This is a genomic window from Actinomadura macra NBRC 14102 (assembly GCF_001552215.1).
Taxonomy (GTDB): domain Bacteria; phylum Actinomycetota; class Actinomycetes; order Streptosporangiales; family Streptosporangiaceae; genus Spirillospora; species Spirillospora macra.
Window position 1 is genome coordinate 229,563 of record NZ_BCQT01000017.1, and the last position, 56,051, is coordinate 285,613.

Consider the following 56,051-nt stretch of genomic DNA (forward strand, 5'->3'; position numbering starts at 1 on the left):
GAGCTGCGGCCCGCGCACGACCCCACCAGGCAGTACGGGTTCGTGGGCGTCGTGGTCAGCGTCGAGGACCTCTCCGCGTCCGTCTGGCTCTGGCACCGCGACGGGGCCGCCTGGGCGGCGAAGAAGGTCATCTCGATCCCGGCCGAGCCCGCGGACGCCGCGTCCCTGCCGCCGGTCATCGCGCCGTTCGGAGCCGTCCCGCCGCTGGTCACCGACATCGACCTGTCCGTGGACGACCAGTGGCTGTACGTCTCGTGCTGGGGCACCGGCGAGCTGAAGCGCTACGACGTCAGCGACCCCTTCCACCCCGTCGAGGCGGGCTCGGTGCGCCTCGGCGGCATCACCGGCCGCGCCGCGCACCCGGCCGCGCCGGACCTGTCCCTCTCGGGCGGCCCGCAGATGGTGGAGGTCAGCCGCGACGGCAAGCGCGTCTACGTCACCAACTCCCTGTACGGCGCCTGGGACGATCAGTTCTACCCCGACGGCGTCGGGGCCTGGATGGCCAAACTCGACTCCTCCCTGGACGACCCCAGCCCTAGCGGGTTCACCCTGGACGAGCGGTTCTTCCCGCATGGCGACGCGTTCCGGGGCCGCCGTCCGCACCAGACGCGCCTCCAGGGCGGCGACGCGTCCTCCGACTCCTACTGCTATCCGTGACGGACGGCTCGCTCGCCGCCCTCATCGCGCTGGGCGCCTTCCATGGCCTCAACCCCGCCATGGGGTGGTTGTTCGCCGTGGCCCGCGGTCTCCAGGAGCGCAGCAGGGCCCTCGTCCTGCAATCGCTCCCGGCCATCGCCGCGGGCCACGCCGCGTCGGTCGGCGTGGTGGCGGTGCTCGTCACGCTGACCCGTTCGGTCGTCGCGACCCGGGTCCTGGCGGCGGCCGGCGGCGTCCTGCTCGTCGGTTTCGGCCTCTGGCGGCTGCTGTCGCGCCGCCATTTCCGGTGGGTCGGCATGCGGATCTCGCTGTGGCAGCTCGCCGGGTGGTCGTTCCTGATGTCGTCGGTGCACGGTGCGGGGCTGATGCTCCTGCCCGTCCTCACGGCCTCGGGGACGGCCCCCGCGGGCCACGACCACCGCCTGTCCTCCTCGGGCAGCGCCCTGTCCACCGGGATCTTCGTGACCGCCGTGCACACCCTGGCGATGTTCGCCGTGGCGGGCGCCATCGCCGTGGCCGTGTACGAGATCGTCGGGCTGGCGGTGCTGCGCCGCGCCTGGTTCAACCTGGACCGCCTCTGGGCCGCCGCCCTCATCGGCGCGGGCACGTTCACCCTGTTCACCGCCATCTGATCGCGAATCGGTTGCGCCGCCCCCGCCGGGCTGGGAGCCTCATGGGGGGCTTCAGTGATCAATGGGAACGGGGATGCATGCGGTCTTCAGCGCGGTCTTCAGCCAGGTGGACGGGACGATGCGCGATCGCCGTGGTCGCCGCCGCGCCGCTCGTGGCCGTGCCCGCCGGGCTGCCCGCGCCGTCCCTGGCGGCTCCCACCGCGAACGCCGCCGTCGCCGGGCCCGCGGGCGTGGGCGCCAAGTCGGCGTTCCTGTACGACGACGGCGCCAAGAAGACCAAGTGGTCCCGCGCCGCGACCACCAAGCGTCCCATCGCCAGCATCACCAAGGTGATGACCGCCCTGGTCGTCCTGCGCGCGGGCAAGCTCGACCGCACCGTCACGGTGAAGCAGAAGCACATCGACTACGCCGTCCGGCAGGGCGGCAGCATGGCGAACCTGCGCGCGGGTGACAAGCTGACCGTCCGGCAACTCCTCAACGGCCTGCTGCTCCCGTCTGGCTGCGACGTCGCCTATCTCCTCGCCGATCTGTACGGACCGGGGTGGCGCGGGTTCGTCACCAAGATGAACAAGACCGCCGCACAGCTCGGGATGAAGAGCACCAAGTACGCCAACTTCGACGGACTGCCCTGGCCGTCCGCCACGTCCACGTACTCGACGGCCTATGACCAGACCAGGCTCGCCCACTTCGCGCTGATGCGCGCCGACTTCCGCGCCATCGTCGCCCGCTCCTCCTACAAGCTCGCCAAGAACAAGACCCACAACGCCTACAGCTGGACGAACACCAACCGGCTCCTCGGCTCCTACAAGGGCGCGGCCGGCATCAAGACCGGCACCACCGACGCCGCGGGCTACTCCCTGATGTTCTCCGCCCGCCGAGGCACCCGCACGCTGGTCGGGATCGTCCTCAACAGCTCCACGACCAACGAGACGGCCCGCTTCACCGACGCGGCCCGCATGCTCGACTGGGGCTTCGGCGCCAAGTCCGCCGGCATCCTGCGCGTCCCGCCGGTCCCGGCCGGCGCCAACGTCGACTGATGCGCGCGACCGCACCCCTCGTCCTCATCGCCGCGCTGTTCCTCGCCGGCTGCGGCGGCGGGGACGACTCGGACGGCAAGAAGTCCGGCCACCCCTTCGCGGGCACCTGGCGCAGCGGCGGGTCGGCCTCCGCCGGCTCCGGCGGCACCACCCTCACCGTCGCTGCGGACGGCACCGTCCGCTTCAAGAGCAGCCTCGACTGCAAGGGCACCGCCGCTCCGTCCGGCGGCGCCTACCGCTTCACCATCGACTGCGGCACCTCGAAGTTCACCGGCACGGCGGTTCCCCCGAAGTCCGGCACCTTCACCATGACCTGGACCGACGGCGACACCGCCGAATACCACGCGGCCTGAGGGTTCACACCGCTCGTCGGCCAACGGCCGTGAGGTCGATCTCGATGTCGAACGGCACCGTCACCTTGAGGGTGCCGCGATGGATGCCGGTCAGCGCGTAGACGTTGGTGGCCGGGTCGAGTTCGTAGACGTACACGACCGTCTCGCCGTCCTCGTTTTCCACCCGCCAGAAATGCCGGATACCCGCCGCCGCATACTTGCGCGGCTTAGTGTCCCGATCGCGGTCCACTGATTCCGGCGAGACGGCCTCGACCGCGAGCACCACATCCGCCGGGAAGTAGAATCTGGACGGATCGTCGCGCTCGAACGCCTCAGTGCTCACCACCAGCACATCCGGCTCCGGCGCCTGGCGCTTGGCAAGCTTGACCGCCATCTCGCTGTCGCCGCGGAGTTCCTGGGGAGCCTGTCTGTCCAGCTCGTGGTCGAGCATGTCTATGACGCGCTTTTGCCACTTCTCCTGCGGGCTCACGAAGACGAGGCTCCCGTCGATCAACTCCGTGTGCCGGGGCGTGTTCATCCGTAGGAAGTGATCGGCGGTGAAGCCGCCCGGCGGGGGGAACAGCCAGTCTGGCAGCGAGTCGGCACTCATGTGGCTACTTTCCGCAGTTGCCTCGACACTCTGAGCGCTCATGTCCACACTGTCGCACAGAGACCGAACCTGTGCACACAGCTTACGGGAAGCTGCTCAGGCGGGGCCGGGAGCTTCGCCGCGTTCGTGGACGAGGGCGCGGAGTTCCTCCAGCTGGCGGGCTGCGAGGCTCTTCTCTGCACCGTTGATGCCCATGGCGCCGATGGACGTGCCGTCCGCGAGATCGAGGGTGGGCCAGGGCTCGCCGACGGTCATGGTGACGTCGAGGACCTCGGGCCATTCGAGGCGGCGGGTGCGGAAGGCGTTGACGACCGTGAGGCCCGTCTCGTCCGCGAGGATGCGGCAGCGGGCCAGCATGTGCAGGATCCAGGCGACGAAGAGGCCGAACAGGATGAGCAGGATCCGGTCGAACAGCTTGAACTGGGGCGCCACCACCACGGCGAGCACGATCATGCCGAGCATGATGATGCCCGCCGTGGCGTAGGCGACGACCCGGGTGGTACGGGGACGCCACACGGTCGGCAGCGCCGGGGCGTCAGTCAACGATCTTCGAGATGGGGATCTCAAGGATGTCGTGGGCGCCGGCGGCCTTCAGCGCCGGGATCAGGGTGTTGACCCCGCGCTTGGCGACGACGGACTCGACCGCGTTGGACTCGCCGCCGGCGAGGGAGGTGACCGTGGGCGAGGACATCGCGGGCATGATGTCCAGGACGGCTCGCAGGTCGGCCTGGGCGACGTTCAGCTTGAGCAGCACGTTGCCACGGGCGCGGATCGCGCCCTGGAGCAGGAGGGAGATGTCCTCCATCGCGGCGCGCTTCTCGGCGTCCTCGTACGCCTCGCGGTTGGCGACCAGCTCGGTGTAGCTGGTCAGGAGCGTGTCGAGGATGCGCAGGCCGTTCTTGCGCAGGGACGACCCGGTCTCGGTGAGGTCGACGATCGCGTCCACGATGTCGGGGACCTTCGCCTCGGTGGCGCCGTAGGACGGGACGACCGTCGCCTTGACGCCGTGCTTGTCCAGGAACCGCTTGGTCATCGCCGGGAACTCGGTGGAGATCCGTACGCCCTCGGGCAGGTCCGACACGCGCTGCCAGGGCGCGTCGTCCGGCACCGCCATGATCACCCGGACGGGGTTGGAGGTCGCCTTGGAGTACTGGAGCTCACCGAGGCTGACCACGTCGGAGTCGGTCTCGGTGATCCAGTCACGGCCGGTGATGCCGAGGTCGAACAGGCCCTGTTCGAGGTAGGTCGGGATCTCCTGGGGGCGCAAGACCCGGACCCGGTCGATGCGGGGGTCGTCGATGGAGGCGCGGTAGTCGCGGTCCGAGGTGCGCCGGACGGTGAGGTCGGCGGCGTCGAACAGCTGCAGGGTCGCCTTCTCCAGCGATCCCTTGGGCAGGACGAGTGACAGCACGGAAAAGCCTTTCGATGGATGCGGACGGAAATCCGGGAATCGTTCAGGAGCCGGGATGCGCGGGTCGTCCGGGGGCCTCGGCCCCCGTACCCCGCGCCGTCAATGCTCCTGGACGTGCCCGGCGTGACCGTGATGCCGCAGACCTCGCAGGGTCAGTGCCGTGTCGAGTGCGGCCACAGTCGCCTCCCATCCCTTGTCCTCGTGGCTGTCAGGCAGCCCGCTGCGGTCCAGTGCCTGCTCAATGGTGTCACATGTGAGCACCCCGTTGCCCACCGGAGTCGCCTCGTCGAGCGCGACACGGGTCACACCGGCGGTGACGGAGTCGCAGACGTAGTCGAAATGGGCGGTCTGCCCGCGGACGACCGCGCCCAGGCAGACGACGGCGTCCAGGTCGCGGGCCATCTGCTGGGCGATGACGGGCAGCTCCAGCGCGCCCGCGACACGCGCGACGACCGGCTGGTCGATCCCGCACGCCTTCGCGGCGGCGAGCGCACGGTCCAGCAGCTGGTCGGTGATCTGGCCGTGCCACCGGGTGCAGACCACGCCGAGCGTGAGCCCGGCCGCGTCGACGATGGCGTCCTCCGGGCGTCCCGCGCCGCTCATGAGATCCCCTCGATCTGGTGTCCGAGACGGTCCCGCTTGACCGTCAGGTAACGCCGGTTGTGCTCGGTGACGACCACGGGCATGGCCTCGCGGCCCCGCACCTCCAGGCCGAAGCCCGCAAGCCCCTGGAGTTTGGCGGGGTTGTTGGTGAGCACCCGGATCGAGCGTACGCCCAGGTCACGCAGCATGTGGGCAGCGTTGGAGTACTCGCGCGCGTCGGCGGGCAGCCCCAGTTCGAGGTTGGCGTCGACGGTGTCGGAGCCGTTGTCCTGCAGGGCGTAGGCGCGGAGCTTGGCCAGCAGGCCGATGCCGCGCCCCTCGTGCCCGCGCAGATACAGGACGACGCCGCGTCCCTCCTGCGCGATCTGCTCCATGGCCGCGTCGAGCTGGGTCCCGCAGTCGCAGCGCTCGGAGTGCAGGACGTCGCCGGTGAGGCATTCGGAGTGGGCCCGGATCAGTACGTCCTCCCCGTCCGCCAGGTCGCCGAGGACGAGCGCGACGTGCTCGCCGCCGTCGATCGAGCTGGAGAAGCCGACGGCGCGCCACGTCCCGAAACGGTTGGGGACGCGGGTCTCCACGACGCGGGTGACCATGGGTTCGCTGCGCTTGCGGTGCTCGGCGAGCTGCTCGATGGAGATCAGCTTGAGGCCGTGCTCCTTGGCGAACACCTGCAACTCGGGCAGCCGCGCCATGGTGCCGTCCTCGTTGACGACCTCGGCGAGGACGCCGGCGGGGGCGAGCCCGGCCAGCCGCGCGAGGTCCACGGCCGCCTCGGTGTGGCCGCGGCGGCGCAGCACCCCGCCCTCGTGGTAGCGCAGGGGGAAGATGTGGCCGGGCCGGACGAGCTCGCGCGGCTCCGTCGCCGAGTCGCACAGGGTCCGGATGGTCTTGGCACGGTCCGCCGCGGAGATGCCCGTGGTCACGCCGTCCCGGGCGTCCACGCTGATGGTGTAGGCGGTGCGCATGTGCTCGGTGTTCTGCGCCGTCATCAGCGGGATCTGGAGCCGGTCCAGGTCCGTCCCCACCATCGGGACGCAGATCACGCCGCTGGTGTAGCGGATCGTGAACGTCAGCAGTTCGGGCGTCGCCTTCGCGGCGGCGAAGATGATGTCGCCCTCGTTCTCGCGGTCCTCGTCGTCCACCACCACGACGGGACGCCCCGCCGCGATGTCGGCGATCGCCGCCTCGATGGAGTCGAAGATCCCGCTGTCGCCACCGATCCCCTTGCCGTCGCCGCTCATGCCGTCGCCGCTCATGCGGTCACCGCCTTGTTCTGCGGAACCCGGACGTCCCGGGACTCCTTGAGCCAGTTCCTGAACCCGACCATCACCATCACGAAGAAGATCCCGTAGACGGCGCCGGAGACGTACAGCCCGGACTTGAGGGCCAGCGGGACGCCGACCAGGTCGACCAGCACCCAGATGACCCAGAAGTCGACCAGCGCGCGGCTCTGCGCGAACGTGGCGACGGCGCTGCCGACGAAGATGTAGGCGTTCGCCCACGGCGACCAGGCGATCTTCAGCCAGTCCAGGTGGACGAACAGCTGGGCGACGACGGCGGTGCCGAGGACGAGGACGCCGATCAGCAGGGCGCGCTCCCGCGCGGTCGCCTGCCGGACCACCAGCCCTTGCTCCGCACTGCGGCCGCGAATCCACATCGCCCAGCCGAACAGGGCGAGGACGCAGAAGAGGACCTGCTTGAGCGCGTTCCCGGGAACGTGCGCGTGCAGGGAGGCGGCGAGCAGGAGCGCGGCGCCCACCAACTGCGTCGGCCACGTCCAGAGGGTCTTGCGCATCGCGAGCCAGACGACGGCGAGGGAGAGCACGTTCCCGATGAGGTCGGTCCACAGGACGTGCTCGCCGAACAGCCCGAAGCTCGCGTTGAGCCAGTTCACCGCCTGTCACCGATCATGCGTTCCACGTACTTGGCGACGACGTCGACCTCAAGGTTCACCGGGTCGCCGGGTTTCTTGTGGCCGAGCGTGGTGAGGGCGAGGGTGGTGGGGATGAGCGCGACGCTGAACCGGTCGGCGCCCGCCTCGACCACGGTGAGGCTGATCCCGTCCACGGTGATCGAGCCCTTGTCGACCAGGTACCGGCTCAGTCGCGCGGGCAGGGAGATCGTGACGACGTCCCAGCGCTCGCCGGGCTCCCGGGAGACGATCTCGCCGACCCCGTCGACATGGCCCTGGACGAGATGCCCGCCGAGCCGGTCGGAGAGCCGGACGGGCCGTTCCAGGTTGACCTTGGCGCCCGCCTCAAGCCCGCCGAGGCTGGACCGGTCGAGGGTCTCCTTGACGGCGTCGGCGGTGAAGACCTCGTCCTTGACGTCCACCACGGTGAGACACACGCCGTTGACGGCGATCGAGGCGCCGTGCTCGGCGTCCTTCGTGACGAGCGGACCGCGGATGGTGAGGACGGCCGAGTCGCCGTCATGCTCGATCGCCACGATCTCGCCGAGTTCCTCGACGATGCCGGTGAACATCTCCCGGGCCTCCTAGTTAGGGCTCCGGGGACGTACGTGTGGCGACAGCAACCCCCTGAACAGGGGCGTACAGCGCGCTGCCTCCCATCCGGACTTTCACCGTCGGTCCCGGAGTTCCACCGGGTCAACCGGCCGATGGCTTCGGCCGGGTCGCGGACTGTCACCGCCGGTTCGGAATTGCACCGACCCCGGAGCACGCGTTCACTGCTTGGCAACCAGTGTGCCACGCTCCTCATTCCCGAACCCATGTGGGAAAGGCCACGATTTTCCGCACCGAACCAAGCCCTTGCCTTGTGACCGTGCGCCCGGACGGCCGGCCGGGTACTGGAACTCGCACGGTGTGTCTGCGCGGTGTCACAGGGTGGTGAAGGCCAGACCGGACGGGGTGAGGGCGACGTGGGTCAGGTCGAGGACGCGGTGGTGCGCGGCGGTGAGGGCCTCGGCGGGGTGGCTCGTCGTCACCGCGAGGACGGTGGCGCCGGCGGCGCGACCGGCGGCGACGCCGGCAGGAGCGTCCTCGATGACCACGCAGTCGGCGGGGTCCACGCCGAGGCGCTCGGCGGCCAGACGGTAGCCGGACGGGTCGGGCTTGCCGCGCGGGACGTCCTCGGCCGTGATCACGGTGGCCGGCACCGGGACGCCGGCGACACGGGTGCGGACGGCGAGCTGGCCCCTGTCCATCGACGTGACGAAGGCGCAGGGCAGGCCGTTCACGCTCAAGAGAAGGTCCAGGGCACCGGGCAGGGCGGTGATGCCGTCGCTGCGTGCGGCTTCGAGGGCGTCCAGGTGCTCGGTGGCCGCGCGGACCCGGTCCGGCGGCAGGAAGTCGGCGACGCGGTCGGCGGTGCGGCGGCCGTGGGCGTCGGAGAGGAACTCGTCGGCGTCGATGCCGTATTCGGCGGCCCATTCGCGGGCCGCGCGCTCGACGAGCGGAGTCGAGTCGACGAGGGTGCCGTCCACGTCGAACAGGACGGCCGCGCAGGGGATCACCACGCGGTCGCCTCCGCGGCCTGGGCGCGCAGGCCGCGGACGGCCTCGGCGGGGTCGTCGGCGCCGTAGACGGCGCTGCCCGCCACGAACACGTCGGCGCCGGCCTCGGCGCAGCGCTCGATCGTCTCGGCGCTGACCCCGCCGTCCACCTGGAGCCAGACGGGCAGATCACGGCCCTTGATCAGCTCGCGGGCGCGGCGGACCTTCGGCAGGACGACGTCCAGGAACTTCTGGCCGCCGAACCCGGGCTCGACGGTCATCAGCAGGAGCATGTCGATCTCGCCCAGAAGATCTTCGAACCCTTCGACGGGGGTCGCCGGGTTCACGCCGAGCCCCGCGCGCGCGCCCGCGGCGCGGATGGTGCGCAAGGTGCGGATGGGCGCCTTGGCCGCCTCGGCGTGGATGGTGACGCTGCCCGCTCCCGCCTCGGCGTACTGCGGGGCCCACCGGTCCGGGTCCTCGATCATCAGATGGCAGTCGAGGGGAAGCGCGCTGTGCTTGAGGAGCGCCTCGACGACCGGCAGGCCCAAGGTCAGGTTCGGCACGAAGTGGTTGTCCATGACGTCGACGTGGACCCAGTCGGCGGAGTCGGCGATGAGCGCGACGTCCTCGGCGAGCCGGGCGAAGTCGGCGGACAGGATGCTGGGTGAGATCTGCGGAGCCATGATGACCTGAGTCTATTGGCGCAGTTCGGCCGTCTCGTCACCTGGCAGGGTGATCGGACGGGTGGGGCGGCGCGCCAGGCCGAGCCGTACGAAGACCTCTGGTGCGCCGACGGTGGCCCAGAGGGCGGCGAGCGTCTGGACCGCGAACGCCTGCACGGGATGGGAACCGCCGTAGTGCGCGAGCCCGTAGAGGATCACGGCTCCGAGAACCCCCACCGGAAGGCGTGCCAGGCGCCGCCAAGGTGCACCTCCGGGGTCGAACCAGCCGCGCGCCGACAGGAGGGAGACGCCCGCGAGGATGCCGCAGAGGCCGCCGCAGGCCGCCGCCACCTCGTTCAGGGTGATAGGGCGGGTGCTGCCGCCCGACCGCTGGATGGCACGCGCCCAGGCATCCGGCCACTGCCACCCTTGGAGCGAATGCACGGCGCCCCAGGCCACCCCCACACCGACCAGGGCGATCGCCAGAGCAAGGACCATCTGCACCGCCACGGGACGGCGCGTCCACCAGGGGACGACCATCGGTTCCAAGCCCAAGGCGGCGACGAGCAGGACGAGCCCGATGGCCCAGCCCGCGAGGACCTGGCCGGTCGAGTGGACGCCCAGGTACACCCGCGAGACGCCGATCAGGACGATGACGACCACGGCGGCGACCCACCCGAGCCGGCGGCGCGTGCGCGTGGCGAAGAAGCCCCAGAAGGCCATCGCGTTCTGCGCATGGCCGGACGGCATCCCGAAGGAGACCTTCGACTCCCGGCCGGTGACTCCGGGGTCCGTCCAGTACGGGCGGGGCGCGTGGAACATCAGCTTCAGGACGGTGTTGACCACCGAGCTGAACGAGAGGATGACGGTCGCCCGCGCCGCCAGGCGCGGATCGACGCACCAGTACACCGCCACAAGCAGCGGGATGTAGAACCCGGCGCTCCCCAGGTACGACATCACGTGCATAAAGGCGGTGAGCATAGGCCTCCCGGTCAGTCCGCCCGGCGGAGGAGGGCAAGGAACATCGCGTCTGTGCCGTGGCGGTGGGGCCAGAACTGCGCGTACGGCCCTTCGCCCAGTCCAGCGAGCTCCGGGACGGCCGATGTAAGAACTGCCGGCGAATCCAGGCGTTCGACGTCCTGGCGCGCGCGCAGCACGTCATCTACCACGACCCGTGTCTCGGCCAGGTGCGGCGAGCAGGTGACGTAGGCGACCACCCCGCCCGGACGGACCGAGTCCAAGGCCCCCGCCAGCAGCGCGCGCTGGAGCGGCCCCAGTTCGGCGACCGCCTCGGGGCCCCGGCGCCAGCGGGCTTCGGGACGGCGGCGGAGCGCGCCCAGGCCGGTGCAGGGCGCGTCGACCATCACGCGGTCGAACACGCCGGGCCGCCATGCGGGTGCGGTGCCGTCCGCGACAATGATGCCGGCGCGGTCGTCCACGGCACGGGCGACCAGCCCTGCCCGGTGGGGTTGGACGTCCGCGGCGAGGAGCCGCGCGTCGCGTTCGGTGGCGAGGGCTGAGAGGAGTCCGGCCTTTCCGCCAGGGCCTGCACACAGGTCTGCCCAGCGGGTGTCAGGACCGTCCAGCGGGGCTGCTGCAAGCGCCATGGCGACCAGTTGGCTGGCCTCGTCCTGCACGGCTGCGCGCCCCTCGCGGACGGCCGCGATACCCGCCGGGTCGCCCTCAGGTAGAAGCGCCGCGTAGGGCGAGTAAGGAGACGGCTCCGCACCGGCGTCGTACAGCTCGTCCACGGTGGCACGCCCCGGGCGGGCGACGAGCGTCACCCGGGGACGGGCGTTGTCGGCGGCCAGGAGCGCGTCGATCTCCCCACGGTCGGGGCCCAGGGCGTCTCGGAGGGCCGACACGATCCACTTGGGGTGGCTGTGCGCGACCGACAGGCGGGTGGTCGCGTCCGCGTCGGAGGGCGCGATGATCGCGAGCCAGGCGTCCATGTCGCGGGCGGCGACCTTGCGCAGGACGGCGTTGGCGAACTTGGCCTGGCCCGGTCCCGAGACCGTGCGGGCCAGTTCCACGGCGGTTCCGACGGCCGCGTGCGGCGGGATCCGGGTGGCGAGGATCTGGTGGGTGCCGAGCCGCAGCACGTCCAGCAGCGGGGCGTCGACACGGCGCAGCTCGCGGTCGCTGCACAGGGCGAGGACCGCGTCGTAGGTGCCGCGGCCGCGCAGCGTGCCGTAGGTCAGCTCGGTGGCGAGGGCGGCGTCCCGGCCGGTGAGGCCGCGGTCGCGCAGCCGTGCGGGCAGCAGCAGGTTCGCGTAGGCGTCACGGGTGGCGACCGCGCGGATGACGTCGAACGCGGTGCGCCGGACCATGTCCTGGGGACGTCCGGTCTGGCGCGGCCCGCCCGGCCTGCGGGTCTTGTCCCGGTCACCCCGGCGGTTGCGAGTGGGCGGCATCAGTGCAGCGCGTCCTTACCGATGAGGTTCACGCCGCGCACCCAGTCGGCGGCGGCCATGCGGCGCTTGCCCTGTGGCTGGACCTCGCCGAGCACGACGGGGTGGGTGGCCGTGCCGACCAGCACCTCCTTCTTGCCCGGACGGAGCTCGCCGGGGCTGAGCTTGTCGGCGTCGGGTGCCGGGCGGACGGGACCGAGCTTGACCCGGGTGTCGCGGAAGTTCGTCCAGGCACCGGGTGCCGGCGTGCAGGCGCGCACCAGCCGGTCGATGTGCTGCGCAGGGGTGCGCCAGTCGACGTGGCCGTCCTCGGGGTTCAGCTTCGCGGCGGTGGACACCCCCTCGGCGGATTGTGGACGCGGCTCCAGCACGCCCGCCTCGATGCCGTTCATCGTGTCCACCAGGAGGCCCGCGCCGGCGACCGCCAGGCGGCCCAGCAGTTCGCCGGTGGTGTCGGTCGGACGGATGGGCTCGGTGAGCACGCCGTAGACCGGGCCGGTGTCCAAGCCCTCCTCGATCTCGAACGTGGCCGCGCCGGTCATGTCGTCGCCGTGCAGGATCGCGCGCTGGACGGGAGCGGCGCCGCGCCAGGCGGGCAGCAGCGAGAAGTGCAGGTTCACCCAGCCATACCGGGGGATGTCCAGCGCCTCGCGGGGCAGCAGCGCGCCGTAGGCGACGACCGGGCAGCAGTCGGGCGCGATGACCCGCAGCCGGTCGAGGAATTCGGGATCGCGCGCCTTGGCGGGCTTGAGCACCTCCACGCCCGCCTCGGCGGCCCGCGCGCCGACCGGGCTGGCCACCAGATGGCGTCCGCGGCCCGCGGGCGCGTCCGGGCGGGTCACGACGGCCGCGACCTCGTGCGAGGACGCCAGCAGCGCGTTCAGGGACGGCAGTGCCGTCTCGGGGGTCCCGGCGAAGACGAGCCTCACTCAGATCGCCTTCCCGAAGGTCCGGTGCGGCGACTCCTTCACCACGGGTGCCGGGTCGCCGAACCACTCGGCCTCCCGGATCGCCTTCATCGCCGCCTTGCGCTGCTCGGCGTCCATCCGGTCGATGAAGATGATGCCGTCGAGGTGGTCGGTCTCGTGCTGGACGCAGCGGGCCAGCAGGTCCGTGCCCTCCAGCGTGATCGGCTCACCGTGCATGTTGTAGCCCTTGGCGACCGCGCTCACCGACCGGGGGGTGGGGAACGCCAGCCCGGGCAGGGACAGGCAGCCCTCGTCGCCGGTCTCCTGCTCGTCCGACAGGTCCAGGGTGGGGTTGACCACGTGCCCGAGACGGTCGTCGACGTAGTAGGTGAACACCCGCAGGCCCACGCCGAGCTGCGGCGCGGCCAGGCCGGCGCCGGGAGCGTCGATCATCGTGTCGGTGAGGTCCTTGACGAGCTGGCGCAGCTCCTTGTCGAAGTCCTTCACCGGCTCAGCGGGCGTGCGCAGCACAGGGTCGCCGAAGAGGCGGATGGGCTTGACGGCCAACGAGGGCTCCGTTTTCTGCGGTGTCTTCTTCGATGGGTCGCTGTGGATGCGACTCCAGTCTACGGAGGGGGCATGGGTACCTCACACGCCGCCGCGCGCCCCCCGGCGCGCTGAGCGCGCCTTGTAGGCGGCGGTACGCGCGGCCTTGGCGGTCGCCTTGTCGGGATGGTGATCGCCCAGAGCCTCCAGAACGTCCGCCACGTCGGTGTGCTGGGTCCGCCACAGTTCATCGATCATGGCCACCAGCTCGGCCCCCGGCGGCGCGTCGGCCAGGGCGGCCTCGACCGCCTCGGCGGGTTCGGCGGTCTCCAGCATCCCGGCGACGGTGTCGACGAACACCCAGAGGTACTCCTCCCGGGCCAGTTCTCGCCCGGACGGGTCGTCCACGGCGTTCAGCCACAGGACGGCATAGGGCGACACGAGAGGGTGCTCTCTAGCCGCACGGACCACCAGGGCGGCCTCGGGGCCGATCCGGTGCAGGACGGCGGCGGCGAGGTTGCGGGCGCCCGGGCCGCCGGTGCGCATCACGTCCAGAAGGTCGGCGGCGGCGTCCTTGGCGTCATGGGTGGCCAGCCAGCCCGTGATCTCCTCGTCCGCGGTGTCGGGACGGTGCCAGGTGAGGCCCTCGACCAGCGCGGCGGCCGGTGCGCCGGCCAGCTCGCCGACCAGGGGCGCGGTGAAGCCGTCCGCGAGCAGCAGTTCCCGGACGCCCCACACGCCCAGCGGGGTGAGTGCGCACCCCCCGTCACCTGCGGGCGTGAGGACACCCCACTCCTCCAGAGTGGCCAGTTCCAGGGAGAACGCGTCGTTCACCAGCGCGGACATGGCGTCCTGGTCGGAGAAGTCGTAGCTCTCGGCGACATGGTCGCGCAGCGCTTCGAGCAGTTCCCCCGGCGGGGTCGGCTCCTCCTGCTCGTACAGGTGGATGAGTACGCCGGTCAGCTCGTTCTGGACGAGCTCGATCGCGTCGAGCCCGTCCTCGGGGTCGTGCTCGGGCACCACGACGGCGTCGAACAGCGGAAGCCAGGCCGCCAGCAGCGCCGCGTCGTCGGCCGACCGCAGGCCGGCCAGCGCCGGACCGGGCGCGGCGGCGCCGCCCTCGGCCGTGATCACCTCCGCCTCGACGGCGGCCCACCACAGCCGCTCCAGCGCGGCCTCGTCCTCGACCTGGCCGGAGGCGCGCGGGGTCTCCAGGCCGAGCGCGCGCCTGGCCTCCCGCGCATCGGCCTCGGTGAGCTGGTCGTGCTCGGTGAGCGGCCGCTCGCCCGTCCACTCCGCCAGCGCGAGCACCTGCCCGGTCAGTGCGGACGCGCGGGCGGCCGCGGCGAGTTCGGCCTCCGGCGCCAGCCGGACGGGCGGGACGACCAGTTCCTCGGTCTGCCGCAGGTACTCATCGGTGCGGGCGTAACGCTCGTCCTCGGGCAGCGCCTCGAACTCGCGGACCCACGCCTCGACGGCGTCCTGGTCGTCCAGGGCGACGCCGTCGGCCCGCATGAGCCCGGCGATGACCTCGGCCGCGACCTGCCGCTCGGCGGTGTCGGCCTCGGCGACCACCGCGGCGAACTCGGGGCCGGCCCGCTCCACCTCGGCCGCCAGCTCGGCCGCCGCGGCGGCGGGCACCGCACCGGTGTCGCGCAGGAACGCCACGAGACCGCGCAGGGTGTCCAGGACGGCGGGGACCTCGTCCGTGCCGGCGACCACCGACTCGGGGAACACCTCCAGCAGCAGTTCGCGGACGCCCTCCGGGGTCAGCTCGCCCAGCCCGGTGAGGCCCATCTCCTCCCGGACGAGGTCGAGCAGGAGCCGCGCTCCCTGCTCGTCGAGCGCCTCGCCGTGCTCGTCCGCCCACAGCCGCAGCTCGCCCGCGGTCGTCTCCACCCAATTGTCGGCCACGCGAGAACCTTATTGGTCAGATCAGCTCCAGGGGGTCGATCTGAACACGTACGGTTTCTGCCACTTTGCGTGCGCTGCGAACACCTTGCGCCTCCTTCAGCGCGCGAGCCAGCGCGGATCCGGCGGCCCTCGGCACGCGGATCAGCGCACGCTCCTTCTCCGGCCCGTCTGCGGTACCCGTCGGAGAGACGGGGACGGGGCCGAGCACCTCCGCCCCATCGGGCAGTCGAGTGTCTGCCAAGAGCGCCCGTATGGCCGCCGGAGATGCCGTGAGCGACGCCATCCGCGCGGCCGGGGGGAAACCCACCTCCCGGCGCTCCGCCAGCTCGCGTTCCGCATAGGTGACCGGATCCCATCGGACGAGTGCCTGTACGGCCGGAAGGGACCCCTCCGCCGCCACCACCACGGGACATTGGGCACGCACGAGCGACGCCGCGTTCATCCACCGTCGGAGCGTTTCCTCTCCGGCGCGCAGGTCGGGGCGCCCCAGCAGTACCCAGCCGTCCAGCAGGAGCGCGGCCGTGTACCCGCCTTCGGCGGACGGCTCCGCGCCCGGTGTGGAGACCACCAGGGCCCGTTCCGCGCCGACTTCGTCAAGGATCGCCTCCCTCCCCGACGTGCGGACCTGCACACCGGGGAACGCTCTACCCAGCTCCTCGGCCGTGCGCTTGGCGCCCACCACCACGGCCCGCACCTGGAAGAACCCGCACTCGGGACAGTGCCAGTCGCCTGCGATTCGGCCGCACCACCGGCAGTACGGTGCGCCATGGGAGGACGGGAGCGCCAGCGGCCCCTGGCAGGCCACGCACTGGGCGAGCGTGCGGCACCGCCCGCACGCGATGCCCGGCACGTAACCGCGCCTGGGTACCTGCACCAGCACCGGACCGTCCTCCAGTGCGCCGCGGGCGGCCTCGAACGCCACGTTCGGCAGCCGCGCCGTACGGGCGGCTGCATCACGAGCGAGCTGCCCGTCCTCCCCTACGTAGCGGACGCGGGGCATCGCCGCCCTGACACGCACCCTGTCGGCGGCCAGGGAGTGGGCCCAGCCGCTCTCCACCAACTGGGTGGCATCCGTGGTTCGGGTGAAGCCGCCGAACAGCGCCCCCGCACCCGCCCTGTGCGCGCGCAGCGCCAGCACCTCACGCGGGTGTGGATACGGGGCGTGCGGTTCGGCATGCACATCGTCACCGTCGTCCCACAGCACGACCAGCCCCAGATCGGCGACCGGCGCGAACATCGCCGCCCGCGTCCCGACCACCGCGCGCGCCGAGCCGCGCAGCACGGCCAGCCACCGGCGGTACCGCTCGGCGGGGCCCAGCTCAGCCGTCAGCGCGACGTGCCGCCCCTCCCCCAGCTCGGCCTCCAGCGCCGCGTCCACGCGTGCGACGTCGCGTCCGTCCGCCACCACGATCAGCGCGCCGCGCCCGGCTTCGAGGACGACCGCCACGGCCCGCGCGATGGCTGCCGCCCACCGCGGGCCGGGCAGCGCCGTCCAGACCGCCCTGGGCGCTCTGCCGGACTCCAACGCGGCCAAGAACGAGGCCCCCGCCGGATACTCCTCCCAGACCCCTGCCCGCAGCCCGCCCTCCTCCGCCGGGCCCTCCACCGAGTCCTCCGCCTCCTGGACGGGCTCGGCTTCCACGCGCGCATGGCGGGGCGGGACGGCCAGGCGGATCACGTCGGCGAACGTGCCCGCATAGCGGTCGGCGACCTCGCGGGCCAGCGCCACGATCTCCGGGGTGAGGACGGGCTCGGACGAGGTCACCCGCTCCAGGAAGGACAGGCGGCCCTCGTGGTCGCTCTCGCCGACCCGCTCCAGCAGGAACCCGTCAACGAGTTGACCGGCGAAACGCACCCGGACCCGGCACCCAGGGACGGCCTTGGCGGCGAGCTCCGACGGCACCAGATAGTCGAAGGGGCGGTCCAGATGCGGAAGGGACATGTCGACGGCGATCCTGGCGACGGGCAGGGCGTCGGCGGGGCGTCGCGTACCCTTCTTTCCCTTGTCCGCGGGCTTCTTGTCGCGGGCCGCCTTCCCGTCCGCCGGCTTCGCCGCGGGAACCCGGGGGATGTCGTCCAGCCCCGGGATCAGCCCCGTGGTCAGCTCCGCTCCCCCGCCGTCCTTGGTCACGTCCCCGTCCTACCAGATCAACCCGACAGTCATCGGCGCGCGCTAGTCTGAGTGGTCCGCTCAGGGGGCCAGGTGAACGCCGGACCGTCGTCCGGCGCCCGCGCCCCTCGCCGTCCGACGAGTCCGTGCAGGCGATGTGACCACAGCACATACCCCAGAACGGACGGACGCACCGGTCCCGAAGGGGCCGTCGCGCCGTCCTCCACGTCCATCCCTGCCCTCTGCATGGCGGCGGTGGGCGAATCCGCGCCACCCCGTGGTGGCGGCCACCGTCGCCGCCGCCGTGATGCACCTGGTGTGGGCGCTCGTCCTCGCCACCGAGGGCGGCGACCTGGCCGCCCAGGCCGCCTGGACCGATTTCGCCTGGAAGCACCCCGACACGGCCTACAACTTCGCCTGGTACGGCGGGATGCACCCCGCCTCCTACAGCGTCCTGTCGCCCTACCTGATGGCCGTGTTCGGGATCAGAACCGTCGCGGTCGTGACGGGCACGCTCTCGGCGACGCTGACGGCGTACCTGCTGAGGCGCTTCCGCGCACCGGTCGCGCTGCCCGCCGCGCTGTGGGCGGCGTTCGCGCTTTCCTGCAACAGCGCGTCCGGGCGGGTCACGTTCAGCCTCGGCATGCTGTTCGCGCTCGCGGCGACGATCGTCGTGTTCACCGACCGCGGGACCCCGGCGCTGCGCGCGGCGGGCATGGTCGCCCTCGGCCTGCTGGCCACCCTCGCCAGCCCGGTGGCCGGGCTGTTCCTCATGGTGCTGGCCGCCGCGCTCATCCTCACCGGGCGGCGCCGCGCCGGGATCTGCCTCGCGGCGGGCCCACCGCTGGTGGTCGGCACGACGAGCCTGCTGTTCCCGTTCAGCGGAGTCCAGCCGATCTCGCTCACCGCGATCGTGCTCCCCGCGATCACCAGCGTCATCGCCGTGCTGGTGTGCGCCCCGCGCGAATGGAAGATCATCCGGATCTCGGCGGCGGTCTACCTCGCCGGCATCGCGCTGACCTGGCTCGTCCCCTCGCCCGTCGGCAGCAACGTCGAGCGGCTGTCGCTGCTGTTCGGCGGCATGATCCTGCTATCGGCGGTGGCGCGCGCACACGGGCGGGTACGGATCGCCGTGCTGTCGGTGGCGTTCATCGTCACCGCGTCCTGGCAGGTCGTGAAGCCCGTGGACGACGTGATCCACACCGAGCCCGCCGCGGCGGCCGCCCGGCACGCCCGCGGGCTGATCGCGGAGATGGACGCGCTCGGCGCCGACGAGTCCCGCATCGAGGTCGTCCCGCTGCGCTCGCACTGGGAGGCGGCCGGGTTGAGCCGCCACTTCATCCTCGCGCGCGGCTGGAACCGGCAGGTCGACGCCGAGCGCCACTCGCTGTTCTACGAGGAGGGCGCGCTCACCGCCGACTCCTACCGCGCCTGGCTGCACAAGTGGGCGGTGCACTACGTCGTCCTGCCCGAGCAGGAGGTCGACTGGTCCGCTCGGGACGAGGCCGCGATCGTGGAGGCCGGGCAGCCGTACCTGACGGAGGTCTGGAGCGACGAGCACTGGCGCCTGTTCCGCGTGTCGCGGACCACACCGCTGGCCGACCGCCCGGCCGAGATCAAGCACATCAACTCCGGCGAGATGGTCATCGACATGCCCGCCGCAGGCACGGCCCTGGTACGCATCGCCTGGTCGCCCTGGCTCAGCATTGCCGGCAAGGGCGGCGCCACCGGCTGCCTGGCGCGCGCGGGCGAGTTCGTCCAGATGAGCGTCAGGGGTCCTGGCCGCTACACCATCGCCGCGCGGTACGGCCTCCACCGAGGCAACCACTGCAAGAGCTGAGACGCTCGACGAACATCGAGGGCCCCGGAACCGTTGCGGTTCCGGGGCCCTCTGCAAACGAGACGAGGCAAGCCGGGGCGGGTTACAGGCCCGCGGCGGTGGCCAGGTCCTTCGCACGGTCCGTGGACTCCCAGGAGAAGTCGGGCTCCGGCCGGCCGAAGTGGCCGTAGGCGGCGGTCTGCTGGTAGATCGGGCGGAGCAGGTCCAGATCGCGGACGATCGCGGCCGGGCGCAGGTCGAAGACGTCGATGACGGCGGCCTGGATCTTGGCGACGGGAAGCTTCTCGGTGCCGAAGGTCTCCACGAAGACCCCGACCGGGTGGGCCTTGCCGATCGCGTAGGCGATCTGGACCTCGGCGCGGTCGGCGAGTTCGGCAGCGACGATGTTCTTGGCGACCCAACGCATCGCGTACGCGGCGGACCGGTCGACCTTGGACGGGTCCTTGCCGGAGAACGCGCCGCCGCCGTGCCGGGCCATGCCGCCGTAGGTGTCGACGATGATCTTGCGTCCGGTGAGCCCGGCGTCGCCCATCGGACCGCCGATCTCGAACCGTCCGGTGGGGTTGACCAGCAGCCGGTAGCCGTCGTTGTCGAGGTCGAACTCGGCGAGCACCGGGTCGACGACGTGCTCCTTGACGTCGGGGCTCAGCAGTTCCTTCAGGTCGATGTCGGGGGCGTGCTGGGACGACACCACGACCGTGTCGAGGCGGACCGCGCGGTCCCCGTCGTATTCGATGGTGACCTGGGTCTTGCCGTCGGGACGCAGGTAGGGGACGTCACCGGTCTTGCGGACGTGCGACAGCCGCCGCGCCAGCTTGTGCGCCAGCGTGATCGGCAGCGGCATCAGCTCGGGGGTCTCGTTGGTGGCGTAGCCGAACATCAGGCCCTGGTCGCCGGCGCCCTGGCGGTCCAGGTCGTCCAGCCCCTCGCCTTCCCGGGTCTCGTAGGCGTCGTCGACGCCCTGCGCGATGTCGGGCGACTGCGCGCCGATGGACACCGACACGCCGCAGGAGTGGCCGTCGAAACCCTTCTTGGACGAGTCGTAGCCGATTTCGAGGATCTTCTCCCGGATCACGCCGGGGATGTCCACATAGGTCTCGGTGGTGACCTCACCGGCCACGTGCACCTGACCGGTCGTGATCATGGTCTCGACGGCGACCCGGCTCTTCGGGTCGTCCTTGAGCATCGAGTCGAGGATCGCGTCGCTGATCTGGTCCGCAATCTTGTCCGGGTGTCCTTCGGTGACGGACTCGGAGGTGAACAGGCGGCGAGACACGTACGTGAACTCCTTGCAGCGGCTGCTGACTGACGTCGCAGGACGGATTTCTTATCGAGTTCGGCGGAGGGACGCCGCCCCTCCCCCAGTAATTCCCTACAGGTCTGGTGGCGAGTCTAGCGGGATCGGGTTCGGGCACCACCAAAGCCTCGCTAGAGCCACGTGCGCCCCGTCACAGGGCAGGTGCCCCGTCACACGGAACGCGGGGGTTTCAGGCGGGCCGCGACGAGATCCCACACGGTATCGGCGAGCGCCTCCTTGGCGCCGCGGGGGACGTCGGTGCGGGATCCGTCCGCACCCAGGATGACCGCGGCGTTGTCGGGTTGGCCGAAGGTCAGGCCCTCGCCGACCTGGTTGACGACGAGAAGGTCGCTGCCCTTGCGGGCGAGCTTCGCGCGACCGTTCTCCAGGACGTCGTCGGTCTCGGCGGCGAAGCCGACGATCACCTGGCCGGGACTCCGCACGCGGCCGAGTTCGGCCAGGATATCGGCGTTCTTGCTCAGCCGGATCGGCTCGGGCCCGGCGTCCTCGGTCTTCTTGATCTTCGAGCCGCGGTAGTCGGCCGGCCGGAAGTCGGCGACCGCGGCGGCCATCACGACCGCGTCGGCGCCCGCGGCGGCCTCCAGGACGGCCTGGCGCATCTCGGCGGCGGATCCCACGGGCAGCACGCGCGTGCCGGCGGGGTCGGGCAGGGCGACGTTGGCGGCCACGAGCGTCACCCGGGCGCCGCGGGCGGCGGCGGTGCGGGCGAGGGCGTAGCCCTGGAGCCCGGATGACCGGTTGCCGATGAAGCGGACCGGGTCGATGGGCTCGCGGGTGCCGCCGGCGGACACGACGACGTGCCGGCCCGCGAGGTCGCGCCCGTCCGCACCGCGCGCGAGGACGTGCCGGGCGACCTCGAACAGCTCGGCGGGGTCGGGCAGCCGGCCGGGTCCGGTGTCCTTGCCGGTGAGCCGCCCGGAGGCCGGCTCGACGACGACCGCACCGCGGGAGCGCAGCGTCTGCACGTTCGCACGGGTCGCGGGGTGCTCCCACATCTCGGTGTGCATCGCGGGGGCGAACACGACCGGGCAGCGCGCGGTGAGGAGCGTGTTGGTGAGCAGGTCGCCGGCGAGCCCGTGCGCGGCCTTGGCGAGCAGGTCGGCGGTGGCGGGCGCGACGAACACGAGGTCGGCGCCCTGCCCGAGCCGGACGTGCGGCACTTCGGCGACGCCGTCCCACACCTGTGACGAGACAGGGTTCCCCGACAGCGCGGCCCAGGTGGGCTCGCCCACGAACCGCAGCGCATCGGCGGTCGGCACGACGTGCACGTCATGCCCCGACTCGGCGAACAGACGGAGCAACTCGCACACCTTGTAGGCGGCGATCCCGGCCCCCACCCCCAGCACGACACGCGGCTTAGCGGAGGTCACACGCCCTCAGCCCTCCCATAGGCACCCACGCCACAATTGTCACCCGCCACACACCGCACTCCCGCGCGGGCCCTGACGACCGCGAGACGGCCCGAGCAGTCCCACGCTCCCCACAGGTACCTCAGCCCGCGACCACTGGAACGTTGCGATCGCGTGCGAAGCCAGATACGAGCGAAGCGAGGATCTGATCGCGAAGCGAGCCGCCAGGCGAGTCGGAAGCGATGCGGCGATCGCCGCAGTGCCCGCCGAAGGAGGGCCGCCAAGGCCCGACCGCCGAGGGCACTGCATTGGCACTACCCTTCGATGGGCTCGGCGTTCAGGAGGCCCTCGCGGGTCTCGCGCAGGGCGATCGAGAGGGGCTTCTCCTGGACCTGCGTCTCGACGAGCGGGCCGACGTACTCCAGCAGGCCCTCGCCCAGCTGGGCGTAGTAGGCGTTGATCTGCCGCGCGCGCTTGGCCGCGATGCTCACGAGGCCGTACTTGGTGTCGACGACCTCGAGGAGCTCGTCGATCGAGGGGTTGGTGATGCCCTCACTGCTGGCTGCCACTCGGTGGCCTTCCGCTAGATGGCGATCCCCGTCCGCCGACGGGGCGGCGGGTCACTGATGAACAGCCATCAAGGCTAGCAGCTCGCGGCACACGTCCCGGACGGAGGTGTTGACGAGCGTGACGTCGAACTCCTTCTCGGCGGCCAGCTCCACACGGGCGGCGTCGAGGCGGCGCTCGATCACGTCGGGGGGCTCGGTGCCGCGGCCGGTGAGCCGGCGGACGAGTTCCTCCCAGGAGGGGGGTGCGAGGAAGACCAGGCGCGCCTCGGGCATGGACCGGCGGACCTGCCGGGCGCCCTGGAGGTCGATCTCCAGCAGCACCGGCTCGCCGCGGGCCAGCCGTTCTTCGACGGGTCGGCGCGGGGTGCCGTAGCGGTTGCCCGTGAACTCCGCCCATTCGAGCAGTTCCCCTTCGGCGACGAGCCGGTCGAAACCGGCGTCGTCGACGAAGAAGTACTGCACACCGTGGGTCTCACCCGGCCGAGGGGACCGGGTGGTCACCGAGACCGACAGCCACACCCGGGGGTGTGAGCGCCGGATCTCGGCGACGACCGTGCTCTTGCCGACGCCTGACGGCCCGGAGAGGACCGTCAGCCGCCGGAGGAGCGGGCCATTCGGCTTGGAGCCGTCCGGCGCAGGAATGGGTGCGCCGGGGTCGGACGGGATGGAGTCGGACTCGGGGTACCCCGAGCCGGCCGCGGCGGACTCGCCGCCGCGCCCGCCCGTGAGTCGCGCGTCAGCGGTTCGCACTTCCGCCGAACTCACGCTCCAGGGAGGCGCGCTGGTTCGCGCCGAGGCCCCGCACACGGCGGGACTCGGCGATACCCAGACGCTCCATGATCTGCTTCGCACGGACCTTGCCCACGCCGGGCAGCGATTCCAGGAGGGCCGAGACCTTCATCTTTCCGATGACGTCGTCGGCTTGTCCCTCCTTGAGAACCTCGGCGAGAGAGGTTCCCCCGTGCTTGAGCTTGTTCTTAACCTCGGCCCGCTCCTTGCGCGCCTTGGCAGCCTTCTCCAAGGCTGCGGCGCGCTGTTCGGGGGTTAGGGGCGGAAGAGCCACGCCGGGTCACCTCAGGTTTCCACTCGACGGAGTCGGACGGGTTGGGAAACTAGCGAGTTCACGCCCCTTTAGGCAACGTGAAGTGCCGTTTAGCCCGCCACAAATTCATGAAAATCACTCCCCGGAGTGTCCTGAATACGGATTGTACACAACTCGGGCCCGTCGGCACCCCATCCCCATGCCTTGCTGGGACTTTCGCATGATCGTGAAAATCCCCCCTTTCTGACCCGATTTGCGGCACCGAGTACCCAAATGCCGCGGCGACCGGGCCGTGTACGGGGTCGCACGACCATGATCCCGGCACCCTCCCGACACCCCGCACCGCCCCCCAGGGAGCCACAAATGTGACGTCGCCCACACGGCGGCCGCGGGCTAGTGACGCTCGTCACGCCGGGCCGTTCCGCACGTCGGGGCCGCACCGCGCCTGCCATCCTCGTCCCAATCCGCCCGCCAAGATCGTTCCGCCCCCCGGAGGCGCCGCCCCCTCCAGCTCCCCGCTCCCCCTCGCTCCCGCCCCCGGCCGGGTCCTCCCCGGAGGACATCGGCCGCGCGGAAACGATTCCAACGGAACCGCCGTGACAACTCGGAGTAACGGTGCCGGCAAACCCCGTGTCCGGTTGAACGACTTCAGCCGTTCGCCACGTACCGGATTGTGGAAGACCGCGCCGCCCCATTGGCATTGCGAAGAAACGACTAAGAACGATCCAGCACGCTCTAGTGGGGTCGGCGCTAAACGCTGCCCAGAAAGCAAATCTCATCTTCCGGGCGCGCGTCCGCCCCTCCCGTCCCGGCGGCTACGGGGTGCCGGCGGAGGTGCGTCGCAGCGCGGCCGCGATACCCGCGGCGGCGGCACCGGGATCGGGCGCGCCGGTGATGGGACGGCCGATGACCAGCAGGTCCGCGCCCGCGGCGAGGGCCTGCTCGGGGGTGGCGACGCGCGCCTGGTCCTGCACGTCGGCGCCCGCAGGGCGGACGCCGGGGGTGATGAGCGTGATGTCCGGACCGACCTCCGCGCGGACGGCCGCGGCCTCCTGCGGGGAGCACACGAGCGCCTGGGCGCCCGCCTCGACGGCGAGGGTGGCGAGCCGCCGGACGGCGTCGGGCGCGGGGCCCTCGAGCCCGATCGCGGTGAGGTCCGCCTCGCGCAGGGACGTCAGGACGGTCACGGCGGCGATCGTGGTGGCCGGGGCGGCCTCGACGGCCGCGCGGATCATGGCGGGGCCCCCGGCGGCGTGCACGGTCAGGTAGGACGGCCTGAGCCGCGCGACGGCCCTGGCGGCGCCGCGGACGGTCGCGGGGATGTCGTGCAGCTTCAGGTCGAGGAACACCTGGACGCGGCTGGCACCGCGGACGCTGGCGATGACGTCCGGCCCGTACCGCAGGTACAACTCCAGGCCCACCTTGACGGTGGAGACGTGCGGGGTCACCTGGGTGGCCCAGCGCGCGGCCGTCTCCAGGTCAGGGGCGTCCAAGGCGACGGCGATGGGGGCGGCGGTCACAGCGTCTCCTTCTCGGGCTCTTGGGGGCGCACCTGGGGCGGCACGTAGCCGGCCGGCTTGTGCGCGAGGCCCACGGCGTCGGCGAGGCGCCCGATGCGGCGCGCCGCGAGGGCCTCCTCCAGTTCGCGCAGGACTCGGGGCCCGGCGGTCGGGTCATGGAACAGGGCGGTGCCGACGGCGACGGCGGAGGCGCCGGCGAGGATGTACTCCAGCGCGTCCAGGCCGGTGGCGACGCCGCCGACGCCGATGATGGGCGTGCTGGGCAGCGCGGAGTGCACCTGGTAGACGCAGCGGACGGCGACCGGCCGGATCGCGGGCCCGGACAGGCCGCCCGACACCCCGGTGAGGCCGGGTCGCAGGGTCCGCGGATCGATCGCCATGCCCTCCATCGTGTTGATCAGGGTGAGGCCGTCCGCGCCGGCGTCGACGCACGCCAGGGCGATCGTGACGATGTCGGTGACGTCGGGCGCGAGCTTGGCCAGGACGGGCACGCCCGGCCTGGCGTTGGCGCGGACGGCGCGGATGACCGACGCCGCGGCGGTCGGGTGCCGGGCGAACATCCGGCCGCGGTCCTCGACGTTCGGACAGGCGACGTTGACCTCGATCGCGGAGACGCCGGGGACGTGGCGGAGCCGGAGCGCGAGGTCGCCGTACTCCTCGACGCTGTTGCCCGCGACGGACACGATGGTGCGGACGTCCTGCTCGATCAACCACGGCAGGTCACGTTCCAGGAAGGTCTCGATGCCGGGGCCAGGCAGGCCCATGGCGGTGAGCAGGCCGCTGGGGGTCTCGGTCACGCGGGGCGTGGGGCGGCCCGCGCGCGCTTGGGCCATCACCGAGGTGGTGACGAACGCTCCAAGGCGGCTCAGGTCGAAGAACTGGGCGAGTTCCCGTCCCGTCCCGCCACAGCCGGAGGCCGTCAGGACGGGATTGGGGAGCTCCAGGGCCCCGAGGGTGGTCCGGACCCGGTCGCTCACTGGGAGCCTCCTTCGGAGACGCTGAGGACCCGCGGCGCGCCGAGCGCGTCGAACGGGATGGTGCCGAGGTCGCCCCAGCGGACGCGGTCGCCGCGCAGGACGGGCCCGTCCGCGCAGGCGCGCACCATGCGGGTCACGCCGTCGTCGCCGTGGACGGGGAGCATGCACGTCATGCACACGCCGGTGCCGCAGGCGCCCGTCCGCTGGAGGAACTCCTCGACCGACACCTGGGACGGCAGGCCGAAGTCGCCGGCGACCTGGGTGACGGCGCGCAGCAGGCCGGTGGGGCCGCAGCCGTAGACGACGTCGGCGCCGGTCTCCTGGAGGATGCGGGGCAGCACGTCGCGGACGGTGCCGCGCTCGCCCATCGAACCGTCCTCGGTGGTGATGGTCGCGGAGTCGCCGATGCGCTGCGCCATGCGGGACCCGAACACGGCCTTGGCGGACGGCCCGCCGAGCACGAAGTGCACCTGGCAGCCGCGCCGCAGGAGCGTGTCGGCGAGCGCGAACACGGCGGCGCCGCCGGGGCCGCCGCCGACGAGCAGGCAGGCCACGGGGTCGCGCGGAAGCCGGAACGGGCGGCCGAGCGGCCCGAGCAGGTCGACCTGGTCACGGGAGCGGCGCCCGGCGAGCCAGGCGGTGCCGGGTTCGGTGTCGGCGAACACGATCTCGACGGTGCCGCCGTAGTCGGACTTGACCTCGTGCACACCGAAGCAACGGCGTGCCAGCCGGGAGGTGTGCTCGCCGCCGATGGCGAGCGCCAGGAACTGGCCGGGCCTGAACCGCTCGGCGACTGCGGGGGCCACCAGCGTCATCGCGTGGTAGTCCTGCACCTGGCGGACCGTCAGGACCGTCGCCGACGTCTGCACCGGTGTGTCGGACACCCGCTCTCCCTCTCCTCGTTCGCCGCGCCGGGCGTGGGCGGGCGAGGCTGGTCGCCCGGCCCCCGCCCGGCGCCTGTCACCGCGCCCCGGCGCGGCCGTGGGCGCCGCTGAGCCGCTCGGCGTGCTCCTGGAGGGAGCGGACGCCGACCTGGCCTCCCGTGACGGCCTCGATGCCCTGGACGGCCGCGGCGAGCCCTTGGACGGTCGTCACGCACGGTACGCCCCGCAGCACGGCCGCGGTACGGATCTCGTAACCGTCGAGCCGGGGCCCGGACTGGCCCGGGCTGCCGAAGGGCGTGTTGACGATGAGGTCGACCTCGCCGTCCAGGACGCGCTGCACGATGGTGGGCTCGCCGTCCGGGCCCGGACCCTCGCCGTGTTTGCGCACGATCTTGGCACGCACGCCGTTGCGGCGCAGGACCTCGGCGGTCCCTTCCGTGGCAAGAATCTCAAAGCCCAGGTCAGCGAGACGCTTGACCGGGAAGATCATGTGCCGTTTGTCCCGGTTCGCCACCGACACGAACGCCCGGCCCTTGGTGGGCAGGGAGCCGTAGGCGGCCTGCTGTGACTTGGCGTAGGCGGTGCCGAACACCTCGTCGATGCCCATGACCTCACCGGTGGAGCGCATCTCCGGGCCGAGGACGGTGTCGACGCCCTGGCCCTGCGCGTTGCGGAACCGGTCGAAGGGCAGGACAGCCTCCTTCACCGCGATCGGCGCGTCCAGCGGGAGGGTCCCGCCGTCACCGGCCTCGGGCAGCAGTCCCTCCGCGCGGAGCTGCGCGATGGTGGAGCCCATCATCACGCGGGCGGCGGCCTTGGCGAGCGGCACGGCCGTCGCCTTGGACACGAACGGGACCGTCCGGGACGCGCGCGGGTTGGCCTCCAGCACGTACAGGACGCCCGCGGAAAGGGCGTACTGGACGTTCATGAGGCCGAGCACCCCGACGCCCCGCGCGAGCGCCTCGGTGGACTCGCGGATGCGGCGGATGTCGTCGTGCCCCAGGGTGATCGGCGGGAGCGCGCACGCGGAGTCGCCGGAGTGGATGCCGGCCTCCTCGATGTGCTCCATGACGCCCCCGAGGTACAGCTCCTCGCCGTCGAACAGGGCGTCCACGTCGATCTCGATGGCCTCGTCCAGGAACCGGTCGACCAGCACGGGGTGCTCCGGGCTCGCCTCGGTGGCGCGGGCCATGTACGACTCCAGCGTCACGTCGTCGTACACGATCTCCATGCCGCGTCCGCCCAGCACGTACGAGGGGCGGACGAGGACGGGATAGCCGATCTCGGCGGCGATGTCGCGGGCCTCCGCGTAGGAGGTCGCGGTGCCGTGCTTGGGCGCGAGCAGCCCGGCCCGGTGCAGGACACGCCCGAACGCGCCACGCTCTTCGGCCAGGTGGATGCTCTCCGGCGAGGTGCCCACGATCGGCACGCCGGCGTCCTTGAGCTTCTGGGCGAGGCCCAGGGGGGTCTGGCCGCCGAGTTGGACGATGACGCCCGCGACCTCGCCGGACTGCTGCTCGGCGTAGACGACCTCCAGGACGTCCTCCAGGGTGAGCGGCTCGAAGTAGAGCCGGTCGGAGGTGTCGTAGTCGGTGGAGACGGTCTCGGGGTTGCAGTTGACCATGACGGTCTCGTAGCCCGCCTCGGCCAGCGTGAACGAGGCGTGGACGCAGGAGTAGTCGAACTCCACGCCCTGCCCGATGCGGTTGGGGCCGCTGCCCAGGATGAGCACCTTGGGCTTGACGCCCGGGGGCACCTCGGTCTCCTCGTCGTAGGCCGAGTACAGATACGGGGTCTGCGCCGCGAACTCGGCCGCGCAGGTGTCCACCGTCAGGTACACCGGGCGGACGCCCAGAGCGTGCCGCACTTCCCGGACGACCTCTTCGGACAGGTTGCGCAGCTCACCGATCTGGGCGTCGGAGAACCCGTGTCGCTTGGCGCGCAGGAGTTTGTCCCTGGTGAGCGCGTCGTCGGCCGTGCGGATCTCCTCGGCGATCTCGTTGATGGCGGCGATCTGGTCGAGGAACCACGGGTCGATGCCGGTCGCCTCGTACAGGTCCTGGACCCCGGCACCGGCCCAGAGGGCGCGCTGGACGTCCCTGAGGCGCCCGTCGTGCGGTCTCCCGGCGGACTCGACGAGGGCGTCGACGTCGAACTCCCCGGTCCAGCTGAACGATGATCCCTTCTGCTCCAGCGATCGCAGTGCCTTCTGCAGCGCCTCGGTGAAGCAGCGCCCGATGGCCATGGCCTCGCCCACGGACTTCATGTGCGTGGTGAGCGTGCCGTCCGCGCCGGGGAACTTCTCGAACGCGAACCGCGGGACCTTGACCACCACGTAGTCGAGCGTGGGCTCGAACGAGGCGGGCGTCTCGCGGGTGATGTCGTTCGGGATCTCGTCCAGCGTGTACCCGATGGCGAGCTTGGCGGCGATCTTGGCGATGGGGAAGCCGGTGGCCTTGGACGCCAGCGCCGAGGAGCGCGACACCCGCGGGTTCATCTCGATGACGATCATCCGGCCGGTGCCGGGGTGGACGGCGAACTGGATGTTGCAGCCGCCGGTGTCGACACCGACCTCGCGGATCACCGCGATGGCGACGTCCCGCATGTTCTGGTACTCGCGGTCGGTCAGCGTCAGCGCGGGCGCGACGGTGATCGAGTCGCCGGTGTGCACGCCCATCGGGTCGAGGTTCTCGATCGAGCAGACGATCACCACGTTGTCGTGGCGGTCGCGCATGACCTCCAGCTCGTACTCCTTCCAGCCGATGATCGACTCCTCCAGGAGCACCTCGCTGGTCGGGGACGCGTCGAGCCCGGCGCCGCCGATGCGGCGCAGGTCGTCCTCGTCGTGGGCGAACCCGGATCCGGCGCCGCCCATCGTGAACGAGGGCCGCACGACGACCGGGTACCCGAGCTCGTCCGCGGCGGCCAGGCACTCGTCCATCGTGTGGCAGATGAGCGAGCGGGCCGACTCGGCGTTCAGGCCCTGCTCGCGCGCGACCTTGGCGACGACCTCCTTGAACCTCTCCCGGTTCTCCCCGGCCTGGATCGCGTCCACGTCGGCCCCGATCAACTCGACCCCGTACCGCTCCAGGGCGCCGCTCTCGTAGAGCGCTATGGCGGTGTTCAGGGCCGTCTGGCCGCCGAGGGTGGGCAGCAGGGCGTCCGGCCGCTCCTTTGCGATGATCTTTTCGACGACCTCGGGGGTGATCGGCTCCACGTACGTGGCGTCCGCGAACTCGGGGTCGGTCATGATCGTTGCGGGGTTGCTGTTGACCAGCGTCACCCGCAGGTCCTCGTCCCGCAGCACCCGGCACGCCTGCGTGCCGGAGTAGTCGAACTCGCAGGCCTGGCCGATGACGATCGGCCCGGAGCCGATCACCAGGACGGAAGTCAGGTCTTCACGGCGCGGCATTACCTCGACCCCTCCATGATCTCGCAGAAACGGTCGAAGAGCCCGGCGGCGTCGTGCGGGCCCGCCGCGGCCTCCGGGTGGTACTGGACGCTGAACGCCGGGCGGTCCAGGAGCCGCAGCCCCTCCACGCACCCGTCGTTCAGGTTGACGTGGCTGACCTCGGCCCGCCCGTAGGGGGTATCGAACGGCCCGTCGGTGGGCGCGTCCACGGCGAAGCCGTGGTTGTGGGCGGAGACGTCGACCTTGCCGGTCGTCCGGTCCTGGACAGGTTGGTTGATGCCCCGGTGACCGAACTTCAGCTTGTACGTGCGTAGCCCGAGCGCGCGCCCGAAGATCTGGTTGCCGAAGCAGATGCCGAAGAACGGCTTGCCCGCGTCCAGGACGCCCCTCAGCGCATCCACCGCGTATCCGGAGGCGGCGGGGTCCCCGGGCCCGTTGGAGAAGAACACGCCGTCCGGCGCGATGGCGAGGATCTCCTCGGCCGTGCTGGAGGCCGGCAGAACGTGCACCTCACAGCCCCGCTCGGACATCCGGTACGGCGTCATGGACTTGATACCGAGGTCCACGGCCGCGACCGTGTAGCGCTTCTCGCCCTGGGCCGGGATCACGTACGTCTCAGATGTCGAGACGCTCTGGGCCAGGTCGGCGCCCTCCATGGAGAGGCTCTGTCGGACACGTTCCAGCAGCGCATCCTCGCCTGGGGTGAGCGCCTCAGGGCCGCTGAAGATGGCGGCCCGCATCGCGCCCTTGTCCCGCAGGTGCCGCGTCAGGGCGCGCGTGCCGGGCATGGCGATGCCCACCACACCCTGCTCGCGCAAGGCGGATCCCAGCGAGCCGGTGGCCCGCCAGTTGGAGGCGACCCGCGCGGGCTCGCGCACTACGTATCCGGCGACCTGGATACCGCGCGACTCCGGATCCTCGTCGTTCACGCCGGTGTTGCCGATGTGGGGGGCGGTCATGGCCACGATCTGCCGGGCGTAGGACGGGTCGGTGAGGGTCTCCTGGTAGCCGGTCATGCCGGTGTTGAAGACGATCTCACCGAAGGTCTCGCCTTCGGCTCCGTACGCGACCCCGTGGAACACCCTGCCGTCTTCCAGAACGAGCAGAGCAGGGTTCATTGGAGCTTCCCTTCGAGGACGGTCGGGCGGCCGCGCAGGAACGTGGCGATGACTCGGCCGGGCAGCTCCAGCCCCGCGAACGGGGTGTTGCGGCTCTTGGAGGTCATCGCCGAAGCGTCCACGGTGCGGCGCGGCGACGGGTCGTACAGCGTGATGTTGGCGGGCGAGCCCACCTCAAGCGGACGACCCTGTCCGGAGAGGCGGCCGATGCGGGCGGGGGCGGACGACATCCGGTCGGCGACGCCCGCCCAGTCGAGCAGGCCGGTGTCGACCATGGCCTCCTGGACGACGGGCAGCGCCGTCTCCAGGCCGATCATGCCCATCGCGGCCACGGCCCACTCGGTCTCCTTGGCCTCGACCGGGTGCGGGGCGTGGTCGGTGGCGACGCAGTCGATCGTCCCGTCGGCGAGGGCGCGCCGCAGGGCGGTGACGTCGTCGGCGGTGCGCAGCGGCGGGTTGACCTTGTAGATCGGGTCGTAGGTCCCGGCGCGCCCGTCGTCGAGCAGCAGGTGGTGCGGGGTGACCTCGGCGGTGACCGGGCAGCCCTTGCTCTTGGCCCAGCGGATGATCTCCACCGAGCCGGCCGTGGAGACGTGGCAGACGTGCAACCGCGATCCGACGTGCTGGGCGAGCAGCACGTCCCGGGCGATGATCGCCTCCTCCGCGACCGCGGGCCAGCCGGCCAGCCCGAGCGCCGCCGACATCTCGCCCTCGTTCATCTGCGCGCCCTCGGTGAGCCGCGGCTCCTGCGCGTGCTGGGCGACGACGCCGTCGAACGCCTTCACGTACTCCAGCGCCCGCCGCATGATCACCGCGTCGGACACGCAGTGCCCGTCGTCGGAGAACATCCGCACGCGGGCGGCCGAGTCGGCCATCGCGCCGAGTTCGGCGAGCTTCTCGCCCGCGATGCCGCGCGTGACGGCGCCGACCGGCTGGACGTCGCAGTACCCGGCCTCGCGCCCGAGCCGCCACACCTGCTCGACCACGCCCGCCGTGTCGGCGACCGGATCGGTGTTGGCCATCGCGTGGACGGCCGTGTAGCCGCCCATCGCGGCTGCCTTCGTCCCGGACTCGACGGTCTCGGCGTCCTCGCGCCCTGGCTCGCGCAGGTGGGTGTGCAGGTCGACGAGCCCCGGCAGCGCGACCTGGCCGGCGGCGTCGACGACCTCGGCGCCCGCCGCGTCCAGCCCGGCCCCGACCTCGGCGATCTTCCCGTCCCGCAGCAGGATGTCGGTGGGCGCGCCGCCCAGGATCCGCGCGCCCCTGATCAGGTGGTTCATTCGGAGACCTCCTTGCCGATGGCGGGCTCGGAGCCGCCGAGCAGCAGATAGAGCACGGCCATCCGGGCGCTGACGCCGTTGGCGACCTGCTCGACGATCGTGGAGCGGACGGAGTCGGCGACGTCGGCCGCGATCTCCACGCCGCGGTTCATCGGGCCGGGATGCATGACGATGGCGTGCTCGGGAAGCCTGGCCATGCGCTCACCGTCCAGCCCGTAGCGGCGGCTGTACTCGCGCACCGTCGGGAAGTAGGCGGCGTTCATGCGCTCCTGCTGGACGCGCAGCATCATGATGACGTCGCTCTTGGGGATCACGGCGTCGAGGTCGTAGGAGACCGCGCACGGCCAGGTGTCGATGGCGACGGGCAGCAGCGTCGGCGGCGCGACCACGGTCACGTCGGCGCCGAGCGTGTCGAGCAGCAGCACGTTGGATCGTGCCACGCGGCTGTGGAGGACGTCGCCGACGATCGTGACCCTGCGGCCCTCCAGACCGCCCAGGCGCTTGCGCATCGTGAACGCGTCCAGAAGGGCCTGCGTCGGGTGCTCGTGGGTGCCGTCGCCGGCGTTCACCACGCTGCCCCGCACCCAGCCGGCGAGCCGGTGCGGGGCGCCCGAGGCGCCGTGCCGGACGACGACGCCGTCCGCGCCCATCGCCTCCAGGGTCAGCGCGGTGTCCTTCAGGCTCTCGCCCTTGGACACGCTGGACCCCTTCGCCGAGAAGTTGATCACGTCGGCGGACAGCCGCTTGGCGGCCGCCTCGAAGGAGATGCGGGTCCGGGTGGAGTCCTCGAAGAACAGGTTGACCACCGTCCGGCCCCGCAGGGTCGGCAGCTTCTTGATCGAACGGCCCGCGACCTGGGCGAGTTCCTCGGCCGTGTCCAGCACGAGCAGCGCGTCGTCCTTGGTGAGGTCGGCCGCCGAGATGAGATGTCGCTTCATTTCCCTCCTCCGGCCGGGCCGAGCAGCACCGCGTCGCGCCCGTCGTTCTCGTTCAGCAGGACCCGCACGGTCTCCCGCATGGAGGTGGGCAGGTTCTTGCCGACGTAGTCCGCGCGGATCGGCAGCTCGCGGTGCCCGCGGTCCACCAGCACGGCGAGTTGGACGGCGCGGGGGCGCCCGAGGTCGTTCAGCGCGTCGAGCGCGGCGCGGACCGTACGTCCGGAGAAGAGCACGTCGTCGACCAGGACGACCACACGGTCGTCGACCCCGTCGGGGGGAAGCTCGGTACGTCCCAGTGCCCGCGCGGGCCGCATCCGCAGATCGTCGCGGTACATGGTCACGTCCAGAGAACCCCAGGGCACCGGGCGGCCCTCGACTTCGCCCAGAAGTCCCGCCAGCCGTTCGGCGAGCGTCACCCCACGGGTCTGAATGCCGAGCAGCAGGACGTCGTGCCCGCCCTTGGTGCGTTCGAGGATCTCGTGCCCGATCCTGGTAAGCGCGCGCCGGATGTCCGGTTCCTCTAGAACGGCCTTCGGCCGAGGGTCACCGTCTGCCACGCGCGCCTCCGCCGGCCCGTCCGGCCGGGGGGCAGCATTCACCACCGAAACCTCCTTTCCCGCCTCACAGGACGGGTCTTAAAGGACGCCTTGTCTCCCACACCGTAGCAGCCGGGCCCCGTCCGCCCGCACCGGGAGGTCGAACGTCTTGCCTGGTGAGAGGGGTCACACTCGAACACGCTGCGCTCTCGAAAAGGGGCGGGGGAACGGTCCGTCCCGCCGTGCCCGCAGGGCTTGCGGGCGATCTGGACGACCCGGATCGAGACCGGTTGATTCGACCGCTTTTTTCCAATCGGCTTGACCTGAAGCCGTCCCCGTTTTACCGTCACTGTCCGTAACCATCCCTGGGGGCGGATTCCCGAGGCCAATGGCTTCGAGAACCGCCCACTCCCGGCGACCGCCGGGGTCCAACGACGACGAAAGTGAGCCTGGGGGGCCGCATAATGCCGTCTGAATACGCTAAGGCTCTCGGCGCGCGCCTGCGCGCCATCCGCACCCAGCAGGGACTGTCCCTGCACGGTGTGGAGGAGAAGTCCCGCGGCCGCTGGAAGGCCGTCGTCGTGGGTTCGTACGAGCGGGGCGACCGCGCCGTCACCGTTCAGAAGCTGGCCGAGCTCGCCGATTTCTACGGCGTGCCGGTTTCCGAGTTGCTGCCCGGCGGAGCCGCGCCGAGCCCGCTCGGGCCTACACCCAAGCTCGTGATCGACCTCGAGCGGTTGCAGCAGCTTCCGAAAGACAAGGCCGGTCCTCTCGCCCGTTACGCCGCGACGATCCAGAGCCAGCGGGGCGACTACAACGGAAAGGTTTTGTCCATCCGCCAGGAAGACCTGCGTTCACTCGCGGTCATCTACGACAAGTCCCCGAACGAGCTCACAGAAGAGCTCATCACCTGGGGCGTCCTCGACCCGGAGGCGCGCCGCGCCGTCGAGTCGTTCTGACCCAACCGCACCACTCGCACCGTCCGGGGCCTGCCGCGTCAGCGGCGGGCCCCGTTCGATTGCGCTACTCCGGGCCGACCGGACATAACGTGGCAAACAAGCGCCATGGCGGCCGCAGGACGGCGGCAGGGCGGCCAGGAGGACCCCCTGCGCGGCCCGTAGAGGTCCCTTAGGCGCCCGACGACGCCCGCCGGCAACACGGGGACAAGGTCATCGTCGCGGGGGCCCAGGCAGCCCTGAGGGGCGCCTGGGCCCCACCCTCCCGAACCCGTTGTGGAGATCGGTTCCGTCCGCCCATGGTCGGCCCGGTCACGCCGGCGGGATGGCGTCCCCAACGCGGGGCGCGAGCACGGTTCGCAGGACGTCACCGGTGTGCTCACCCAGGGTGGGGGCCGGGCTCGGCGGCGGCGAGGCGGAGCCGAAGAGGATCGGTGACCCGGGGGCCAGGTGCGGGCCTACGCCCGGCTGGTCCAACTCGCCCATCAAGGGGTAGGCGTGCAGGTCGGCCGCCAGCTCGGCGAAGTCGCGGTAGCGCGACCAGAGGACGGAGGTGTCGCGCATGGCGTCCCCGACCTCAGCGCAGGTCCGGGACGAGAACCACGGCGCGAGGACGCCGCCGAGCGCCTCACGGTAGGTGTACCGGTCGCCGGCCTGGCCGAAGTCGGCGTCCAGGGCACGTTCCAGGGCGCCGGCCACTTCGGCCAGCCCGGTCACGGCGACCAGGTCGCGCCAGTGCCGGGCGGTGAGGACCGCGACCATGACGCGGCCGTCGGCGGTGACGAAGTCGCGGCCGAAGTCGCCGAACAGGTGGTTGCCCAAGCGGGGACGGGGCTCGGCGCACAACTGCGCTTCTGCGAGATACCCGAGGTTTCCTGCGGTGGCCAGCGCGACGTCTTGGAGGGCGACGCGGATCTGCCGTCCCTCACCGGTACGCAGGCGATGGCGTTCGGCGGCCAGCAGCCCGACGGTCAGATAGAGGCCGCATGCCACGTCCCACGCCGGAAGCGCATAGTTGACCGGGGTCGACCATGTCTCGGGCCCGGTGATGGACGGGAAGCCGAGCGAGGCGTTGACCGTGTAGTCGACCGCGTTGCCGCCGTCACGGTCGCCGTGGAGCTGCACATGGACGAGGTCGGGCCTGGACGCGCGGAGCTCGTCGTAGGTGAGGCCCTCGCGCGGAGGCGCGTTGGTGAGGACGGTTCCGCACTCGGTGATGAGCCGCGCCACGACGTCACGGTCAGCCGCGGAGCGCAGGTCGACCGTGACCGAGCGCTTTCCCTTGTTGAGGCCCGCCCAGTAGAGGCTCCGGCCGGACGGGGCGAGCGGCCAGCGGTCGATGTCGGGGCCGCCGCCGGTCTGGTCGACACGGATCACGTCCGCGCCGAGCTGGGCGAGTGTCATCCCGCCGAGCGGCGCGGCGACGAAGCTGGACAGCTCGACCACACGCATCCCGGCGAGAGGAAGGTCTTCTCCGGTCACCGGGCCATCTTTATCAGGACGGCCCGTGCAAATCCGGGCGGGGCGTGGGATCGCGCCGGCGGGGCAGCTCGGGGGGAATTGTCCACCACCGGCGCGATCGTCACGGTGGTCGGCGCCCAGGGGCGGCTCAGCTCGCTTCGGGGATCGGCAAGGTGGGCTGGCTGGTGATACCGAGAGTGTCTTCGACGAGGGAGACGAAGACGCCCGCGTCGTGCAGGAGTTCCTCGGCCTCGCGCGGGGTCACCGCGCGTGGAAGGCCCGCCTCGGCGGCCGCGCGCTTGTCGGCGCCAGCGGCGAAGAAGGCCGCCCACTCGCGCAGCGCCGGCTCGGCCTCCGGCAGCAGGACCCAGACGCTGCGGGGCCGCCCGCGGCGGTGCGTCTCGACCGGCTCCCTGGACGCCAGGACGGCCGCGGCCGCGCGCAGGGCCGCCAGGTGGGCGCAGACGTAGCGGACGGCGGGTGAGGTGGCCTCGGCGGCCTCGGCGAGGCCCATCCGGGCAGCGTGGAGCTGCCCGACGGCGGTGTGCGCCGGGCGGGGCGCGGGCATCGGCCGATGGCGCGGGCTCGGCGGGACGGACTGGGCGGCGGAGTGGACTCCGCGTGCGGTCATCGTTCCGGACATGACTGCCTCCTTCCGGGGCTCGGGCCGGCCGGGCGGAGAGCTTCCCCTCACTCCGCCCGGCCGTCCGTCCCGCCCGGCGCATCGCGCTGCCTCCGGGCGGGGACGTCGCCCTGGCGCGGGCCGCGAGTCCCGCACCACGTCGAACATAAGTTCGACGCATTCACAGTAAACCGTCCCCGGAGCGATTCGTCAACGTGTTCGAACAAGGGTCAGTTTCCGCAGGTCAGAGACCCAATGACGGCGTGTCACACCGCGCGGCGGACGTGCACCGGGACACCCGTGCCGACCAGGCGCGGGAAGTACGCGGCGATGTGCATCGGCATCCGCACGCAACCGTGCGAGGCCGGGAAGCGAGGCACGTCCAGGGCGCCGTGGAAGGCGATGCCGCCGTTGAAGTAGACGGGGTTATAGAGCCGTCCGAGCGGCGAGGTCTCCCACCCGGACGCGCGGCGGCCCGTCCGGAAGTCGCCCGTGCCGGTCGTGGCGTAACGGCAGCGGGGAACGGTGGCGCCGCGGTCCTTGGCACAGTAGTACTCCCCCGAACCGGACGAGATGTGCGTGATGAGCCGCGGTTTCCCGTCCTTGTAGAGCACGAGATACTGGCGTCGCAGGTCCACGTCGACGCGGTCGGCCTCCCGGCGCTTGGCCATCGCACGCGGTTGCCGGGGATGGTCAAGGGCCTTCCAGAACGTCTTTCCCAGCGTGCCCGTCTGCTTGAGCCGGTTGACGGCCTGGAACGCCCACACCGCGAGCTGCGTGGACGGCCCGTAGCGTCCGTCCGCCTGGCCCGGGTCATAGTGCAGGTCCCTCAGACGGCGCTGGAGCGCCCTGACGTCGGGGCCCTTCGCGCCCGGCTTGAGCTTGCGGCGCGCGGGCGGGGGCTTGGGCCGGGACGGCTTGGACGACGACCGCGCCGGTCCCGGGGAGGCCGCCTCGCCCGCCCTCTCCTCGACCGGCTCGCACGCTGTCAGCAGGACGATCGGGATCAGCAGTACAGCAGTCTTCCGCATGCCCATCTGTCTCCTCGCGTCACCGCAGACCTTAAAGTGCTTGCCATGCATCCGAATGCCGAGCGTGTCGCGCGGGCCCTGGAAGAGCAAGGGGCGACCGGAAAGATCGTGGAGCTGCCCGATTCGGCCCGGACTGCGCAGGCCGCGGCCAACCAGCTGGGCTGCGCGGTGGGAGCCATCGCCAACAGCCTGGTGTTCGACGCGGACGGGGCACCGCTGCTGGTGCTGACGAGCGGCGCGCACCGGGTCGACACCGCGAAGGTCGCCGCGCTCGTCGGCGCGGAGAAGGTGAGCAGGGCGACGCCGGAGTTCGTCCGGGATGCGACGGGGCAGCCGATCGGGGGTGTCGCTCCGCTGGGACACCCCGCGCCGATCCGTACGCTCGTGGACGTCTGGCTGGACGAGCACGGCGAGGTGTGGGCGGCCGGCGGGCATCCGCACACCGTCTTCCCCACCTCGTACGGGGAGCTGTTGAAGATCACCGGGGGCACCCCGGCGGAGGTGGGTTGACATGGGGACGGAGCGCCCGGCGAGCACAGACGCCGGCCGAGACGGCATGGAGATCTGGCACAATCCGCGCTGCTCGAAGAGCCGCGCGGCGAAGGCGGCTTTGGACGAGGCGGGGGTGAAGTACACCGAGCGCCGCTACCTGGACGAGCCGCCCACCGCGCAGGAACTCGACTCGGTCCTCACCCGTCTCGGGTTGGAGCCGTGGGACGTGGCACGGCTCAGCGAACCCGTCGCCAAGGAGCTGGGGCTGAAGAACCTGGAGCATGACCGGGCACGGTGGATCGAGGTCATGGCGGCGCACCCGGTGCTGATCCAGCGGCCGATCGTCATGACCGGCGGGAGCGCGATCGTGGCACGTGATAGCGAATCGGTACAGCGGGCTCTCGACAGCCAGTGACGCTGGTGTGATTCTGGGGAACTGAGCCACGACGTCCGGTGACCTCGGAGGGGCGATGACCGCGCAGATGCGCACTGGCCCGGCCGCGCACGATCCCGCTTTCCGGGGGATCGACCCGCCCGCGCTCAACCAGGTGATCAGGCAGCTCCAGGACGCGCAGAACGCGATCCAGGGGTGGCTGAACGGGCACCGCCCGCCACCGGGCGTTTCGGCGGCGGGGTACCGGCAGGCCGACCAGGTCGCGCAGTGGGCCGCCGACCAGCTCGGGATGCTGACCCGGCGCTACAACTACGCGATCACGCACCCGGACGGCGGCGGCCCGGCCAAGCCCCCGGTCACCGCCCCCTCGCCGTCGCCCTCGCCCGGCGTCCAGAAACCCGTGAAGACGGGTCCGGCCCATCCCGTCCGCCCGCCGCGGCACCAGGCCCCGCCGACGTCGCGGGGCGCCGGTGACCTCGGCAACTTTCCCAACCGGCAGGCGGCGTCCAAGGCGGCGAAGACCGACGCCCTGGCCGTCGTGGCCGCGATCCAGGACGGCAAGCCCGTCCCGGATCAGGTCTGGAAGCATCTCAAGGCCAACAGCGACGACCCCGACTACACCGAGAAGCTCTACGAGCGGCTCGGTCCCGCCGCCGCGGCGGATCTGCTCAAGTCCGCCCGCGGCGACAAGGCACTGCTGAAGGTCGTCGAGGAGTCGATCGGAACGGCCAGCCACCACCTGCCGATGGACGTGAGATGGCTGCGGGCGTTTCTGGCCGAGGCCGACCGCGCCGGGGTGCGGCCGGTCGCCGTCCAGGTGCTCACCGGGGCGGACCTGAGCCAGAAGACGCGCGAGGCCGTCGCCAAGCTGAACCTGCGGCGAAAGGACGGATGACCATGGCCGCTCCGCCGCCCCCCGGAAGCCTGCCGCCGCCGATCGACGCCGTCACGGCCGTCCGGCTGCCCCCGACCGAGCAGCCCAATCCCGCGTACGGGCAGCTCTACCAGGCGTACGCGGACGCCTACGGCAGCATCGACCGGCTCCGGCAGGCCCTGGACGCCCCGGTGCGGACGCTGGGCGGGACGGACGCGTGGTTGGGGCCCGAGGCTCGCCAGTGGGGCGGGCAGCTCGACACCAACCGCGGTGCGCTGAAGAAGGCCGCCGACCGCATCCTCTGGGACATCTACGACCGGCTTTCCGCCACGCAGAGGACAGTCACGCGGGTCTAGTCTCTGTCTGGTGAGGGACCCGAAGCTGCGCGAGATCGACGAACGCGCCTTCCTGCGCAGGCTCAACCCGATGCTCGACGTGTACGCCGCCGCGATGGAGCCGCCCGCAGAACAGCTTCCGGGACGTCACGCCATCATGGAGCGGCACGCCGCCTATCCCGCCTTCCGCGCGTTCGTCGCTGAGCGGCGCGGGGCGCTGCCTGGCCTGACCGGGCCGGTCCAGGGGTTCGCATACGGGTTCCATGGCACGCGCGGCCAGTGGTGGCACGACGTCGTCTACCAGGCACTGGCCAGCCGGGAGGGGTCCGAGCACGCGGAGATGTGGCTGGAGGACCCGTTCGAGGTGGCGGAGTTGCACGTCCACCCGGACGCGCAGGGCAAGGGCCTCGGGCGCGGCCTGCTGACCGCGCTGTGCGAGGGCAGGCAGGAGCGCACCGTGGTGCTGTCCACGCTGGATCTCCAGCCCGACACCCCCGCCCGCCGGCTCTACCGGTCGGTGGGCATGGTGGACCTGCTGACCGGCTTCGAGTTCCCTGGCGGCGGCCCCCGCTATGCGGTCATGGGCGGGACGCTGCCCCTGGCGCCGTACCCGGCGTCGTCCAGCAGACCATAGACCTCGCGGGTCGCCGTGGACTTGTTGAACGTGATGAAGTGGATGCCGGGCACGCCCTGGTCGAGCAGCTCGCCGCACAGCTCGGCGGCGTGCTCGATGCCGAGCCGCCGCACCGCCTCCGGGTCGTCGCCGACGGCCTCGAACCGGGCGCGCACCTCGGCCGGGAACGGCGCGCCGGACAGCTGCTCGGACCGCTCGATCGTGCTGAGCTGGGTGACCGGCATGATCCCCGGAATGATCGGGACGTCGCAGCCGGCGGCGTCGACGCGGTCGCGCAGCCGGAAGAAGTCCTCGGCGCGAAAGAACATCTGGGTGATCGCGTAGTCGGCACCGGCGCGGCACTTGGCGACGAAGTGCCGGGTGTCGCTCTCGACGTCGGGCGAACGCGGGTGCTTGTAGGGGAACGCCGCCACGCCGACGCTGAAGTCACCGTACGAGCGGATCATCCGGACGAGGTCGGCGGCGTACTCGACGCCGTCGGGGTGCTTGACCCACTCTCCCATCGGGTCGCCGGGCGGGTCGCCGCGCACGGCGAGGATGTTGCGGACGCCGACCGAGGCGAACCGCCCGATCAGCTGCCGCAGCTCGGCCTGCGAGTGGTCGACGGCGGTGAAGTGCGCGACGGGCGTGAGCGTGGTGTCGGTGGCGATCCGCTCGACGATGTCGACGGTCTTGTCGCGGGTGCCGCCACCGGCGCCGTACGTCACCGACACGAACGTCGGGTGCAGGGACTCCAGCTCGCGGATCGTCCGCCACAGGTTCCGCGCGCCCTGGTCGGTCTTGGGCGGGAAGAACTCGAACGAGAAGGACCGGCCGGAGGCCAGCAGTTCTCGGACGGTGGGGGGCCGGTCGGGGCGCAGGCGTAGCATCACCCCAGCCTACAGAAGCACCGCGGCCGGCCGATATGAGTGATCCCGGACACGTCTTGTACCCCAAAAGTCCCAATTTTTCGTGATCTGGGGACATATCCCGGCGGGGGTGACCCGGTCCCCTGGATACGATCACCGCATGTCACCGAGCCGCATCCGCAAGGAGGTCGACGGCGCACTGCTGTCCTTCGTCGCCCGGCAGCGCCCGGGCCTGCTGGCGATCAGCGACGACCTGGCGCCGGCGATGTCGGCGCTGGACGCGCTGCTAGGCGAGGGCAAGCGGCTGCGTCCCGCGTTCTGCTATTGGGGGTGGCGCGCCGCGGGCGGCGGGCAGGACGAGGGCATCGTGAACGCGGCGGCCTCGCTGGAGCTGCTCCAGGCCAGCGCACTGATCCACGACGACGTGATGGACTCCAGCGATACCCGCCGGGGGCAGCCGTCGGTGCACCGCAAGTTCGAGGCACTGCACCGGGCGCAGGGCTGGCCCGGCGACGCGACGGCGTTCGGCGAGGGCACCGCGATCCTGCTCGGGGACCTGTGCCTGGCCTGGTCGGGCGAGATGTTCGAGACCTGCGGCCTGGACGACGAGCGCCGCCGCCGGGGCCGCGCCGTCTACGACCTGATGCGCACCGAGGTCATGTGCGGCCAGTATCTCGACATGCTGGAGGGCACCCGCGGCGGCGCGACGGTCGAGACCGCGCTGCGCGTGGTGGAGTACAAGAGCGCCAAGTACACGATCGAGCGCCCCCTGCACCTCGGGGCCGCGCTCGCCGGCGCCGGCCCGGAAGTGTCCGCCGCCCTGTCCGGCTACGGCCTGCCCCTCGGCATCGCCTTCCAGCTCCGCGACGACGTGCTCGGCGTCTTCGGCGACCCCGCCGAGACCGGCAAGCCCGCCGGTGACGACCTGCGCGAGGGGAAGCGCACCGTCCTCATCGCCCTGACGCTTGAGCGGGCGACCCCCGCGCAGGCCACGGCCCTTCGGCGGCGCCTCGGCGACCCGGACCTCGACCGTCCCGGGGTCGCCGAGCTGCGCAGCATCATCGAGGAGACCGGCGGCCTCGCCGCCTGCGAGTCGATGATCGCGCAGTACGCGCGCACGGCGGACCGCGCCCTGGCCAGTGCCCCCATCACCGGTGAGGCACGCGACGCCCTGGCCGCCCTGGCCGTGGCGGCCACCGCCCGGCGGACGTGATCGGCTGAGATGAGTGGTGGCGAGGGGCACCCTGCCACTGTTTGGTGGCGGAAATGTTGCCACGTGCGCCGATACCTCCCGCAGCCCGCGGGCGCCCGATCGGCCGGTGCAGGTCGCGTGGACCGGACCCTCGGCGCCTGTTCGGCAAAGTAAGATCGGGGTTCCCCTGCCGTAGGCGGGGGTGACGCGGTACAAATGAGGAATTCTTCGTCCGTCCCCGCCGAGTCGGAGCCCCCCAGTGCCGCACGACACCTCCCGCGGGAGGACGAACCCCCATCCCGCGCGTTCCGCTTCCGCCCGCCCAGGCGGCGCCCAGAAGCGCGCCGGACAGCCCCGGCCCGCCCAGCCCTCCGGCGGCAAGACGCGCGGGGCCCCGGCCGCCCGCCCGGTACGCGCGTCCAGGCCGGCTCGAACGCACCGGCCCGAATCCCCGCTCGGCCCGGACGACCCGCGTGGCCTCGGCGGCTACACGCTGCTCGGGCGGCTCGGCGAGGGCGGCCAGGGCGTCGTCTACCTCGGCCGCGGCGAGGACGGCGAGCTCGTCACCGTCAAGCTGCTGCGCGGCGGCATCGCGGCCGGGCAGCGCGCCCGCAGCCGCTTCGTCAAGGAGGCGGACGCGGCGCGGCAGGTCGCCGGGCGGCACACCGCCCGCGTGCTGGACGCCGACGTGACCGGCGACCGGCCCTACATCGTCAGCGAGTACGTCGAGGGGCCGTCGCTCCAGCAGGTCATCGAGGAGCGGGGGCCCCTGTCACCGCCGCGGCTGCGCAAGGTCGCGCTGCGCACCGCCGGGGCGCTCGCGGCGATCCACCGCGCCGAGATCGTGCACCGCGACTTCAAGCCCGGCAACGTCCTGCTCGGGCCGGACGGCGCCAAGGTCATCGATTTCGGCGTCGCCCGCACCGCGGACGCGGCACCGCTGACCACCGGGCCGGTCGGCACCCCCGCCTACATGGCGCCCGAGCAGATCGAGGACGAGCCGGTCGGGCCGCCCGCCGACGTGTTCGCCTGGGGCGCGACGCTGGTGTTCGCCGCCACCGGGCGGCCGCCGTTCGGCACCGGGCCGAGCGCCGCCGTGATGCGGCGCGTCACGTCACGGCCGCCGGAGCTCGGCGACCTGGACGGGCCGCTGCGGGAGCTGGCGGTCCGCTGCCTGGACAAGAACCCCGCCGCGCGACCGACCGCGCGGCAGCTCGTCCGGGCGCTGCGGGACGGGCAGGCGCCCGCGCCCAAGCCGCGACCGAAGCGCATCCCCCGCTACCGCTGGCGGATGATGCTCGCCCTCGCCGCCGTCGTCACCGCCGGTTTCGCGGTGGGCGTGCTCTTCTAGCCGGGCCGGGGGGCGACCCCGTCACCAGTGGGGCGGGCGCTCTTCCAGGAGGCGGTCGTCATCACCGCCGCCGGCGCGCCACTCGCCCCAGCCGGTGTCGGTGTCGTCGGACGTCTGGTCCGGCAGGACGTCCAGGTCGTCGTCGTCCAGGTGCACGAGCCGGTCGTCATCGGGTTCCTCGCTCATGATCCCATTGTCGGTCATCCCGGCGAGCGCCCCGGCCCGGGGTCAGCCCAGGCGGCGCGCGAACGCGGCCGCGGCGGCGCCCGGGTCGTCCGCGTCGGTGATCGCCCGCACCACCACGACGCGGCTCGCGCCCGCGGCCAGAACCTGGTCGAGGTTGCCGAGGTCGATCCCGCCGATGGCGAACCACGGGCGGGTCGCGCGCCGCTCCGCCACGTACTCCAGCAGCTTCGGGCCGGGCGCGGCGCGACCGGGCTTGGTCGGTGTGGGCCAGACCGGGCCCGCACAGAAGTAGTCCACTCCGGGCTCGGCCACGGCGGCGGACGCCTGCTCACCGGAATGGGTGGAGCGGCCGATCAGGACGTCGCCGCCGACGATCTCGCGAGCGGCGCGGACGGGCAGGTCATCCTGCCCGAGGTGCAGGACGTCGGCGCCGGCGGCGTGCGCCACGTCCGCCCGGTCGTTCACCGCGAGCAGCGCGCCGTGCCGCCCGCAGGCCGCGCGGAAGATCTCCAGGTACTCCAGCTCCTGCCGGGCCTCCAGGCCCTTCTGCCGGAGCTGGACGAGATCCACCCCGTTGCCCAACACCGCGTCCAGGAACTCCGGCAGGTCTCCTTGGCGCTCCCGCGCGTCCGTGCAGAGGTAGAGCCGGGCCCGGCCGAGCCGGGCGCGAAGCGCGACGGCCCGTTCGGAGGGGAGGTGCCTGGACACGGTGAAGGCCATCCTTCCGGATACGGTTCGCGGGGCCACCCGGCGGCGCGACACCGCCGCGCGTGACCCCGCGATCCTGTCACGTGCGTTCTGTTCGTGGCCTAGGAGGTGGCCGGCCTCAGATGGCCAGCGCCTGGGCCCTCCGGCGCACCTCGGTGCCCCGGTTCTCGCTCAGCGCCTCGACGGGCGTGCCGGGCAGCGTGTCATCGGCGGTGAAGAGCCAGCGGACCGTCTCCACCTCGTCGAAGCCCGCGTCCGACAGGAGCGTCAGGGTTCCCGACAACCCCTTGATGACCTGCCCGTCCTTGATGAACGCGGCGGGCACCATCGGCTCGCCGGCACGGCGGACCGACAGGAGCCGGCGTTCGCTGATGAGCTGCTTGATCCGGTTGGGCTTGATCCCGAGGCGCTCGGCGGTCTGCTTCAGGGAGAGCCACTCCCCGGCCAGGGCGTCGGTGCGGGGGTCGAGTGCGCTGTCAACGGTTGCGTGCATCTGCGTCACGCCCCCTGCCTACCACGCCTTCGGAATGCTCAAACCCGCTGGGCGCCCGTTCCAGCAGGTCCGCGTCCGCTACGCGCGAACAGCCTGCCGGACAGGCACGTCCGGATCGGCGAGCAGCGCCGGATCGACGGGCGTTCCGGCGGCGATCACGCGCCTGGCCTGCACGAGGTCCCGGGGACGGTGCACCGTGAGGATCGCGTCCAGCCGGTCGCCGGTGAGCCACGCCACGGCCCACTTGGCGTCCGCCGGGTCCCCTCGGTGGACGATCCGCTCGGACGCCGCGTGGACGCCCGCGTACTGCACCATGCGGCCGAACTGTTCCGACCAGAAGTAGGGAACGGCGTCGTACACGGCGCTCCCGCCGAGCAGGGTCGCGGCGGCCGTCTCCGGCGCGTTCAGGGCGGTGTCCCAGTGCTCGACGAGCAGGCGGCGCCCGTACCGCCGCGACCACCAGGCGGCGCAGTCGCCGACCGCCACGATGTCCGGGCGCGGATCGCCGTCCTGCGTGAGCACGCGGAACGAGGCGTCGGTGACGACACCGCGTTCCAGCAGGAGGCCCGAGCCGTCCAGCCAGTCCAGGACGGGACGGACCCCGACACCGACGACCACCTCGTCCGCCTCGATCCGCCCGCCGCCCGGGGCGCCGGCGAGGGTGAGGCCGCCGTCCTCGACCGACGCGACCTTGACGCCGGTGCGCAGCTCGACGCCCGCCTCCGCGTACCAGGGCGCCGTGAGCGCGCCGACCTCCGGCCCGACCGCGTTGGCGAGGGGGGTGTCCGCGGCCTCGACCACGGTGACCGCGCAGCCCTTCCGCGCGGCGGCGGTCGCGACCTCCGCGCCGATCCAGCCCGCGCCGACGATCACGATGCGGGCGCCTTCGGTGAGCGCCGCGCGCAGGTCGCGGGCGTCCTCGATGGTGCGCAGGACGCGCTGGCGCCCGTCTCCCGGCAGCGTGATCGGCGCGGCGCCCGTGGCGATCACCAGCCCGTCGAACGGCAGGTCGCCCGCCGTGGACGTCACGACGCCGCCCCCGCCCGGCGTGGCCGGGCGCAGCCCGGTGGCGCGCTCGCCCAGCAGCAGGTCGCAGCGCAGGGCGTCCCAGTCGGCGTCGACCGTGGTGTCGTCGGTGTCCCCCGCGAGGACGGCTTTCGACAGCGGCGGCCGGTCGTAGGGCCGGTGCCGCTCCGCCGAGACGAGCGTGAGCGCGCCCGCGTACCCCTGGGCCCGCAGCGCCTCGACGGCCCGCACGCCCGCCAGCCCGCCGCCCACGACGATCGCCCTGTCCATGTCGGTCACCCTAACCAAGCGACCTAAATGGATCATTGACCGGTATCCGGACAACTGTGGACATCACATGAGTCGTAAGGTGGAGGGGCAAGAGCGCGGGAGTCCGGTGCGACCGGGCTGAGAGGGCGGCTGAACGGGCCGCCGACCGCCACGACCTGATCCGGATCATGCCGGCGAAGGGAGCGCGCATGGAGATCGTCATCATCGGCGCCGGGGTCATCGGGCTGGCCACCGCCTGGCGGGCCGCCGCGGGCGGCGCCGCCGTCACCCTGGTCGACCCGCGGCCGGCGGGCGGGGCCTCGTCGGTCGCGGCGGGCATGCTCACCCCGGTCAGCGAGCTGACCTACGGCGAGGAGCCGTTGCTGCGGCTCGGGCTCGCCTCACGCGAGCGCTACGGCCCCTTCATCGCCGAGCTGGAGGAGGTCACCGGGCTCGGCACCGGCCACCGCACCGACGGCATCCTGGAGGTGGCGTTCGACTCCGGCGACCTCGGTTACCTGGACGACCTGCGCCGCTTCCAGGAGCGCCTCGGCATCCCGACCGAGGCGCTCACCGGACGCGAGTGCCGCCGGCACGAGCCGATGCTCGCGCCCGGCGTGCGCGGCGGGCTGCTCGCCCCCGAAGACGGCTCGATCGACCCGCGGCGTCTGACGCGGGCCCTGCTGGCGGCGGGTGAGGGCCTCGGGGTGCGGCTCGTCCGGCAGCGCGCCGCCGGCGTCCTCGTCCAGGCCGACGCGGCGGTCGGGGTGCGGCTGGGCGACGGCACGCAGATCCGCGCGGACAAGGTCCTGCTGGCCGCGGGTCCCTGGTCCGGTGACATCGAGGGCCTGCCGGACGGGATCGTCCCTCCCGTCCGTCCGGTGAAGGGCCAGGTCATCAGGCTGCGCACGCCCGTACCGTTCCTCCGGCGCTCCACCCGCGGCCTGGTGAAGGGCTCCTCGGTCTACCTGGTGCCCCGCACTGACGGCGAGGTCGTCGTCGGCGCCACCCAGGAGGAGATGGGCTTCGACACGCGGGTGACGGCCGGAGGGCTGTGGGAGCTGTTGCGCGACGCCCGCGAGTTGCTGCCCGGCATCACCGAGCTGGAATTCGTCGAGGTCTCGGCGGGGCTGCGGCCCGGCTCCCCCGACAACGCCCCCGTCATGGGCCCCACCGCGCTGCCCGGGTTCTTCCTCGGCACCGGCCACTTCCGCAACGGCGTCCTGCTCACCCCGGTGAGCGCCGACATCCTGGCCGCGATGCTGCTGGAGCAACCCGTCCCCGAGGTCGCCGCCCCCTTCACCCCCGACCGTTTCTCCGAGGTGCAGTGATGAAGGTCATGGTCAACGGCGAGCCGCGCGAGCTCCCCGAGGGCACCAGCGTGGCCGACGCGGTCGCGTCCGTCACCGCGGCCGGGTCCGGCGTGGCCGCCGCGCTCAACGACGAGGTCGTCCGCCGGTCGGCGTGGGACGAGACGCCGCTGCGCGAGGCCGACCGCCTCGAAGTGCTCACCGCCGTGCAGGGAGGCTGACGATGAACGCCCACGACACCGCCGACACCCAGGACACCGCCGACAGGGACGCCGACCGGCTGGTCATCGCGGGCGCGGAGCTCGGCTCCCGCCTGATCATGGGCACCGGCGGCGCCCCCAGCATGCACGTGCTGCGCGAGGCGCTCACCGCGTCCGGGACCGAGCTGACCACCGTCGCGATGCGCCGGGTCGACCCGTCCGCCCGCGGCTCGGTGCTGGACGTGCTCCAGGAGTGCGGCATCAGGGTGCTCCCCAACACCGCGGGCTGCTTCACCGCGGGCGAGGCCGTCCTCACCGCCAAGCTCGCCCGCGAGGCGCTCGGCACGAACTGGGTGAAGCTGGAGGTCATCGCGGACGAGCACACGCTGCTGCCCGACCCGATCGAGCTGGCCGAGGCCGCCGAGCAGCTCGTCGACGACGGCTTCACCGTCCTGCCGTACACCAACGACGACCCCGTCCTCGCGCGCCGGCTGGAGCAGATCGGGTGCGCCGCGGTCATGCCGCTCGGCTCCCCGATCGGCTCGGGTCTCGGCATCCGCAACCCGCACAACATCGAGCTGATCGTCGAGCGGGCGGGCGTCCCGGTCATCCTGGACGCGGGCCTCGGCACCGCCAGTGACGCCGCCCTCGCCATGGAGCTGGGCTGCGACGCGGTGCTCCTCGCGACCGCCGTGACGCGCGCCCAGTCCCCCGCGCGGATGGCCGCCGCCATGCGGCACGCCGTCGAGGCCGGGCGACTCGCCCGGCTGGCCGGGCGCATCCCGAAGCGGCATCTCGCCCAGGCGTCCTCTCCCTTTGAGGGCCTCTCCACAGGCGGCTGACACGAAGCCCGCGGATGTAGGAGAACTAAAAGATCACTTGAAGAAATAGTCGCTGGACCTGAACAGTCGGGCGCCCACAGACTGGGGCGGCGCCACTGCAACGGCGCACCATCCTTCGGTGTTGATGGAAATGTCCCCAACCTAAGGTGCGTGCCATGGACCAGGTGATCACCGCGCCGGCCGGGCCGCGCGTCGACAAGCTCGCGGTCGCCGCCGCGACCGTGACCGTCGTGCTGTGGGCGTCGGCGTTCGTCGCCATCCGCAGCGCCGGCGCGGACTACGGCCCCGGTGCCCTCGCGCTCGGCCGCATGCTCGCCGGGACGGCCGTCCTCGGCACCATCTGCCTCATCCGGCGCGAGGGCCTGCCCGCGCGGGGCGCCTGGCCCGGCATCGTCACCGCCGGCCTGCTGTGGTTCGGCGCCTACATGGTCGCGCTGAACTGGGGCGAGCAGCTCGTGGACGCCGGCACAGCCGCCCTCGTCGTCAACATCGGGCCGATCCTCATCGCGCTCCTCGGCGGCTGGCTGCTCAAGGAGGGCTTCGCGCCCCGGCTGCTCGCCGGCATGGCCGTCTCGTTCGCCGGCGCCGCCGTCGTCGGGCTGTCGATGTCCGGCGAGGGCCGCGCGTCCGTCGGCGGCGTCCTGCTGTGCCTGGCGGCCGCCGTCACCTACGCCGCGGGCGTCGTCAGCCAGAAGCCCGCCCTGCGGCACGCCTCCGCGCTGCAGTTCACCACGTTCGGCTGCGCGATCGGCGCCGCCGCCTGCCTGCCGTTCGCCGGACAACTCGTCTCGCAGGCCGCGGACGCCTCCGCGACCGCCACCCTCAACATGATCTACCTGGGCGTCTTCCCCACCGCGCTGGCGTTCACGACCTGGGGATACGCGCTGGCCCGCACGTCCGCCGGGAAGATGGGCGCCACCACCTACGCCGCCCCCGCGCTGGTCGTGCTGATGTCGTGGCTGTTCCTGGGCGAGGTCCCCGGTCTGGTCACCCTCGCGGGCGGCGCGCTCTGCCTCGCCGGCGTCGGGGTCTCGCGCAGCAGGCGCCGGCTGCGCCGCGCCGCCGACCCGGCCCCCACCGCCCCCGATCGCGCCGAAGCCGGAGCCCGCTGACCTCCGACTCAAGGCGAATCCATGCTCATACTCGCGAGTGATGAGATCCGCGGGGATCCCCCCTTAAACTCGCTCTGATGGACACGACGGTTGCAGATCCCCTCGTCGGGCGGGTGCTCGACGGGCGCTACCGCATTGAGTCCCGGATCGCGCGCGGCGGCATGGCCACCGTGTACGTGGCGCGCGACATCAGGCTCGACCGCATCGTCGCAATCAAGGTGATGCATGCCGCGCTCGCCGCCGACGAGGACTTCGTCACCCGCTTCATCGGCGAGGCCAAGGCCGCCGCGGCCCTCTCCCACCCCAACGTCGTCGCCGTCTACGACCAGCGCACTGACGGCGAGCACGTCTTCCTGGTCATGGAGTACGTCGAGGGCAACACGCTCCGCGACACCCTGACCGCGGCCGGCAGGCTCGGCCCCCGCGCCGCGCTGGAGATCATGCAGCCGGTGCTGGCCGCCCTCGGCGCCGCCCACCGCGCCGGTCTCGTCCACCGCGACGTCAAGCCGGAGAACGTCCTCATCACCGAGGACGGCCAGGTCAAGGTCGCCGACTTCGGTCTCGCCCGCGCCGAGTCCGCCGGCAAGATGACCAAGACCGGCGTCATCATCGGCACGGTCGGCTACCTGGCACCCGAGCAGCTCGTGTCCGGCACCGCCGACGTCCGCTCGGACGTGTACGCCGCCGGCGTCATGCTGTTCGAGCTGGTCACCGGGCAGTTGCCCCACCAGGCCGACACCGCGCTCGCGGTCGCCTTCAAGCACGTCAACGAGGTCGTCCCCCCGCCCTCCAGCGTCGCCCCCGGCATCCCGCAGGTGGTGGACGACCTGGTCACCGACGCCACGAGCCACGAACCCCAGCGCCGCCCGAGCGACGCCAACCAATTCCTCGCCGAGGTCGCCGAAGCCTGCAACGGGCTCCCCCGCGACTTCGACCGGCGCGCCGCGGAGACGGCCCGCACCACCGCCGTCATGGAGGCCACGCCGCCCCCGCACACGGCCGTCCTCGACGCGAGCACCCTGCCGCGCGAGTTCACGCCCACGCGCACCCGGACCGACCGCGCCGTCGGCGCCGCCACGGGCCGCTACGTCCTGGTGGCCGTCGGCGTGATCGTTGCGGTGATCTTCGGTTGGGCGATCTGGTACCAGACCTCCGGCCAGTACGACCACGTCCCCGAGAAGATCATCGGGATGAGGCTGGAGGACGCCCGCTCCGAGCTGCGCGACGGCGGACTGGACGTCCGCGTCGGCAAGGCCGTCTACAGCGACCGCGTCCGCAAGGGCGAGGTGGCCGAATCGGACCCGCCCGCCGGCGCCCGCGTCGCCAAGGGCGAGACCGTCACGCTGATCCCCTCCCGCGGCCGTTCCCCCCGCGAGGTGCCCGACGTCGAGGGCAAGCCCCTGGACGAGGCGAGGCGGACCCTCCGCGACAAGGGCTTCGCCCTGGGCCAGACGAGCACCAACACCTCCCAGACGGTCGCCAAGGACCGCGTCATCGGCACCGACCCGCCCGCGGGCGAGCGACGGTCGCCCGATGAGCCCGTCAACATCGTCGTCAGCAGCGGCATGTCCATGCCCGGCCTGCTCGGCACGAACGGCGACGCCGCCGCCAACCAGCTCCGGTCCATGGGCCTGGAGGTCAAGGTCGAGAAGCGCAAGGTCGACGGCAAACCCGCCGACACGGTGCTCAGCCAGGACCCGTCCGAGGGCACCGGTGTGTCCCGCGGCGACAAGGTCACGCTCGTCGTCAACAAGCGCGACTGCATCGTGGACGCCGGCCCGTTCCAGTTCGGCTGTGACGACGAGGGCGGCACGACCCAGAACATCCCCGTCCCGAACATGACCGGCCGCACCGTCGACGACGCGAGGGCGGCGCTGGAGGACTCCGGGTTCAAGGTCAACGTGACGGGCTTCGGCGGCGACAACGTCCGGTTCCAGAATCCCAGCAGCGGCCAGGCTCCGCGGGGCACCACCATCACGATCGTCCGGGGCCCGTAAGCTGAAGCTTCTATGACCTCACCGAAGAACCCCGTCGGCGCGCACGTCCCGGTGGCCGGGGGCCTCGCCACGGGCGGCCTGAAGTACGCGGCCGAGATCGGCGCCGAGACGATCCAGGTGTTCGTGGCCAACCCCCGCGGCTGGGCGCTGCCCGAGGGCAGGCCCGCCGAGGACGCCAGACTCCGGGAGCGCACCGACGTCCCCGTCTACGTGCACGCGCCCTACCTGGTCAACTTCGGTTCCCCCACCGCCGAGACCCTCGCCAAGTCGATCGCGACCGTCCGCCACTCCCTGGCCCGTGGCCGCGCCATCGGCGCCCGCGGCGTCGTCGTCCACACCGGCTCCTCCGTCACCCAGACCTACGACGAGGCGATGGCGCAGATCCACGAGCACGTCCTCCCCCTCCTGGAGGAGATCCCCGAGGACGGCCCCGACCTGCTCCTCGAACCCATGGCCGGCCAGAACAACATGCTCTGCGCCAAGGTCCAGGGCCTCGGTCCGTTCTTCGACAAGCTCGAACACCACCCGAAACTGGGCGTGTGCTTCGACACCTGCCACGCCTTCGCCGCAGGCCACGACCTGGCCGCCCCCGGCGGCGTCAAGGAGACCCTCGACGCCCTGGTGGCCACCGTCGGCGAGGGCCGCCTCAAGCTCGTCCACGCCAACGACTCCAAGGACGCCTGCGCCTCCGCCAAGGACCGCCACGAGAACATCGGCGCCGGCCGGATCGGCGAATCCCCCTTCGCCGACCTCTTCCGCCACCCCGCCACGGCGGGCATCCCCTTCATCATCGAGACCCCGGGACGCGCACCCGAGCCTCACGCCAAGGACATCGCCATCCTGAAGCGCCTACGAGACGGCTAAGGCCACCCCCGCTTCAGGAGCCCCGACGCCGTTGCGATCGCGTCCGAAGGCAGATTCGAGCGAAGCAAGACTCGGACGTCGCTGAACAACCCCCCGACTGTTCAGCGACGCCCGAGCCACAGGCCGCCGGATCCCACCCCCCCGGTACGGGATCCAGCGACTCACGATCCGGGCGTGCGGCTCGCGCTCGCCGGATCTCCGGATTTGCTTTTGTGGGAGGTGTGGGGCGGTATGCGTCGTGCGCTTGCGCCCGTCCTCCGGTGGCGGTGGTACGTCTGGTGCCACTGAGAACACTAGGGGTGTGGTGCCACCGATCGGGAGGCGGAAAACGCAAGGCTCGATGAGCGGTATGTAGTTGGAGATGTGCGTAGAGTAGTTGCACGATGAGTGGTCGGTGGAGAGCGACGAGCGGTCGGCCGGGCCGGACGGGAACGGTCCACACGGGGTGGGCCGCGCCGGACGGTGGGGTCGGGACGTCCCGTGGGCGTTCAGCGGATCGGCATGTCCTCGGGGAGGTGGAGACGTGCGAGCGCGCGGTCGGCCCAGCGGGGGGCGCGGTGGCGGGTGAGCAGGGAGACCGCGGCCATGACGGCGAACGAGAGGGGCGCGAGCAGTATGGCCGGGTGCGCGAGCAACGCCGCGGGCCAGCCCGTCCAGGGGCCGCAGAACAGCCGGGCCACGCCCGCGGCGACGGACAGCCCACCGCCGAGCAGGAGGCCGGCGGCGGCGCCGGGGGCGGTCAGGCCACGCCACCAGATGCCGAGAACGAGCAGCGGGCAGAGGGAGCAGGCGGAGACGCACAGCGCCATCGTGACGAGGGTCGCGGCGCCCTGCGGGCCGACGCGCGGGAGGAGCGGCAGCGGCGCGGCCAGCGCGAAGACCACCCCGACACGGAACGCGGTGATCCCCGCGCGGCGCCGCGCGCACTGGGAGAGCGTCCCTGCGATGGCCACGACGAGGCCGCAGGAGGTGGAGATGAACGCCGCGAACGCCCCCGCCGCGACGAGGCCGGTCAGCAGCGCGCCGGCGGGTCCGGGCACCATCCGGCGCGGCAGCAGCAGGATCGTCGCGTCGAGGTCGCCGGTCAGGAGCAGTTCGGGCGTGTAGAGGCGTCCGAGCATCCCGTACAGGACGGGGAACACGTAGAACAGCGCGAGGAGTCCCGGCACGAGCGCGGCGGTGCGGCGGGCGGCGCTGCCGCAGGTGTTGGTGTAGAAGCGCATCAGGATGTGCGGCAGCCCCATCGTGCCCAGGAGGACGCCCAGTATCGCCGAGTAGCCGGTGAAGAGGCCGTGGCCCTCGCCGTGGCCGATCGGCATCGCCCACGTCTCGCCGTCCTGGACGGGCAGTGGCCGGGCGTGCGGCACGGTCGCGCCGGAGGGGAACACCACGTCCGTCGCCGGGCCGATGGTGTGCGTGCCGGCGGACAGCCGCAACCACTCGCCGTCACGGCGGGCACCGTCGACGTGTCCCCACGCGGTGACGGTGGTGTCGGCGGGGACGGACACGGTGAGGCGTTCGCCGACGCGGACCCGCGTGTCGCGGCCGAAGTGCGGGATGTCGCCGCTCGCGGGGTCGCCGCCGTCCAGGCGCCACAGGGCCAGCAGCGCCACGGCGGGGACGGCCACCGCGACGAGCTTCACCCAGAACTGGACGGCCTGGACGGCGGTGATGCTGCGCATCCCCCCGGACACGACCACGACCAGGGCCGCCGCCACCACGAGGGCCCACCCCGCCCACCCCGGCGCCCCGGTCAGCACGCGCAGGGTCACGCCCGCGCCCTGGAACTGTGGCAGGAGGTAGAACCAGCCGATGAAGCAGACGCAGCCGGTGACGATCCGCCGGACGGCGCGGGACCCGAGCCGCCATTCGGCGAAGTCGGAGATCGTGTAGGCGCCCGACCTGCGCAGCGGCGCGGTGACGAAGGCCAGCAGCAGGACGTACCCGGCGGTGGCGCCGACGGGCAGCCACAGCATGTCGGCGCCATAGGCGAGGACGAGCCCGGCGCTGCCAAGGTAGGCGGCGGCGGACAGGTACTCGCCGCTGATCGCCGAGGCGTTCCGCCAGGGGGTGACGCCGCGCGAGGCGACGAGGAGCTCGGAGGTCGTCTGGACGGTGCGCCGCCCGTGCCGGCCGAGGAGGGTCGTCAGGCCCAGTACCGCGGCCAGGCCACCGAGGGCGGTTGCGACGGCCATGACCGTCACGGCGGCCCCGCCGGCCTCGCGAGGTCCCGCTCGGCCCGTTCGGCGCGCCGTAAGTGCAGGATGGACGCGGCGGCCCACAGCGGCTGGACGCCCAGGGCGAGGACGAGCCAGACCACCGGGATGCCGTACGCCCGCAGCCGCCCGAGCGCCGGGACGAAGGCCAGTAGCAGCGGCAGGCCGGTCACCACGGTCAGGACCGCGACGCCCGTCGTGAGCGCCGTGCGCAGCTGGGTGCGGATGAGGGCCCGCGTCTGGGCGGGCCCGGTGCCGCCTCGGCCGTCATCGGAGCGGACGAACGAAACAGAACATGGCGGGTATGCCGGATCGGGCGGGTCGGTGCCGGAGGGCTCGCCCCCCGCCGGATCTGAGGCGGACGGGCCGGCGTCCCGTCCGGCGTCTGGGCCGGCGTCTGAGGAGGCCGGCGAAAAGGCCGGAGCGGCCGCCGCAGCGGGCCGAGCGCGGGCGCGGGCGGTGGGCGAGCCGGAGACGGCGGTACGGCGTTCGTCAGCCACGGTGGCCGCCCTCGGGGGCCTCGGGCTGGTCCCCGGCGGGATGGTGGAATTTGCGGATCAGGAGGTCGCGGACCTCCCGGGTGTGC

Annotated in this window: 58 protein-coding genes and 1 riboswitch (2 of these 59 cut by a window edge); of the genes, 19 read left to right on the forward strand and 39 right to left on the reverse strand. The window is 72.2% G+C overall.

The window, feature by feature from the left end:
- From AMA02S_RS27100 to AMA02S_RS27115, 4 genes are all read left to right on the forward strand, one after another.
- On the forward strand, positions 1–657 hold the final stretch of the coding sequence (locus AMA02S_RS27100; RefSeq protein ID WP_067462996.1) for a selenium-binding family protein. Its footprint begins 759 nt before the window's first position; only the last 657 of its 1,416 coding nucleotides appear in the window; its start codon lies off the left edge, out of view; it ends in the stop codon at positions 655–657.
- A complete protein-coding gene (locus tag AMA02S_RS27105; protein ID WP_067462999.1) occupies positions 654–1,289 on the forward strand; it encodes a hypothetical protein in 636 nt (211 codons plus the stop codon). The genes AMA02S_RS27100 and AMA02S_RS27105 overlap by 4 nt, the downstream gene beginning before the upstream one ends.
- A 131-nt stretch (positions 1,290–1,420) precedes the next feature.
- Positions 1,421–2,326 (forward strand): D-alanyl-D-alanine carboxypeptidase family protein, encoded by a 906-nt coding sequence (locus tag AMA02S_RS27110; protein WP_067463002.1) that lies wholly within the window; start codon positions 1,421–1,423, stop codon positions 2,324–2,326.
- Positions 2,326–2,679 (forward strand): hypothetical protein, encoded by a 354-nt coding sequence (locus AMA02S_RS27115; protein ID WP_067463005.1) that lies wholly within the window; start codon positions 2,326–2,328, stop codon positions 2,677–2,679. The genes AMA02S_RS27110 and AMA02S_RS27115 overlap by 1 nt, the downstream gene beginning before the upstream one ends.
- A gap of 4 nt (positions 2,680–2,683) precedes the next feature.
- Here the strand turns inward: AMA02S_RS27115 and AMA02S_RS27120 are convergent, their stop codons facing one another.
- The 15 genes from AMA02S_RS27120 to AMA02S_RS27190 all read right to left on the reverse strand — a co-directional run bounded on the left by AMA02S_RS27120 (position 2,684) and on the right by AMA02S_RS27190 (position 17,310).
- Positions 2,684–3,268 carry a Uma2 family endonuclease gene (locus AMA02S_RS27120; protein ID WP_067463008.1) on the reverse strand — a complete coding sequence of 195 codons (585 nt, stop codon included), beginning with the start codon at positions 3,266–3,268 and terminating at the stop codon, positions 2,684–2,686.
- A gap of 96 nt (positions 3,269–3,364) precedes the next feature.
- Positions 3,365–3,811, reverse strand: coding sequence for a PH domain-containing protein (locus AMA02S_RS27125; protein WP_067463011.1), 447 nt, complete (start codon positions 3,809–3,811; stop codon positions 3,365–3,367).
- Positions 3,804–4,679, reverse strand: coding sequence for an ATP phosphoribosyltransferase (gene hisG, locus AMA02S_RS27130; protein ID WP_067463014.1), 876 nt, complete (start codon positions 4,677–4,679; stop codon positions 3,804–3,806). Before hisG ends, AMA02S_RS27125 begins: the two co-directional genes overlap by 8 nt.
- A 99-nt stretch (positions 4,680–4,778) precedes the next feature.
- Complete coding sequence (gene ribH / locus AMA02S_RS27135) at positions 4,779–5,282, reverse strand: 6,7-dimethyl-8-ribityllumazine synthase (protein ID WP_067463018.1); 504 nt, start codon at positions 5,280–5,282, stop codon at positions 4,779–4,781.
- Positions 5,279–6,538, reverse strand: a complete 1,260-nt coding sequence (locus AMA02S_RS27140; protein ID WP_067463020.1) for a bifunctional 3,4-dihydroxy-2-butanone-4-phosphate synthase/GTP cyclohydrolase II — start codon at positions 6,536–6,538, stop codon at positions 5,279–5,281. Before AMA02S_RS27140 ends, ribH begins: the two co-directional genes overlap by 4 nt.
- Complete coding sequence (pnuC, locus tag AMA02S_RS27145) at positions 6,535–7,176, reverse strand: nicotinamide riboside transporter PnuC (protein ID WP_067463023.1); 642 nt, start codon at positions 7,174–7,176, stop codon at positions 6,535–6,537. The genes AMA02S_RS27140 and pnuC overlap by 4 nt, the downstream gene beginning before the upstream one ends.
- Positions 7,173–7,766 carry a riboflavin synthase gene (locus AMA02S_RS27150; protein WP_067463027.1) on the reverse strand — a complete coding sequence of 198 codons (594 nt, stop codon included), beginning with the start codon at positions 7,764–7,766 and terminating at the stop codon, positions 7,173–7,175. Before AMA02S_RS27150 ends, pnuC begins: the two co-directional genes overlap by 4 nt.
- A gap of 70 nt (positions 7,767–7,836) precedes the next feature.
- Positions 7,837–7,967: riboswitch (FMN riboswitch) on the reverse strand.
- A 153-nt stretch (positions 7,968–8,120) separates the two neighbouring features.
- On the reverse strand, positions 8,121–8,759 hold the full coding sequence (locus AMA02S_RS27155; RefSeq protein ID WP_067463030.1) for an HAD-IA family hydrolase: 639 nt from the start codon (positions 8,757–8,759) through the stop codon (positions 8,121–8,123).
- Complete coding sequence (rpe, locus tag AMA02S_RS27160) at positions 8,753–9,421, reverse strand: ribulose-phosphate 3-epimerase (protein WP_067463033.1); 669 nt, start codon at positions 9,419–9,421, stop codon at positions 8,753–8,755. The genes AMA02S_RS27155 and rpe overlap by 7 nt, the downstream gene beginning before the upstream one ends.
- Positions 9,422–9,433: 12 nt before the next feature.
- Positions 9,434–10,381, reverse strand: coding sequence for a phosphatase PAP2 family protein (locus AMA02S_RS27165; protein WP_067463036.1), 948 nt, complete (start codon positions 10,379–10,381; stop codon positions 9,434–9,436).
- Between the two features lie 11 nt (positions 10,382–10,392).
- The gene (locus AMA02S_RS27170; protein WP_067463038.1) at positions 10,393–11,814 is read right to left on the reverse strand and encodes an RsmB/NOP family class I SAM-dependent RNA methyltransferase; all 1,422 of its coding nucleotides are present in this window, start codon (positions 11,812–11,814) and stop codon (positions 10,393–10,395) included.
- On the reverse strand, positions 11,814–12,740 hold the full coding sequence (gene fmt / locus AMA02S_RS27175) for a methionyl-tRNA formyltransferase (protein WP_067463041.1): 927 nt from the start codon (positions 12,738–12,740) through the stop codon (positions 11,814–11,816). The genes AMA02S_RS27170 and fmt overlap by 1 nt, the downstream gene beginning before the upstream one ends.
- On the reverse strand, positions 12,741–13,286 hold the full coding sequence (gene def, locus AMA02S_RS27180) for a peptide deformylase (protein WP_067463044.1): 546 nt from the start codon (positions 13,284–13,286) through the stop codon (positions 12,741–12,743).
- A gap of 81 nt (positions 13,287–13,367) precedes the next feature.
- Complete coding sequence (locus AMA02S_RS27185; RefSeq protein WP_067463047.1) at positions 13,368–15,179, reverse strand: hypothetical protein; 1,812 nt, start codon at positions 15,177–15,179, stop codon at positions 13,368–13,370.
- A 16-nt stretch (positions 15,180–15,195) separates the two neighbouring features.
- The gene (locus tag AMA02S_RS27190; RefSeq protein WP_084265636.1) at positions 15,196–17,310 is read right to left on the reverse strand and encodes a primosomal protein N'; all 2,115 of its coding nucleotides are present in this window, start codon (positions 17,308–17,310) and stop codon (positions 15,196–15,198) included.
- Between the two features lie 259 nt (positions 17,311–17,569).
- On the opposite strand from AMA02S_RS27190, the gene AMA02S_RS27195 reads away from it, so the two are divergent.
- Entirely contained in the window at positions 17,570–19,129 is a 1,560-nt protein-coding gene (locus AMA02S_RS27195; protein ID WP_245667854.1) for a DUF8823 domain-containing protein, read from the forward strand.
- Between the two features lie 82 nt (positions 19,130–19,211).
- Here the strand turns inward: AMA02S_RS27195 and metK are convergent, their stop codons facing one another.
- The 13 genes from metK to pyrR form a co-directional block, all read right to left on the reverse strand.
- A complete protein-coding gene (metK, locus tag AMA02S_RS27200; protein ID WP_067463050.1) occupies positions 19,212–20,405 on the reverse strand; it encodes a methionine adenosyltransferase in 1,194 nt (397 codons plus the stop codon).
- 191 nt (positions 20,406–20,596) lie between these two features.
- On the reverse strand, positions 20,597–21,817 hold the full coding sequence (coaBC, locus tag AMA02S_RS27205) for a bifunctional phosphopantothenoylcysteine decarboxylase/phosphopantothenate--cysteine ligase CoaBC (protein ID WP_067463053.1): 1,221 nt from the start codon (positions 21,815–21,817) through the stop codon (positions 20,597–20,599).
- Positions 21,818–22,110: 293 nt separating this feature from the next.
- Positions 22,111–22,365: a DNA-directed RNA polymerase subunit omega gene (gene rpoZ / locus AMA02S_RS27210; RefSeq protein WP_026405772.1), complete on the reverse strand. Its 255-nt coding sequence runs from the start codon at positions 22,363–22,365 to the stop codon at positions 22,111–22,113.
- Between the two features lie 51 nt (positions 22,366–22,416).
- Positions 22,417–23,007 (reverse strand): guanylate kinase, encoded by a 591-nt coding sequence (gmk, locus tag AMA02S_RS27215; protein ID WP_067463547.1) that lies wholly within the window; start codon positions 23,005–23,007, stop codon positions 22,417–22,419.
- A 94-nt stretch (positions 23,008–23,101) separates the two neighbouring features.
- Positions 23,102–23,428, reverse strand: a complete 327-nt coding sequence (gene mihF / locus AMA02S_RS27220) for an integration host factor, actinobacterial type (protein ID WP_067463056.1) — start codon at positions 23,426–23,428, stop codon at positions 23,102–23,104.
- 794 nt (positions 23,429–24,222) lie between these two features.
- Positions 24,223–24,927, reverse strand: coding sequence for an orotidine-5'-phosphate decarboxylase (pyrF, locus tag AMA02S_RS27225; protein ID WP_067463059.1), 705 nt, complete (start codon positions 24,925–24,927; stop codon positions 24,223–24,225).
- Positions 24,924–25,904 carry a dihydroorotate dehydrogenase gene (locus AMA02S_RS27230; protein WP_067463062.1) on the reverse strand — a complete coding sequence of 327 codons (981 nt, stop codon included), beginning with the start codon at positions 25,902–25,904 and terminating at the stop codon, positions 24,924–24,926. Before AMA02S_RS27230 ends, pyrF begins: the two co-directional genes overlap by 4 nt.
- On the reverse strand, positions 25,901–26,788 hold the full coding sequence (locus tag AMA02S_RS27235) for an iron-sulfur cluster-binding protein (RefSeq protein WP_067463065.1): 888 nt from the start codon (positions 26,786–26,788) through the stop codon (positions 25,901–25,903). Before AMA02S_RS27235 ends, AMA02S_RS27230 begins: the two co-directional genes overlap by 4 nt.
- 76 nt (positions 26,789–26,864) lie before the next feature.
- A complete protein-coding gene (gene carB / locus AMA02S_RS27240; RefSeq protein ID WP_067463069.1) occupies positions 26,865–30,200 on the reverse strand; it encodes a carbamoyl-phosphate synthase large subunit in 3,336 nt (1,111 codons plus the stop codon).
- Entirely contained in the window at positions 30,200–31,318 is a 1,119-nt protein-coding gene (gene carA / locus AMA02S_RS27245; protein ID WP_067463072.1) for a glutamine-hydrolyzing carbamoyl-phosphate synthase small subunit, read from the reverse strand. The genes carB and carA overlap by 1 nt, the downstream gene beginning before the upstream one ends.
- Complete coding sequence (locus AMA02S_RS27250; protein WP_067463075.1) at positions 31,315–32,598, reverse strand: dihydroorotase; 1,284 nt, start codon at positions 32,596–32,598, stop codon at positions 31,315–31,317. The genes carA and AMA02S_RS27250 overlap by 4 nt, the downstream gene beginning before the upstream one ends.
- Positions 32,595–33,536, reverse strand: a complete 942-nt coding sequence (locus AMA02S_RS27255; RefSeq protein WP_067463078.1) for an aspartate carbamoyltransferase catalytic subunit — start codon at positions 33,534–33,536, stop codon at positions 32,595–32,597. The genes AMA02S_RS27250 and AMA02S_RS27255 overlap by 4 nt, the downstream gene beginning before the upstream one ends.
- Complete coding sequence (gene pyrR, locus AMA02S_RS27260) at positions 33,533–34,093, reverse strand: bifunctional pyr operon transcriptional regulator/uracil phosphoribosyltransferase PyrR (RefSeq protein ID WP_067463550.1); 561 nt, start codon at positions 34,091–34,093, stop codon at positions 33,533–33,535. The genes AMA02S_RS27255 and pyrR overlap by 4 nt, the downstream gene beginning before the upstream one ends.
- A 443-nt stretch (positions 34,094–34,536) precedes the next feature.
- Here pyrR and bldD point away from each other — a divergent pair, with 443 nt between their 5' ends.
- The gene (gene bldD, locus AMA02S_RS27265; RefSeq protein WP_067463081.1) at positions 34,537–35,031 is read left to right on the forward strand and encodes a transcriptional regulator BldD; all 495 of its coding nucleotides are present in this window, start codon (positions 34,537–34,539) and stop codon (positions 35,029–35,031) included.
- 309 nt (positions 35,032–35,340) lie between these two features.
- On the opposite strand, the gene AMA02S_RS27270 is transcribed toward bldD, so the two are convergent.
- The 3 genes from AMA02S_RS27270 to AMA02S_RS27280 form a co-directional block, all read right to left on the reverse strand.
- Positions 35,341–36,510 carry a CoA transferase gene (locus tag AMA02S_RS27270; protein ID WP_245667855.1) on the reverse strand — a complete coding sequence of 390 codons (1,170 nt, stop codon included), beginning with the start codon at positions 36,508–36,510 and terminating at the stop codon, positions 35,341–35,343.
- A 127-nt stretch (positions 36,511–36,637) separates the two neighbouring features.
- Entirely contained in the window at positions 36,638–37,132 is a 495-nt protein-coding gene (locus tag AMA02S_RS27275) for an SAV_6107 family HEPN domain-containing protein (RefSeq protein WP_157430853.1), read from the reverse strand.
- A gap of 245 nt (positions 37,133–37,377) precedes the next feature.
- Positions 37,378–38,142: a L,D-transpeptidase family protein gene (locus tag AMA02S_RS27280; RefSeq protein ID WP_245667856.1), complete on the reverse strand. Its 765-nt coding sequence runs from the start codon at positions 38,140–38,142 to the stop codon at positions 37,378–37,380.
- 45 nt (positions 38,143–38,187) lie between these two features.
- Here AMA02S_RS27280 and AMA02S_RS27285 point away from each other — a divergent pair, with 45 nt between their 5' ends.
- Genes AMA02S_RS27285 through AMA02S_RS27305 form a run of 5 tightly spaced genes read left to right on the forward strand, consistent with a single transcriptional unit; the run spans position 38,188 to position 40,871 of the window.
- A complete protein-coding gene (locus AMA02S_RS27285) occupies positions 38,188–38,652 on the forward strand; it encodes a YbaK/EbsC family protein (protein ID WP_067463087.1) in 465 nt (154 codons plus the stop codon).
- Between the two features lies 1 nt (position 38,653).
- Positions 38,654–39,049: an arsenate reductase family protein gene (locus AMA02S_RS27290; protein ID WP_245667857.1), complete on the forward strand. Its 396-nt coding sequence runs from the start codon at positions 38,654–38,656 to the stop codon at positions 39,047–39,049.
- A 55-nt stretch (positions 39,050–39,104) separates the two neighbouring features.
- Complete coding sequence (locus tag AMA02S_RS27295; protein WP_067463090.1) at positions 39,105–39,923, forward strand: hypothetical protein; 819 nt, start codon at positions 39,105–39,107, stop codon at positions 39,921–39,923.
- A complete protein-coding gene (locus AMA02S_RS27300) occupies positions 39,920–40,258 on the forward strand; it encodes a hypothetical protein (protein WP_245667858.1) in 339 nt (112 codons plus the stop codon). The genes AMA02S_RS27295 and AMA02S_RS27300 overlap by 4 nt, the downstream gene beginning before the upstream one ends.
- A 10-nt stretch (positions 40,259–40,268) precedes the next feature.
- Positions 40,269–40,871 carry a GNAT family N-acetyltransferase gene (locus tag AMA02S_RS27305; protein ID WP_067463096.1) on the forward strand — a complete coding sequence of 201 codons (603 nt, stop codon included), beginning with the start codon at positions 40,269–40,271 and terminating at the stop codon, positions 40,869–40,871.
- Here the strand turns inward: AMA02S_RS27305 and metF are convergent.
- A complete protein-coding gene (gene metF, locus AMA02S_RS27310; protein ID WP_067463099.1) occupies positions 40,808–41,740 on the reverse strand; it encodes a methylenetetrahydrofolate reductase [NAD(P)H] in 933 nt (310 codons plus the stop codon). The two genes, AMA02S_RS27305 and metF, sit on opposite strands and share 64 nt — an antisense overlap.
- Positions 41,741–41,879: 139 nt before the next feature.
- On the opposite strand from metF, the gene AMA02S_RS27315 reads away from it, so the two are divergent.
- Positions 41,880–42,932 (forward strand): polyprenyl synthetase family protein, encoded by a 1,053-nt coding sequence (locus tag AMA02S_RS27315; protein ID WP_067463102.1) that lies wholly within the window; start codon positions 41,880–41,882, stop codon positions 42,930–42,932.
- A 238-nt stretch (positions 42,933–43,170) separates the two neighbouring features.
- Positions 43,171–44,262 carry a serine/threonine-protein kinase gene (locus AMA02S_RS27320; protein ID WP_245667859.1) on the forward strand — a complete coding sequence of 364 codons (1,092 nt, stop codon included), beginning with the start codon at positions 43,171–43,173 and terminating at the stop codon, positions 44,260–44,262.
- Positions 44,263–44,283: 21 nt separating this feature from the next.
- Here the strand turns inward: AMA02S_RS27320 and AMA02S_RS43020 are convergent, their stop codons facing one another.
- The 4 genes from AMA02S_RS43020 to AMA02S_RS27340 form a co-directional block, all read right to left on the reverse strand.
- Positions 44,284–44,448, reverse strand: coding sequence for a hypothetical protein (locus tag AMA02S_RS43020; RefSeq protein WP_169806897.1), 165 nt, complete (start codon positions 44,446–44,448; stop codon positions 44,284–44,286).
- Positions 44,449–44,490: 42 nt separating this feature from the next.
- Complete coding sequence (gene thiE / locus AMA02S_RS27330) at positions 44,491–45,156, reverse strand: thiamine phosphate synthase (RefSeq protein ID WP_245667860.1); 666 nt, start codon at positions 45,154–45,156, stop codon at positions 44,491–44,493.
- 118 nt (positions 45,157–45,274) lie between these two features.
- The gene (locus AMA02S_RS27335) at positions 45,275–45,649 is read right to left on the reverse strand and encodes an Rv2175c family DNA-binding protein (RefSeq protein ID WP_067463568.1); all 375 of its coding nucleotides are present in this window, start codon (positions 45,647–45,649) and stop codon (positions 45,275–45,277) included.
- A 78-nt stretch (positions 45,650–45,727) separates the two neighbouring features.
- Entirely contained in the window at positions 45,728–46,945 is a 1,218-nt protein-coding gene (locus AMA02S_RS27340) for an NAD(P)/FAD-dependent oxidoreductase (protein WP_067463571.1), read from the reverse strand.
- 188 nt (positions 46,946–47,133) lie between these two features.
- Here AMA02S_RS27340 and thiO point away from each other — a divergent pair, with 188 nt between their 5' ends.
- The 6 genes from thiO (at position 47,134) to AMA02S_RS27370 (ending at position 53,249) form a co-directional block, all read left to right on the forward strand.
- Positions 47,134–48,255: a glycine oxidase ThiO gene (thiO, locus tag AMA02S_RS27345; protein WP_067463112.1), complete on the forward strand. Its 1,122-nt coding sequence runs from the start codon at positions 47,134–47,136 to the stop codon at positions 48,253–48,255.
- Positions 48,255–48,455, forward strand: a complete 201-nt coding sequence (gene thiS, locus AMA02S_RS27350) for a sulfur carrier protein ThiS (RefSeq protein ID WP_067463115.1) — start codon at positions 48,255–48,257, stop codon at positions 48,453–48,455. The genes thiO and thiS overlap by 1 nt, the downstream gene beginning before the upstream one ends.
- A 2-nt stretch (positions 48,456–48,457) precedes the next feature.
- A complete protein-coding gene (locus AMA02S_RS27355) occupies positions 48,458–49,276 on the forward strand; it encodes a thiazole synthase (RefSeq protein WP_067463118.1) in 819 nt (272 codons plus the stop codon).
- Between the two features lie 155 nt (positions 49,277–49,431).
- The gene (locus AMA02S_RS27360) at positions 49,432–50,388 is read left to right on the forward strand and encodes a DMT family transporter (RefSeq protein WP_067463121.1); all 957 of its coding nucleotides are present in this window, start codon (positions 49,432–49,434) and stop codon (positions 50,386–50,388) included.
- Positions 50,389–50,465: 77 nt separating this feature from the next.
- Positions 50,466–52,385, forward strand: a complete 1,920-nt coding sequence (gene pknB, locus AMA02S_RS27365; protein ID WP_067463124.1) for a Stk1 family PASTA domain-containing Ser/Thr kinase — start codon at positions 50,466–50,468, stop codon at positions 52,383–52,385.
- A gap of 12 nt (positions 52,386–52,397) precedes the next feature.
- Positions 52,398–53,249, forward strand: coding sequence for a deoxyribonuclease IV (locus AMA02S_RS27370; RefSeq protein WP_067463127.1), 852 nt, complete (start codon positions 52,398–52,400; stop codon positions 53,247–53,249).
- Positions 53,250–53,737: 488 nt separating this feature from the next.
- Here the strand turns inward: AMA02S_RS27370 and AMA02S_RS27375 are convergent, their stop codons facing one another.
- The 3 genes in view from AMA02S_RS27375 to AMA02S_RS27385 are tightly spaced (at most 5 nt apart) and all read right to left on the reverse strand, a layout consistent with a single transcriptional unit that may run on beyond the window.
- Positions 53,738–55,444, reverse strand: a complete 1,707-nt coding sequence (locus AMA02S_RS27375; protein ID WP_067463574.1) for a sodium/solute symporter — start codon at positions 55,442–55,444, stop codon at positions 53,738–53,740.
- A gap of 5 nt (positions 55,445–55,449) precedes the next feature.
- On the reverse strand, positions 55,450–55,965 hold the full coding sequence (locus AMA02S_RS40705; RefSeq protein ID WP_084265637.1) for a DUF485 domain-containing protein: 516 nt from the start codon (positions 55,963–55,965) through the stop codon (positions 55,450–55,452).
- A protein-coding gene (locus AMA02S_RS27385) for a LytR/AlgR family response regulator transcription factor (protein ID WP_067463130.1) crosses the window boundary here: on the reverse strand, positions 55,958–56,051 show its final stretch. 698 nt of this gene lie beyond the right edge of the window; the window shows 94 of its 792 coding nt (coding positions 699–792); the start codon falls outside the window, past its right edge; the stop codon is at positions 55,958–55,960. The genes AMA02S_RS40705 and AMA02S_RS27385 overlap by 8 nt, the downstream gene beginning before the upstream one ends.

What these genes read in the sequence shown, in the direction of transcription:
- AMA02S_RS27115 (WP_067463005.1), top strand. Translation starts at nt 2,326, where the DNA reads ATGCGCGCGACCGCACCCCTCGTCCTCATCGCCGCGCTGTTCCTCGCC.
- AMA02S_RS27120 (WP_067463008.1), bottom strand. Translation starts at nt 3,268, where the DNA reads ATGAGTGCCGACTCGCTGCCAGACTGGCTGTTCCCCCCGCCGGGCGGC.
- ribH (WP_067463018.1), bottom strand. Translation starts at nt 5,282, where the DNA reads ATGAGCGGCGCGGGACGCCCGGAGGACGCCATCGTCGACGCGGCCGGG.
- AMA02S_RS27140 (WP_067463020.1), bottom strand. Translation starts at nt 6,538, where the DNA reads ATGAGCGGCGACGGCATGAGCGGCGACGGCAAGGGGATCGGTGGCGAC.
- AMA02S_RS27150 (WP_067463027.1), bottom strand. Translation starts at nt 7,766, where the DNA reads ATGTTCACCGGCATCGTCGAGGAACTCGGCGAGATCGTGGCGATCGAG.
- rpe (WP_067463033.1), bottom strand. Translation starts at nt 9,421, where the DNA reads ATGGCTCCGCAGATCTCACCCAGCATCCTGTCCGCCGACTTCGCCCGG.
- AMA02S_RS27165 (WP_067463036.1), bottom strand. Translation starts at nt 10,381, where the DNA reads ATGCTCACCGCCTTTATGCACGTGATGTCGTACCTGGGGAGCGCCGGG.
- AMA02S_RS27170 (WP_067463038.1), bottom strand. Translation starts at nt 11,814, where the DNA reads ATGCCGCCCACTCGCAACCGCCGGGGTGACCGGGACAAGACCCGCAGG.
- carB (WP_067463069.1), bottom strand. Translation starts at nt 30,200, where the DNA reads ATGCCGCGCCGTGAAGACCTGACTTCCGTCCTGGTGATCGGCTCCGGG.
- carA (WP_067463072.1), bottom strand. Translation starts at nt 31,318, where the DNA reads ATGAACCCTGCTCTGCTCGTTCTGGAAGACGGCAGGGTGTTCCACGGG.
- AMA02S_RS27250 (WP_067463075.1), bottom strand. Translation starts at nt 32,598, where the DNA reads ATGAACCACCTGATCAGGGGCGCGCGGATCCTGGGCGGCGCGCCCACC.
- AMA02S_RS27255 (WP_067463078.1), bottom strand. Translation starts at nt 33,536, where the DNA reads ATGAAGCGACATCTCATCTCGGCGGCCGACCTCACCAAGGACGACGCG.
- bldD (WP_067463081.1), top strand. Translation starts at nt 34,537, where the DNA reads ATGCCGTCTGAATACGCTAAGGCTCTCGGCGCGCGCCTGCGCGCCATC.
- AMA02S_RS27275 (WP_157430853.1), bottom strand. Translation starts at nt 37,132, where the DNA reads ATGTCCGGAACGATGACCGCACGCGGAGTCCACTCCGCCGCCCAGTCC.
- AMA02S_RS27280 (WP_245667856.1), bottom strand. Translation starts at nt 38,142, where the DNA reads ATGCGGAAGACTGCTGTACTGCTGATCCCGATCGTCCTGCTGACAGCG.
- AMA02S_RS27285 (WP_067463087.1), top strand. Translation starts at nt 38,188, where the DNA reads ATGCATCCGAATGCCGAGCGTGTCGCGCGGGCCCTGGAAGAGCAAGGG.
- AMA02S_RS27290 (WP_245667857.1), top strand. Translation starts at nt 38,654, where the DNA reads ATGGGGACGGAGCGCCCGGCGAGCACAGACGCCGGCCGAGACGGCATG.
- AMA02S_RS27295 (WP_067463090.1), top strand. Translation starts at nt 39,105, where the DNA reads ATGACCGCGCAGATGCGCACTGGCCCGGCCGCGCACGATCCCGCTTTC.
- AMA02S_RS27300 (WP_245667858.1), top strand. Translation starts at nt 39,920, where the DNA reads ATGACCATGGCCGCTCCGCCGCCCCCCGGAAGCCTGCCGCCGCCGATC.
- metF (WP_067463099.1), bottom strand. Translation starts at nt 41,740, where the DNA reads ATGCTACGCCTGCGCCCCGACCGGCCCCCCACCGTCCGAGAACTGCTG.
- AMA02S_RS27315 (WP_067463102.1), top strand. Translation starts at nt 41,880, where the DNA reads ATGTCACCGAGCCGCATCCGCAAGGAGGTCGACGGCGCACTGCTGTCC.
- AMA02S_RS43020 (WP_169806897.1), bottom strand. Translation starts at nt 44,448, where the DNA reads ATGAGCGAGGAACCCGATGACGACCGGCTCGTGCACCTGGACGACGAC.
- AMA02S_RS27335 (WP_067463568.1), bottom strand. Translation starts at nt 45,649, where the DNA reads ATGCACGCAACCGTTGACAGCGCACTCGACCCCCGCACCGACGCCCTG.
- AMA02S_RS27340 (WP_067463571.1), bottom strand. Translation starts at nt 46,945, where the DNA reads ATGGACAGGGCGATCGTCGTGGGCGGCGGGCTGGCGGGCGTGCGGGCC.
- thiO (WP_067463112.1), top strand. Translation starts at nt 47,134, where the DNA reads ATGGAGATCGTCATCATCGGCGCCGGGGTCATCGGGCTGGCCACCGCC.
- thiS (WP_067463115.1), top strand. Translation starts at nt 48,255, where the DNA reads ATGAAGGTCATGGTCAACGGCGAGCCGCGCGAGCTCCCCGAGGGCACC.
- AMA02S_RS27355 (WP_067463118.1), top strand. Translation starts at nt 48,458, where the DNA reads ATGAACGCCCACGACACCGCCGACACCCAGGACACCGCCGACAGGGAC.
- AMA02S_RS27360 (WP_067463121.1), top strand. Translation starts at nt 49,432, where the DNA reads ATGGACCAGGTGATCACCGCGCCGGCCGGGCCGCGCGTCGACAAGCTC.
- pknB (WP_067463124.1), top strand. Translation starts at nt 50,466, where the DNA reads ATGGACACGACGGTTGCAGATCCCCTCGTCGGGCGGGTGCTCGACGGG.
- AMA02S_RS27370 (WP_067463127.1), top strand. Translation starts at nt 52,398, where the DNA reads ATGACCTCACCGAAGAACCCCGTCGGCGCGCACGTCCCGGTGGCCGGG.
- AMA02S_RS27375 (WP_067463574.1), bottom strand. Translation starts at nt 55,444, where the DNA reads ATGGCCGTCGCAACCGCCCTCGGTGGCCTGGCCGCGGTACTGGGCCTG.